Source organism: Kineococcus lubricus (assembly GCF_050871965.1).
Classification (GTDB): Bacteria; Actinomycetota; Actinomycetes; order Actinomycetales; family Kineococcaceae; genus Kineococcus.
The window spans coordinates 1-55806 of the sequence record NZ_JBJLSK010000020.1 but is presented as its reverse complement, the minus strand read 5'-3'; the positions used below and the strand labels follow the sequence as shown (position 1 = coordinate 55806).

The window sequence follows — 55806 nt, the reverse complement described above, 5'->3', positions numbered from 1 at the left end:
CCCGGCGGCGTTGTCGGGCAGGACGCTCAGCCCGTACTCCCACCAGCTGACGAGGTGCTCCTCGGGCAGGACGACCTCGCCGTCCTCGTCGTAGAAGGACGCGCCGTTCTGCTTGACCCACAGCTGGAGCTGGTTCTCCTCCAGGCCCGAGTTGGCGATCCCGTAGGTGCCGGCAGGGCTGGCGGCGGTGACCTGGGCGCCGATGCGGTGGTAGTCCTCCCAGGTCCAGGTGGTGTCGTCGGGCACGGCGACGCCCGCGGCCTCCAGGACGGTGGGGTTGGTCACCATGCCCAGGGGGTGGACGGCGATGACGAGGCCGAGGAGGCCGTCGGGGGTGCGGCCGGTGTCCAGGGAGGCGGACTCGATGCCGGAGGTGTCCAGGCCCTCGAGCTCGGACAGGTCCATGAGGGCGCCGCGGTCGCCGTAGGAGCGGAGGTACTTCTCGTCCATCTGGAAGATGTCGGGGGCGTCGTTGGCGGCGACGGTGGTGGCGAGCTTGTCCCAGTACCCGGACCACTCGCCGAACTCGCCCTTCACCTGGATGTCGGTGTGGGTGGAGTTGAACTTCTCGATGAGCTGCTGGGTGTACTGGTGACGGGTGTCGCCGCCCCACCAGGACATCCGCAGGGTGACCGGCCCGGAGCTGCTGCCGCTGCTGCCGCCGCAGGCCGCCAGGCCGGCTGCCGCGGTGGTCCCGACGGCGGCGGTGGTGAACGCGCGGCGGGTCAGGGGGGTGCTCTTCGCGCTGGTGGTGCTCATGGTCGTCCTTCCGTGGGCCTCGTCGCCCGGTCGGTGGAACTGGTGGTCACTTGCCGCCGGTGGTGGCGATGCCCTTGATGAGGAACCTCTGCCCGAACAGGAACGCGAGGAAGATCGGGATGAGCGAGACGACGCTCATGGCGAACATCTCCCCCCAGGAGGACTCGCTGGTGGCGTCGATGAACGACTTCAGCGCGATCGGGACGGTGTACTTCGCCGGGTCGGTCAGGTAGATGAGCTGGCTGAAGAAGTCGTTCCACGTCCAGATGAACGTGAAGATCGTCGTGGTCGCCAGTGCCGGCACCATGAGGGGCAGGATGATCTTGAAGAAGATCCGGCCGTGACCGCAGCCGTCGATGCGCGCCGCCTCGTCGAGCTCGCGCGGGATGCCGCGGATGAACTGGACCATGAGGAAGACGAAGAAGGCGTCGGTGGCGAGGAACTTCGGCACCACCAGCGGCAGGAACGTGTTGAGCCAGTCGAGCTGGGAGAAGAGGACGTACTGCGGGACGATGACGACGTGGATCGGCAGCATGATCGTCATGAGCATGATGGCGAACAGCGTCTTCTTGGCCAGGAACTCCATGCGGGCGAAGGCGTACGCGGCCAGCGAGCAGGAGATCAGGTTCCCCAGGACGGCGCCCAGGACGACGATCGTCGAGTTCAGCAGGTAGTGGCTGAAGGGGTCGGAGAAGGCGTTCCAGCCGCCGGGGTAGTTCTGCGGCTGCGGGTCGCCCACGAACAGGCCCGCCGCGTTGAAGACCTGGTCGGGCGAACGCAGCGAGCCGGCGATCATCCACAGGACCGGGTAGAGCATCACGAACGCGACGGCGATCAGCCCGGCGTGCTTGAGCAGCGAGCGCCCGCGCGACGGCCACGGCGAGACCGGGCGCGGCGCGACGGTGGCGACCGTCGTGACGTCGGGGGAGCGCAGGTCAGTCGTCATAGAACACCCACCACTTGGACGCGTAGAAGTTGATCGCGGTGAACACGCCGATGATCAGCAGCAGCACCCAGGCCATGGCCGAGGCGTAACCCATGTCGAAGTTCTGGAAGCCCCGCTGGTAGAGGTACAGCGTGTAGAAGAGCGTGGAGTCGCTGGGCCCACCGGTGCCGCCGGAGACGACGAAGGCCTGGGTGAAGGACTGGAACGCGTGGATGAGCTGCAGCACGAAGTTGAAAAAGATGATCGGCGTCAGCAGCGGCAGCGTGATCGAGGCGAAGATCCGCCCCCGCCCGGCGCCCTCGGTGGCGGCGGCCTCGTAGTACATCTGCGGGATCTGCCGCAGGCCGGCGAGGAAGATGACCATGGGGGCGCCGAAGGTCCACACGTTGAGCGTGATGAGGGTGCCCAGGGCGGTGGAGGGGTCCGAGACCCAGCCCTTGCCGACGATCCCGAAGAACCCCAGGAACATGTTCACCAGGCCCTCGCTGCCGAACACCTGCCGCCACAGCACCGCGATGGCGACGGAGGAGCCGAGCAGGGAGGGCAGGTAGAACACCGACCGGTACAGGGCCAGCCCGCGCAGCCCCCGGTTCAGCAGGACCGCCAGGCCCAGGGCGATGCCGAGCTGCAGCGGGACCGACACGAAGACGTAGATCAGCGTGACCTGCAGGGAGTGGTGCAGGCGGGAGTCGCCCAGCATGCGCTGGAAGTTCTCCAGGCCGATCCACTCCGGGACCTGGATGAGGTTGTAGTCGGTGAACGACAGGTACAGCGAGGCCAGCATCGGGCCGATCGTGATGACCAGCAGGCCCACGAACCAGGGGGCCAGGAACAGGTACGCCGTCCGCGTCTCGCGCTTGCCGGCGGCGGCCTTCTGCCCCTTCAGCTGCTTCAGTTCTCCCAGTGCGCTCACGACTCACCTGCCACGGGGGTGGTGTTCGGGTCCTGCACGGCTCCTCCAGGTCTTCGTCGACCAGCGCGGATAGCGCTTACCGGCGAGACAGTAGCAACTCGCCCCGGCCGACGGAAGACACCTCGCCCAGGAGGGTCAGGACGTCAGCGGCGGCGTGCTGGCCCGCAGCAGCACCTCGCCCTCGACGTGCTCGCGGCGCACCGGCCCGCCGTCGGCCGTGTCGACCAGCTCGAACAACCGCGTCCCGATCTCGGTGAGCGGCAACCGCACCGTGGTCAGGGCGGGGGAGACGTCCCGCAGCGTCGGGATGTCGTCGAACCCCGCGATCGCCAGGTCCCCCGGCACGTCCAGCCCCGCGTCGCGGGCCGCGGCGATCGCCCCGACCGCCATGACGTCGTTGGCCGCCAGCAGCACCGGCGGCCGGCCGGCCACCCGCCGCAGCGGACCCCGCCGCAGGAACCGCGCCACGCTGTCGTAGGCGCCGTCGCGGGTGAACGGGCCGTCGAGCCGCTCCACCGGCTCCAGGCCCCGCGCCCCGAGCCCGGCCAGGAAACCCTTCGTGCGCTCACGGGCGGTCAGCAGGTCCTCCGGGCCGGCCAGCAGCAGCACCTCCCGGTACCCCAGGTCGGCCACCGCCCCGGCCAGGCGCGCGGCGGCGCCGGCGTTGTCCACCAGGACGGTGTCGACGCCCAGGACGTCCTGCGTCGCGGCCGCCACCAGCCCGCCGCCGCCGCGGAACGCCTCCAGCTCCGAGCGCAGCGCGTCCGTGCGCACGGGGTCGGCCCAGCGCGAGCCGGCCAGGAGCACCGCCCGCACCCGCTGCCGGCGCAGGGCCGCGACGTGGGCGACCTCGCGGTCGGCGTCACCCCGGCTGACTGCCAGCGTCACGATCGCCCCCGACCCCTCGGCGGCGTTCATCACCCCCGCGGCCAGGGAGGAGAAGTACGGGTCGGCGATGTCGTGCACGACCAGCCCCACGACGTCGGACCGGCCGCGCGCCATGGCCTGCGCCTGCGCGTTGGCGCTGTAGTCGAGCCGGGCCGCCGCCGCGTGCACGCGCTCCCGCAGCGCCTCCCCGACGACCCGCGTGCTGCCGTTGAGGACCCGCGACGCCGTCGCCAGGGAGACCCCGGCCTCCTTGGCGACGTCGTCGAGCGTCACCGGCCCGGACGGACGGGACCGGCGGGCACGTCGGCGTGGCTGTTCGCTGGGCACGGGGGACGACACGGGACACATGGTGCCCTGCGCGGCCCCTCACGCGGGGGCGAGCACCAGGGAGCCGTTGTGACCGCCGAAGCCGAAGCTGTTCGACAGCACCGGTGCGGGCACCCACGGGGTCGGTGCCGTCACCACGTCCACGTCCAGGTCCTCGTCGAGGTTCTCGTGCCCGGCGGTGGGCGGGATGAGACCGGTCCGCACGCTGAGCGCGACGGCGACGGCCTCCACCGCGCCGGCCGCGCCGAACGCGTGCCCGGTGACGCCCTTCACGCTCGTCACGGGGGTCCGCGAACCGCCCAGGAGGGTGCGCAGGGCACGGGCCTCGGCGGCGTCGTTGAGCGCGGTGGACGTGCCGTGCGCGTTGACGTGCCCGAGCTCGGACGGTTCGAGGCCGGCGTCCCGCAGCGCCCGGCGCATGCACTCCAGGGCGCCGGTCCCCTCCGGCGGGGGAGCGGTGAGGTGGTGGGCGTCGGAGGTGGAGGCGGCGCCGGCGACCACCACGTGCGGGACGGCCCCGCGCGCCAGGACCCGCTCGAGCGGTTCCAGGACCAGCACGGCCGCGGCCTCCGCGGCGGCCAGGCCGTCGCGGTCGCGGTCGAAGGGGCGCGAGACCCCGGTCGGGCTCAGGGCCCGCATGTTCGCGAACCCGGCCAGGCAGGTGGGGGTGAGGCTGACGTCGGCGCCGCCGGCCAGGACGACGTCGCAGGTGCCGGCGGCGACCAGGCGCGCGCCGGCGGCGATCGCGTCCGCGCCGGCCGCGCAGGCCGTCGTCACCGTCGTGGCCGGCCCGCGGGCGCCGTAGCGCATGCTCAGCGCGGCGCTGGGGGCGTTCGGCATCGACATGGGCACGGTGAAGGGGGAGACCAGGCGCGGGCCGCGCCCGGCCAGGACGGCCTGCTGGGCCTCCAGGGTGCTGACCCCGCCGATGCCGGTGCCGAGGGCGACGCCGAGCGCGAGGGGGTCGACGTCGCGCAGGACGTGGGCGGCGGGGTCGGCGGGGTCGGCGTCGGGGTGGGCCAGGAGCCCGGCCTCGCGCAGGGCCTCGTCGGCGGCGGCGACGGCGAACTGCGCCGCCCGGTCCAGCGTCCGCCGCCGGCGGTGGGTCAGCCAGCGGGCGGGGTCGAAACCCCGCACGCGGCGGACCGCGGCGGGGGCGGCCGGTTCCAGCAGGCCCTGCCAGAAGGCGGCGGTGCCGGTGCCGGCGGGGTTGACGATCCCGAGGCCGCTGACGGCGACGACACGGTTCTGGGGTGCACGCACGCGGCGAACGTACCGAAGTCAGTTGGAAAATCCAACTGACTTCGGCGGCCGCCGGCCCTCAGGGCGCCTCGGACGTGCGTCGCAACTCCAACCCCTCGCCCCGCACCGGTTCACCGCACGACCGGCAGACCGTCTGCGGCGCCAGGTCGTGCCCGCACGCGTGACCCCAGACCACCGGCGGCCCGTCCGCGGCCAGGTGCTCGTCCCCCCAGCTCATCAGCGCCATCAGGACCGGCAGCAGGTCGCGCCCGGCGTCGGTGAGCCGGTACTCCCAGCGCGGCGGCCGCTGGGAGTACGGCACCCGGACCAGGACACCGGCCTCCACCAGCCGGCGCAGGCGCGTGGTCATCACGTCGCGCGGCGCGCCGGTGTTCGCCACGATCCGGTCGAACCGGTGCACCCCGTAGAACACCTCGCGCACCGCCAGCAGCGACCACTTCTCGCCCACCAGCTCCAGCGTGCGGGCGATCGAGCAGGTGCGCGGGCGCCCCGGGTCCGCGACGGGCGGCGGTCCGGGGACGGGCGGGTCGGTGGAGCTCACCGCACGAGGTTAGGACGACACCCGCTCACAGGACGTCGGCGTACTCCTCGGCGTGCCGCCGCAGGTGCAGGCGCACGAACGAGCACGCCGGGACCACCTTCAGCCCCCGGGCGCGGGCGTCGAGCAGCGCCGCGTCCACCACCTTCGTCGCCAGGCCCTGGTGCTCGTGGGCCGGGTCGACCTCGGTGTGCACCATGGCGATCGCCCCGTCCCTCGGCACGTAGTCGGCCAGCGCCACCACCCGCCCGTCCAGCCGGCCCTCCCAGCGGTGGGCCTGTTCATCGTGAGTGACGACGAGTTCGTCCGCGGTGCTCACGACCACGGCAACGTCCCGGCCCCCGCCCGCCTTCCCGGGCCGGGACGGTGCCGCGGGTCACACCAGCGCCGGTTCCGGCGCCTCCCGCGGCAGGACCACCCCGGGCAGGTCGACGAGGTGCCGCGCGTACGCCTCCGTCGTCAGGAACGCCGGGAACGCCGCCCCGAACGTCGCCCCCTCCACGATCCGCCGGGCCCGTTCGAGGCGCTGCGCGGCACCGGGTTCGGCCCGCAGGTCCGCCAGCGCCCGGCCGAACTCCTCGTCCAGGGTGCGCTGCACCAGCCGCCCGTCCACGGTCCGGCCGTCCTCCAGCACGGTGCCGTGCCGCAACCACACCCGCACCTGCGTCCGGGAGATCTCGACGGTGGCGGCGTCCTCCATGAACCCGTCCACGGCCACCGCGCCCGCCCCGCCCAGCCACGCCTGCAGGTACAGCAGGCACACGCGCAGGTCGGCCCGCAGCCCCGCCTCGGTGACCCGGCCCCCGGCCGAGCCCAGGTCCAGCAGGTCCTCGGCCCGCACGCGCACGTCCTCGCGCAGCCGGTGGCGCTGGTCGTCGGCCTCACCCAGGACGGCCCCGAACGCGGCGCGGGCCGTGGGCACCAGGGCGGGGTGCGCCACCCACGACCCGTCGAACCCGTCCCCGGCCTCCCGCTCCTTGTCGGCCCGCACCGCGGCCAGCGCCCGCTGCGCGGCCACCGGGTCGGCCTTCGAGGGGACCGCCGCGGCCATCCCGCCGATGGCCATCGCCCCGCGCCGGTGGCAGGTCTGGACCAGCAGGTCGGTGTAGGCGCGCATGAACGGCACCGTCATCGTCACCGACGCCCGGTCCGGCAGCACCGCCGCGGGGTCCTCGCGCAGGTTCTTCATCGCGCTGAACAGGTAGTCCCACCGGCCCGCGTTCAGCCCGGCGGCGTGCTCGCCGAGCGCGTGCAGGATCTCGTGCATCTGGAACACCGCGGGCAGCGTCTCGACGAGGACGGTGGCGCGGATCGAGCCGCGCGGCAGGTCCAGCGCCTCCTCGGCGACGACGAACACGTCGTGCCACAGCGCCGCCTCGGCCGCCGACTCCAGCTTCGGCAGGTAGAAGTACGGGCCGTGGCCCCGGGCCAGTTGCCGGCGGGCGCAGTGGAACAGGAACAGCCCGGCGTCGACGAACGCCCCGGCGACGGCGGCTCCCCGCACCCGCAGGTGCTTCTCCACCAGGTGCCAGCCGCGGGGTCGCACGACGATCGTGGGCGTCGTGTCCCCCAGGACGTACGCCTTCCCCTCCGGGGTGGTGAAGTCGATGCGCCGCTCGACGGCGTCGAGCAGGTTCCGCTGCCCCTCCACGACGTTCGCCCACGTCGGCGAGGTGGCGTCCTCGAAGTCGGCCATCCACACGTCAGCGCCGGAGTTCAGCGCGTTCACCGTCATGGTGCGGGTCGGCGGCCCGGTGATCTCCACGTGGCGGCGGGTCAGGCCCGGCGGCGGGGCCGGGACCCGCCAGGCGGGGTCCTCGCGGACCCGGGCGGTGCTTTCGGCGAAACCCAGCCGGTCCTGCCCGGACAGCAGCCGGTTCGTCCGGTGCCGCCGGGCGCTCAGCAGGTCGGCGCGGCGGCCGGCGAAGGTGTCGTGCAGCAGGGCGACGAGACCCAGGGCGTCGGGGGTGAGCAGTTCCGCACCGCGTGCGGGGGCGGGGGAGAGGACCTCGACGGGTCCTCGCGGGGTCAGGACGGTCACGACGGTCCCCTCTCAGAACTGCTCGTGCTCGGTGGAACCGGACATGGCGGTGGTGGCCGCGTCCGGGGACAGGGCGCGGGTGACGTGGTCGAAGTACCCGGTGCCGACCTCGGCCTGGTGCCGGACGGCGGTGTAGCCGTGCTCGACCGAGTCGAACTCCCGGGTCTGCAGCTCGGCGTAGGCCGTCATGCCGCTGCGGGCGTACCCCCGGGCCAGCTCGAACATCGAGTGGTTCAGGGCGTGGAACCCGGCCAGGGTGATGAACTGGAACGCGTACCCCAGTTCCCCGAGCCGCTGCTGGAACGTCGCGATCTGCTGGTCGTCCAGGGCCGCGCGCCAGTTGAACGAGGGGGAGCAGTTGTAGGCGAGCATCGTGCCGGGGTGCTCCTGCTCGATCTCCTGCGCGAACTCCGCCGCGAACCCGAGGTCGGGTTTCCCGGTCTCGACCCACAGCAGGTCGGCGTACGGGGCGTAGGCGACGCCGCGGGCGATCGCCGCCTCCGGACCGCTGCGGACCCGGGAGAAACCCTCCCCGGTGCGTTCGCCGGTGGTGAACCGGCGGTCGCGCTCGTCGACGTCGCTGGTCAGCAGGTCGGCGGCCAGGGCGTCGGTGCGGGCGATCACGAGGGTCGGGACGTCGAGGACGTCGGCGGCCAGCCGGGCCGCGTTGAGGGTGCGGACGTGCTGCGCGGTCGGGACGAGGACCTTGCCGCCCAGGTGGCCGCACTTCTTCTCGCTGGCGAGCTGGTCCTCCCAGTGGACGCCCGCCGCGCCCGCGGCGATCATCGACTTCATCAGCTCGAAGGCGTTCAGGGGACCGCCGAAACCGGCCTCGGCGTCGGCGACGACCGGCGCGAGCCACGGGCTGTTCCCGCGGTCCGCGCCGTCGCCGCCGGTCTGCTCGGCCCAGTCGATCCCGTCGGCGCGCAGCAGCGCGTTGTTGATGCGCCGCACCACGGCCGGGACGGAGTTCGCGGGGTACAGGCTCTGGTCGGGGTACGTCTGACCGGAGAGGTTGGCGTCCGCGGCGACCTGCCAGCCGGAGAGGTAGATCGCCTCCAGGCCGGCCTTGACCATCTGGACGGCCTGGTTCCCGGTGAGGGCGCCGAGGGCGTGGACGTAGGGGCGGGTGTGCAGCAGGTCCCACAGCCGCTGCGCGCCGAGCCGGGCCAGGGTGTGCTCCTCGGTGACGCGGCCGCGCAGGCGCACCACGTCCTCGGCGGTGTAGTCGCGCCGCACCCGGGCCCAGCGCGGGGAGGTCGCCCACTCGCGGCGCAGCGCGTCCGCGGGGCTCAAGGTGATCTGTTCCAGGGTCTCGGTCACGGTGCTCTCCCACGTCGGTGTCGGAATCCCCGTGAGGGGTGGTGTCGTCGAGCTTCCTGGTGTCCGGGCGGTCTGCGAGGGGTCCGGGGCTGTCAAGAACCGCGGTTCTTGCCCTAACGTGCAGGGATGGACGAAGACGTTCCCGCCGGGGCCGGCGGCGTCGGCGACCCCGTCACCCTGGGCCGCCGGGTGCGGCACCTGCGCACGGCCCGCGGTCGCACCCTGGACGACCTCGCCACGGCCGTCGGCAGTTCGGCGTCGCGGTTGTCGCTGCTGGAGAACGGCCGGCGCGAACCGAGGCTGTCGCTGCTCACCGCGCTGGCGCGCGAACTCGGTGTCCCGCTGACCGAGCTGCTGGACGCCGAACCCCCCAGCCGGCGCGCCGCCCTGGAGATCCGCCTGGAACACGCCCAGCGTTCCCCGCTCTACGCGTCCCTGGGGTTGCCGGCCGTGCGGCCGGGCAAGCGGGTGCAGCTCGAACTCCTCGAGGCCCTCGTCGGCCTGCACGACGAGCTCGTCCGCCGCGCCCACGAGCGGGCCGCCACCCCCGAGGAGGCCCGCAACGCCAACGTGGAGCTGCGCCGCACCATGCGCGCGCAGGACAACCACTTCGCCGACGTCGAGGACGCGGCCGCCGCGCTGCTCAAGGCCGTCGGGTACGCCGGGGGGCCGCTGTCCGAGCGGCACGTCGAGGCCCTCGCCGACCACCTGGGGTACCGGTTCGAGGTCGCCGAGGACCTGCCGCACTCCTCCCGGTCGGTCACCGACACCCGGCACCGCGTCGTCTACCTGCGGGCCGACGGCGGGAACCGGCGGCGGGCCGTCGCGCTGCAGGCCCTGGGCCACCTCGTCCTGGAGCACCGCGAGCCGGCGGGGTACCGGGAGTTCCTGCGCCAGCGCGTGGAGGTGAACTGCTTCGCCGCGGCCCTGCTGGTCCCGCGCCACGAGGTCGTGCGGCTGCTGTCGGCCGCCAAGCAGGCCAGGGACATCGCCGTGGAGGACGTGCGGGACGCGTTCAGCGTGTCCTACGAGACGGCGGCGCACCGGTTCACGAACGTCGCGACCCACGACCTGGGCCTGCCCGTGCACTTCATGCGGGTCCACGAGAGCGGCACGATCTCCAAGGCGTACGAGAACGACGGCGTCCTGTTCCCCGTCGACGCGACCGGCGCCATCGAGGGGCAGCCGGTGTGCCGGAACTGGACCGCCCGCACCGTGTTCGACCGGCCCCGCGGCGTGCCGTACCACCAGTACACCGACACCCCCAGCGGGACGTACTGGTGCACCTCGGCGGTCGACACCGACGCCACCGGGGAGTTCTCGGTGAGCGTCGGGGTCCCCTTCGCGCACGTGAAGTGGTTCCGGGGCCGGGAGACCACCGAGCGGTCCCGGTCGCGCTGCCCCGACCCCTCGTGCTGCCGGGTCCCGCCGCCGGAGCTGGCCGGCCGCTGGGCGGCCCACGCCCGGCCCGCGGCCCGGGCGCACTCGCACCTGCTGGCCGCGCTGCCCCCGGGCACCTACCCCGGGGTCGACGACACCGAGGTCTACCGGTTCCTGGAGCGGCACGCCCCCTGAGCGGCGGGAGTCACCCGACGGCCGCGCCGGTCCACGCGCCGGCCCACGCGCGGGTCGCGGCGACGTCGCGCTGCACCTGCTCCACGAGCTCGGCCGGGCCGGGGAACGCGAGCTGCGGACGCAGGTGGCGGTGCAGGGTCACGAGGACCTCGCGGTCGTACAGGTCCACGGCGACGTCGAGCAGGTGCGCCTCCAGCAGCCGCTCGCCGTCGGCGTAGTACGTGGGGCGGCGGCCGACGGACACGGCGGCGACGTGGACCGGGCCGTCGTGCGCGGGGTCGACCTGCACCGTCCCGGCCCACACCCCGTCCGCCGGGCCGGACCCGGTGAGGGTGACGTTCGCGGTGGGGAACCCCAGGAGCCTGCCGCGGGCGTCGCCGTGCTCGACGACGCCGCGGACCTCCACGGCGGGCACGGCGGGCACGGCGGCGCGGGGTCCGGGGACGGGCAGCGGCACGACGGCCACCTCCAGGGGTCGGGTCTCGGGTTCGGGGGGTCGGGTGCCGGCGGTCAGGAGCGGGGGGAGACGGGTTCGGCGGGCCGGGCCGGACGCGGGACGGCCGCGACGAGGGCCTTGCTGTACTCCGCGCGGGGCGCGGTGAGGACCTGGGCGACCGGCCCCTCCTCCACGACCCGCCCGTGCCGCAGCACGGTGACGGTGTCGGCGAACTGCCGCACGAGCGCGAGGTCGTGGGAGACGAACAGGTACGTCAGCCCCAGCCGCCGCTGCAGGTCCACGAGGACCTCGACGATGTCGGCCTGCACGCTCACGTCCAGGGCGGACGTCGGTTCGTCCAGGACGACGACGTCGGGGCGCAGCACCAGCGAGCGCGCGATCGCGACGCGCTGGCGCTGGCCGCCGGACAGCGCGGTGGGGCGTCGCCGCCACAGGGCGCGGTCCAGGCCGACGGCGCCCAGCGCCTCGGCCACCCGCCGGTCGCGCTCGGCGCGGTCCCCGACGCCGTACCGGTCCAGCGGTTCACGCACGACCGCGTCGAGCCGCCACGTCGGGTCCAGGGACGTGAACGGGTTCTGGTAGACGAGCTGCAGGTGGCGGCGGGTCTGCCGCAGCTCGGCGTGCGAGCGGCCCTGGACGGCCTCGCCGGCCACGAGGACCTGCCCGGCGTCGGGCTGCTCGAGCCCCAGCAGGACCCGCACGGCCGTCGTCTTGCCCGAGCCGGACTCGCCCACCAGGGCGTGCGTCGTCCCGGCCGGGACGGAGAACGACACGTCGTCCAGCGCCGTCGTCCCGCCCGGGAACGTCTTGGTGACCCCGCGCAGCTCCAGCCGCGCCGGGCCCGCGGCGCTCGGCGTCCCGCGGCGGTACCGGTCGGGGTTCAGGGCGGGCACGTCGGCGTGCAGGTCCCGGGCGTACCGCGAGCGCGGGGCCCCGAACACCTCGGCGGTGGGCCCGGCCTCCTCGACGCGGCCGTCGCGCAGCACGACGATCCGGTCGGTGCGCTCGGCGGCGATCGCCAGGTCGTGGGTGATGAGCAGCAACCCGATGCCGAGGTCGGTGCGCAGTTCGCCGAGCAGGTCCAGGACGCGGCGCTGGATCGTCACGTCGAGGGCGCTGGTGGGTTCGTCGGCCACCAGCAGCGCGGGGCGGGGCAGGACGGTGAGGCCGATGAGGACGCGCTGCAGCATCCCGCCGGACAGCTCGTGCGGGTAGGCGTCGTAGACGCGCTCGGGGTCGGGCAACCCGACGCGCTCGAAGACGTCCAGGACCAGCCGTCGGCGGACCCGGCGGTCCCGTTCCCCGGTGAGCGCGGCGGCCTCCTCGGCCTGGGAACCGATGCGGCGCACCGGGTTGAACGCGGTGGCGGGGTCCTGCGGGACGAAACCGATCGTGCGCCCGCGCAGCGGGCGGAACCGGCGTTCGGGCGTGCGCAGCACGTCGGTGCCCAGGACCTCGACGGTGCCGGTGGCCTCGGCGGTGTGCCGGGGCAGCAGCCGCAGGACGGCGCGGGCGGTGGTGGACTTGCCCGACCCGGACTCCCCGATGAGGGCCAGGCTGCCGCCGGGGGGGATCTCGAACGACACGTCGGACACGACCCGGGTGCCGTCGTAGGCGACCGACAGGTCCTGCACCCGCAGCAGGGGTTTGGTCACGGGAGGGCTCCTCAGGCGGTCCCGCGCAGCCAGCGGCTGACGCGGTTCACGGACAGGACGGTGGCGATGGTGACGGCCGCGGGTGCGTGCACCAGCCACGGGGCGGTCGGGTAGTCCTTGCCCGCCGAGACGAGCAGACCCCAGTCCGACGCCGGCGGCGGGTCGCCGTAGCCGAGGAACGCGAGCCCGGCGATGACGAGGATCGACAGCCCGAACTGCAGCACGGCCAGGGCCAGCACCGTGCGCGAGGCGTTGGGCAGCACGTGCCGCAGCAGCACGTGGGTGCGCGAACCCCCTTGCAGGAACGAGGCCTCCACGAACACCGACCGCCGGGTCCGCAGGACCTCCGAGCGCAGGACGCGGGCGAACACCGCGACGGCGGAGATCCCCGTGGCGATGGCCGCGTTGATCGTCTGGAAACCCAGGGAGCTGACGACGATGACGGCGAGCAGGAAGCTGGGGATAGCGAGCAGGACGTCGACCACGCGGGCCAGCACGACGTCCACCAGCCCTCCGAGGAACCCGGCGAGCAGGCCGACGAGGCCGCCGACGACGACGCCGATCCCGACCGCGACGAGCGCGCTGGTGACCGAGGACGCCGTGCCGTGCACGACGCGGGAGAACTCGTCCCGGCCGAGGTGGTCGGTGCCGAACCAGTGCGCCGCGCTCGGGGCGAGGAGCTTGTCCGCGCTCACGCCCTGCACGGGGTCCTGCTGGGTGAACAGGCCCGGGGCCAGCGCCCAGGCGAGCACGAGGGCCAGGACGGCGAAGGACAGGGCGACGGTCGGCGGGACCCGGTGCGCGGAGCGGCGGGTGATCGCCGGGAGCTGCGCCCGGGAGGCGGTGACGGTGCCGCTCACGCTGCGCTCAGCTCCTCGCGCGGGACGGTCACGGGGCGGGGGGTGCGGACGCGCGGGTCCAGCAGCGGGTACACGAGGTCGGCCACCAGGTTGACGAGGACGAACACGACGGCCGCCAGGGACACGACGGCCTGCAGGACGGGCAGGTCCTGCGTGGTCACCGAGGACTCCACGAGGCTGCCGATGCCGGCGCGGCCGAAGATCGTCTCGGTGATGAGGGCACCGCCCAGCAGTTCGCCGACCGTCAGGGCCAGCACGGTTACGACGGGCAGCGAGCTGGGCCGCAGCAGGTGCCGCAGCAGCAGGCGTCCCCGGCCCAGCCCCCGGGACCGCGCGACGGCGGCGTACTCCTGCCGCGACTCGTGGTCCAGGCCGGAGACGAGCACCTCGGCGAGCTGGGCGGAGACCGGGATCCCCAGGGCCACGGCGGCGAAGGCGGTGGCCCAGCCGGAGTCCGGTTCGATGATGCGGAACAGGCCCAGCTCCAGCGCGAAGACGTGGATGAGCACCAGGCCGATGACGAAGTTCGGCACCGACAGGAACAGCGAGGGCAGCGAGCGCAGCACGCCCTGCGCCGCGCGGGGCAGAACCTGGGTGCCGAGGGCGACGGCGGCGGCCAGCGCGACCGAGACGGCCAGCGCCCCGGCGGCCAGGACGAGGGTGGAGGGCAGCACCTCCGCGATCGACTCCGCGACCGGCCGGTTGCTGCGCAGCGACACCCCCAGGTCGCCGGTGACGAACCGCGACAACGACTCCCACAGCTGCACGAGCACGGGCTGGTCGAGCCCGTAGTAGCCGACGATGCGGGCGATCTCGTCCTCGGTGAACCCGTTCTCCGGGTTGCGCAGCGTGTTCGTGACCGGGTCGCCGGGCAGGACGCTGATGACGACGAACGTCGCGACGTAGGCGAGCAGGACGACGACGACGGCCTGGCCGACGCGGCGGGCCGCGAACCCCGGGTACCCGTGCACGGCTCAGCCCGCGAGGTGCGCGGTGTAGAGGTTGGCGTAGGCGACGCCGTTGTACGTGACGCCCTCCAGGTCGGAGCGGTGGGCGTAGATCCGCTGCACGATCTGCTCCAGGGGGACGAACAGCGCCTGTTCCAGGACGTACTGCTGGAGCTGGTCCACCGAGGTGGCGCGGGTGTCCGGGTCGACCGCGCCGGCCACGGCGTCGCGCAGCTGGTTCAGCGTCTGGTCGCGCTCGCCCGCGCCGAACCAGTCCTCGCCCTCGTCGGCGCTGGTGAGGATGCTCGCGACCGTGCCGACGTCGATGAAGCTGCGGGTGACCTCGTAGTTCGACAGCGACTTGTTGTTCGAGACGCGCTGGCCGTAGGTGACGACGTCGAAGGTCTGCAGGTCGACGGTGAACCCGACCTTCCCGAGCTGCTGGGCCACGAGCTCGTCGATCGCCTGCGACGTCACGAGGTAGGGGTTGGGGAACAGGGTGACGGCCAGCGGCTGACCGCCCTTGGACCGCTCGCCGTCGGCGCCGGCGACCCACCCGGCCCGGTCGAGCAGCTGCGCGGCCAGGTCGGCGTCGAAGGCGAACTCCGCGGAGTGGTCGCTCGCCTCGGGCACGTTGGACTGGATGAAGGACTCCGCCTTCTTCCAGTCGCCGGTGTAGACGGTGGACAGGATCTCGTCGCGGTCGACGGCGTGCTGGAAGGCCTGGCGGACCAGGACGTCGTCGAAGGGAGCGACGGAGGTGTTCAGCCGGTACCCGTGGGCGAAACCGAGGTAGCGCGGGGTCGCGACGGTGAACCCGGCGTCCTGCAGGCCGGACAGTTCCTGCGGGGTCGCGTTGAACACGACGTCGGCCTGGTTCGACCGCAGGCTCGCGGTCCGCAGCGAGGACTCCTTGACGATCTTGTACGTGATGGTGTCCAGGGCCGCGGCGTCGCTCTTGCCGAGGGCCTGCGGGCCCCAGGCGTAGTCGTCGCGCCGGGCGAGGACGACGTTGTCGCCCTCCTTCCAGCTCTCCACCGTGAACGGCCCGCTGCCGCTGAACTGCGAGAGGTCCGCCTGCCCCTCGGCCGGCAGCGCGATCGTCTTCGGCGACGTCAGGATGGACCCGTGGTACCCCAGCGTGGGGATGAAACCCAGGGTCGGTGCGCTGAACTCCACCACCACGGTCGAGGCGTCCGCCGCCGAGGCGGCCAGGTAGGTCTTGGGGAACAGGCCGATGGGGTTGACGCCCCGGTCGGCCTGACCCTTGGCCCAGTAGTCGAGGTTCGCGACCACGGCCGCGGCGTCCAGGGCGGTCCCGTCGGAGAACGTCACCCCGCTCCTGAGGTGCAGGGTGAACTCGGTGGCGTCCTGGTTCTGCTCCCACGACTCGGCCAGCCACGGCGTGACCTGCCCGTCGCCGTCGACGTACACGAGCTTGTCGGTGACGTGGCCCCAGACGTTCCCCTGGAAGCTGGAGATCGCGCTGTTGTTCGGGATCCAGGTGTCGCCGAGGGAGTCGATGAGGACGACGACGTCCCCGCCCCGCTGCGCCGCCCCGGACCCGGAGGCGTTCTCCGAACCCGACGCGCCGCCTCCGCAGGCGGTGAGGAAGGTGCCGACGGCCCCGGCGCCCAGGGCCGCGGACACGGCGCGGCGGGTGGGGCGGGGACCGGTGGTCCCGGGGGCTCCGGGGGTTCCGGTGGTGGTGCTGGGCATGGGGGCGTGGCTCCTCGGTCGTGCGGGTGGGACCGCACGGGGAGTTCCACCGGTGCGGTGCGGGGTTGCGCCGCGAACCGGCGGGGGACGGTCGCGGTGGTCGGTTCAGGGCAGCGGACAGAGTGCGCTGGACTGCCGGGACAGGTCGACGTGACGACGTGCTGTCAGGCGCACCGCGGATCGCACTGGATCTCCTCCATCGGTCCTGGCGGTAGCACCTTCCCGAAGGAGGTTGCTGCGGCGTCGTCGAGCCAGGTCTCTCAGCCGCTCTGGATGGTGGATCGAGATTGGCAGAGTTCCCCGCGCGCGTCAACGCCGGGGTTCGGGGTGTGCGATGGTGACGCCGTCCCCCCGCGCCCCCGTGTCCACCCCGGGTTCGAAGCGAACGGAGTTCCTCCCATGACCACCACCGAACTCGTCCCCACCCTCCTCAGCGGCCCGCTGGCCGAGCTGGACGCCGAGCTCCCCGGCGTCGTGGACCCGGGTTTCGCCGCCCACGAGGTCACCGACCGCTCCCGCCTGGACGCCCCCGCCGGCGTCCTCGCCGTCGTGCGCCCCCGCGACGTCGGGCAGGTCCAGACCGTCCTGCGGTGGGCCACCCGGCACCGCGTCCCGGTCGTCCCGCGCGGGGCGGGCACCGGGTTGTCCGGCGGGGCCGTCGGGGTCACCGGCGGGATCGTGCTGTCCACCGAACGGCTCGACCGGATCCTCGAGATCGCCCCCGCCGACCAGGTCGCCCGGGTGGAACCGGGCGTCCTGGGCGCCGACCTCGACGCCGCCCTGGCCCCCCTGGGCCTGCGGCACGCCCCGGACCCGGCGAGCTGGCGCATCTCCAGCATCGGCGGGAACGTCGCCACCAACGCCGGTGGGCTGCGTTGCGCGAAGTACGGCGTGACCCGGGAGTCGGTGCTGGCCCTGGACGTCGTCCTGGCCGACGGTTCGCTGATCTCGACCGGCCACCGCTCGATCAAGGGCGTCACCGGCCTGGACCTCGTGGGGTTGTTCACCGGGTCCGAGGGGACCCTCGGCGTGGTCGTGGGCATCACGATCCGGTTGCGCCCGCGACCGGTCGACGAGCGGACCCTCGCGACGTGGTTCGACTCGGTCGACGCGGCCGCTCAGGGGTTGCTGGCCCTCACCGCCGGCGCGGCCCGCCCGGCGGTCGTGGAACTCCTCGACGGCCCGACGCTGCGGGACATCGACGCCTTCTCCGGGACGACGCTGGCCGCGCACGGGCAGGCGCTGCTGCTGGTGCAGACCGACGGGCACGGTGCGCTGGCCGAGGCCGAGGAGATCGAGGCGGCGCTGGCCGGCGCCGGGGGCAGGGTGCGCCGGCTCGCCGGTGCGGAGGCGGAGTTCCACTGGGAGTTGCGCCGCAGCGGCCGGGGTCCGCTGGAGGACGTGCTGGCCGTGGGGGAGGACGTCGCGGTCCCGCTGTCCCGGATCGGGGAGTTCCACCGCGAGATCACCAGGATCGCTGCGGCGCACCGGGTCTCGGTGCGGGTCGTCGCGCACGCCGGGGACGGGAACTTCCACCCGCTCCTGCTCGCCGACGACGCCGCCGGCGCCGCCGAGCGCCTCGAGGCCGCCGCGGACGAGGTCGTCGCGACGGCCCTGCGCCTGGGCGGGACCATCAGCGGGGAGCACGGCATCGGCACCGCCAAGCGGCGCTGGCTGGCCGACGAGATCAGCCCGCGGGTGCGGGCCCTGCAGGCCGGCGTCAAGGCCGTCTTCGACCCGCTGGGCCTGCTGAACCCCGGCAAGGCCCTGTGATCCGGGACCCGGGCGGGGATTGACAACCGGCTCGGGGCCACGCGACAGTGATCGGGCAACCCATCAAGAGCGGCTGAGAGACCTGGCTCCGCGACGCCGCAGCAACCCCCCGTGCGAATGGGTGCGGGTGCTTCCGCCGGGAACGATGGAGGATCGATGCAGCACCGCACGTCCCGTGCCGCCCCGTGCCGCTCCGGGGGTCGCTCCCACGCGTGCGGACGGGGCGTGGTGGACCTGCGCCGTCGTTCCAGCACCGCCCGTCGCTGAGGCCCGACCCGGCCTCCCTGCCCACCGAACCCCGGAGCACCCCCATGCCCGTCCCGCCCGACACCGGCGACCCGAAGTTCACCGCCGACGCCCACCCCGACCGCCTCGTCAGCACCGCCCGGCCGGCGCAGGACCTCGACCGCGACGGCCTCGTCGTCGACCGCGACGACACCTCGATCCGCGCCTTCCTGCCGGACGTGCGCGACCACGACGGCAGCAGGACCGAGTGGGGCGACGCCGTCCGCGTCCCCGTCGGCGCCGAGCCGGGGCGGGTGACCGCGTGACCCTCGTCCAGGACGGCGCGGCGCTCGACCCCGAACCGCTCAGCGGCCCCCACCTGCTGTCCCGCCGGGCCCGGGACGTGCTGCCGGCCGTGGGTTTCGGCCCGCGCCCCACCCGCCCGGTCGAGGGGACCATCGGCCTGCACGGGGGCGTCCCCGGTGCCGCGGCCCTGCCGCTGCACGGGCTGTCCCGCGCCTTCGCCGAGGAACTGGCCGACCCGGCCGCCCCGTCGCTGCGCTACTCGGTGCCGCTGGGGTTGCCGGAGCTGCGGGAGTGGATCGCCGGCGACGAGGGCACCGACCCCCAGCGCGTCGCCGTCACCAACGGCGCGCTGCACGCCCTGGCGCTGGTCTTCGACGCGCTCGTGGACCCGGGCGACGTCGTGCTCGTCGAGAACCCCACGTACCCGCTCGTCCTGACCCTGCTGCGGCAGCGCCGCGCCGACACCCGGCCGGTCGCCACCGGGCCCGACGGTCTGGACCTCGACGACCTGGAGTCCCTGCTGCGGGCCGGGCTGCGGCCCAAGCTGCTCTACACGATCCCGGACTTCCAGAACCCCACGGGCACGAGCGCGCCCCCGGCCGCGCGCCGCCGCCTGGTGGACCTGGCCGAGCGGTACGGGTTCCTGCTGCTGTCCGACGACCCCTACCGCAAGCTCCGGTTCGACGGGTCCCCGGCCGAGGACCTGGACCTGGCCTCCGAGCAGGTCCTGCACGTCAACACCTTCTCCAAGACCCTCGGGCCCGGGCTCCGGCTCGGCTGGATCGCGGGGCCGCAGTGGCTGGTCGGGGCCGTGCTGGACGCCCGCCGGGATTCCGACCAGCACACCTCGCTGGTCGTCCAGCGCGCCGTCCACCGCTTCCTGGCCGCGCCCGGCGCGCTGGCCGACGCGTTGCGGCGCAGCCGGTCCGTCCTGCGCGAGCGGCACGACGCGCTGCTGGCCGCGGTGTCGGCGGAACTGCCGGGCGTGGTGGAGGTCCCCCCGGCCGACGGCGGGATCTTCGTGTGGGGCCGCGTGGTCGACCCCGCCGTCGACCTGGAGAGGGCGCTGGAAGCGGCCCGGCAGAACGCCGTCGACTTCCCGCTGGGGCGCTACTTCAGCCCCGTCGGCCCGCACGAGTTCACCGACCGGTTCCGCTGGGGTTTCTCCGACCTCACGCCGCAGGAGCTGCGGGAGGCCGTGCACCGCGTGGCGGTCGCCTTCGCCTCCCCGCTGGCCCGGCGGTGACCGTCCAGGCGCTGCCCGTCGTCACCTGGGTGGCCACGGGCTGGGACGACCCGCGCGTGGCGGGCCTGCGCGGCCTCATGGACGCCGAGGTCGGCCCGCGCTACGCCCGCCCGGGCGCGGGTCCGCGCCCCTCCCCGCCGCCCCCCTCCGCCGCCGAGGTCGAGGTGGCCTGGCTCGCCCTGGCCGGCGGTGAACCGGCCGCGACGGCGAGCCTGCGCCGGCTCGCCGTCGCGGGCGAACCCGTGCGGTGGGAGGTCAAACGCGTCTTCGTCGCCCCCGCGCACCGCCGCCGCGGGCTCGCGGCGCAGGCGCTGCGCCGCGTCGAGGAGTCCGCCCGGGGCGTCGGCGTGGACCGGCTGCTGCTGCAGACCGGCGACCGCCAGCCCGAGGCGATGGCCCTGTACGAGCGCGAGGGCTGGGAACCGGTCCCCGTCTACCCCCCGTACGACCGCGTCGGGCACAGCCGCTGCTACGGCAAGGGCGTCGGGTGACCCCGCGGCGCCCCCGCACCTGCTCCTCCACCGGAAGGCCCGCACCGTGAGCACCCTCGAGAGGCCGTCCGTCCCCGCGTCCCTCCGGGACGACGACTGGTCGCGGCGCAACGGTTTCCTGGAAGGAGGTGTCGAGCGCCCGGTCCGCGGGCTGCTGCCCGCGGGTGCGCTCGACGCCCCGGGACCCATCGCGCTGCGCGCCGACCTGACCGTCGCTGCAGCCGTGGAGCAGGCGGCTGCGGAGGGCGCGCTGGGCCGCACCCCCCTGGCGGTGGTCCTGCCCCGCGCCGGTGCCGCGCGCCCGCACGCGCTGGGCGACGTCGTCGCCGCCACGACGCTGGCCGGCCTGCGCGCCCTCGTGCGCGAGGACCCCGAACGGGCCGGGTCCCCGCTGCGCGAGGTCGCCGACCCGGCGCTGCCGCACGTGGGGGCCGGGCAGAGCGCCGACGAGGCGTGGGCCGCGCTGGGGGAGTTCCCCGCCGCCTGGGTCCTGGTCGACGGCCGCGTCGCCGGCTGGGTCCGGCGCGCCCGGCTGGACCAGGGACGCACCCCCGAGGACGGTCCGTGAGGACCGGCGCCCGGTCCCGCCGGGCCCTGGTCACCGACGTGCTGGGTGGCGTCCTGGCCGGGTCCGGGTCCCCGCCGCTGCGGGTGCTCGACGCGGGCGGGGGTGACGGCCGCGACGCCGTCGACCTCGCCCGGCTGGGCCACGAGGTGACCGTCCTCGACTCCTCCGGGCGGGCGCTGGCCGCCGCGCAGGAGCGCGCCGCGGGAGCCGGTGTCGCGCACCGGGTGCGCACGGTCGACGCGGACCTGGACGACGTCGCCGCCCTCGCCGCGATCACCCACCACCGCGCCGGGGGGTCGGGGTCGTTCGACCTCGTCCTGTGCCACGACGTGCTTCCCGCGCGGGGCACCCTGGCGCAGGTCGTCTCCGACGTCGCCGCGCTGACGTCGTCCGTCCGCGCCGGGGGCGCGATCTCGCTGCTGGCGCCCTCCGGCGCGCCGGCGCGGGCCGGCCTGCTGCGCCTGGACCGCGACCTCGTGCGGGGGGCGCTGCTGGCCGGCGGCTGCGACCTCGTGCCCGTGGGGGAGGACGTGGTCGACGAGGTGAGCGGGACCTCCCACTGGCACCTCGTCGCGCGTCGGCGCGCGGACTGACCCGCGCCCCCCGCGCACGGCGGCCCGCCACCCCGGGAGGGGTGGCGGGCCGCCGTGCGGTGGGCTCAGCTGGTCTTCGGCAGCCCGGGCGGGTTGACCTGCGACGTCGGGACGGCCTCGTTCGCCAGGTTCCACCGTTCCAGCGTCTCGGCGTAGGCGCCGCTCCGGATGACGTGGTTCAGCGCGTCGGCCAGGGCCTGCACCAGACCGTTGTCCTTCTTCGTCGTCGCCGCGATGTCGGCCTGGATCGTGCCGCCGCCGGGGACGGTGCCGACGATCTTCGTGTCGCCGGAAACCAGCGCGTGGTACGCCGCGGTCGGGTTCGGGCCGAAGTTCGCCTCGATCCGGCCCGACTTCAGGGCCAGGTAGGTGTCGGAGGCCTGCTGGTAGTACTGGATGGTCGCCTCCTCCCGGCCGGCGGCCTCGTTCTGCTCGTTCCAGTCCAGCAGGACCTTCTCCTGGTTGGTGCCCGAACCGACCGAGACGGTCCGGCCGGCGACGTCCTCCGGCCCCGCGATCGAGGTGATGCCGGAGTCCTTCGCGACCTCCCAGGCGAGGGTGTCGACGCGGTAGGAGGCGAAGTCGTACTTCTCCTTGCGCTCCTCGGTCACGGTGATGTTCGAGAAACCCACGTCGTACTGCCCGGAGTCCATCGACAGGAACAGGTTCTCCCAGCTGGTGGCCTGGAGGTCCGGTTCCAGCCCGAGGACGCCGGCGACGAGGAGGGCGATGTCGGGTTCGATTCCGATGACGGTCTCGTCGTCGTCGGCGCGGAAGCTCAGCGGCGGGTTGCCGTTGCCGGTGGTGCCGATGACCAGGGTGCCGCGGTCCCTGATCGCCTGGGGCACCTTGGCCGCGATCTCGGGCACCGCCTCGACGGTGACGCGGCCGCTCTGCTCGGGGCTGGTGTCGACCCCCGAGCCGCCGCTGCTGGTGGCGGCGGGGGCCGTCGCGGGGTCGGCGTCGCCCGACGCGCACGCCGACAGCACCAGCGGGGTGGCGGCCAGCGACAGGAGCCAGGTACGTCGGCTGATCACGGGTTTCTCCTCGTGCTCGGGCCTGCCCGGAGCAGGCCGACATCGCGGTCCGGCGGAGCGCCGGACCGTCAGGGGGTGGAGTGGTTCAGAGGACCTTCGCGAGGAACGAGCGGGTGCGCTCGTGCCGCGGGTGGTCGAAGACCTCGGTGGGGGTGCCTTCCTCCAGGACGACGCCCTCGTGCATGAACAGCACGCGGTCGGCGACCTCGCGGGCGAAACCGATCTCGTGGGTGACGACCAGCATGGTCGTGCCGGAGGCGGCGAGGTCCCGGATCACGTCCAGCACCTCACCGACGAGTTCGGGGTCCAGCGCCGACGTCGGTTCGTCGAACAGGACCAGGGAGGGTTTGAGGGCGAGCGCCCGGGCGATCGCCACGCGCTGCTGCTGACCGCCGGACAGCCGGCGGGGGTACTCGCCGGCCTTGTCGGCCAGGCCCACCCGCTCCAGCAGGGCCCGGGCCTCGACCTCGACGTCGGAGCGCCTGCGGCGCTGCGCCGACACCGGGGCCTCCACGACGTTCTCCAGCACCGTCAGGTGCGGGAACAGGTTGAAGTGCTGGAACACGAACCCGATGTTCGACCGCTGGCGCAGCACCTCGCGCTCGTGCAGCTCGCGCAGGTGGTTCCCGGCGCGCTCGTAGCCGATGAGCTCGCCGTTGACCTCGACGACGCCCGCGTCGACCTTCTCGAGGTGGTTGATGGTGCGCAGCAGCGTGGACTTGCCGGAGCCGGACGCGCCGAGCACGACGGTCACGGTCCCGGCGGCCACCGACAGGTCGATGCCGCGCAGGACCTCCAGGGCGCCGAAGCGCTTGTGGACGCCTTCGAGCTTGACGACCGGGCGGTTGAGGGTGGGGGTGCTCATCGAGGAGCCTCCAGACGGCGGGCGCGGGCGGCGCGCACGGAGCGGAACGCCTTCGACAGCGCCGGGTCGCTCTGGGCGCGGGAGCTGCCCCGGCCGTAGTAGCGCTCCACGACCCACTGCACGCCCGACAGGACGGTGGTCAGGACGAAGTACCAGATCGCCGCCACGAGCAGCAGCGGGATGACGCGGCCGGTCCGGTTGTAGACGACCTGCACCTGGTAGAAGAGCTCGGGCAGCGCCATGATGTAGACGACCGAGGTGCCCTTGAGCAGGCCGATGATCTCGTTGCCCGTCGTCGGGACGATGATGCGCAGCGCCTGCGGGAGCTGGATCCGCCAGAACTGCCGGCCCTGCGGGATGCCCAGCGCCGCCGCAGCCTCCCGCTGGCCGGGGTCGATCGCCAGGAAACCCGAGCGGACGATCTCGGCGAAGTACGCGGCCTGGTGCAGGCCCAGACCCAGGAACGCCGCGGTGAGCGGGGCGATGAGGTCCTGGGTGCTGAAGGACCAGAACTGCGGGCCGAAGGGGACGCCGAAGCCGATGCGGTCGTAGAGGATCGCCAGGTTGAACCAGAACAGCAGTTGCAGGATCAGCGGGACCGACCGGAAGACGCTGATGTAGGTGAAGCTGACGGCCTTCAGGAGCGGGTTGTGCGACATCCGCAGGAGGGCCAGCACGGTGCCCAGGACCAGGCCGATCGCGGTCCCGACGACGGTGAGCTCCACCGTCAGCCACATCGACTCCAGGATCGTCGCGGAGAACAGGAACTCACCGACCGTCGGCCACTCCCAGGCGGGGTTGGTGACGAGCGCGTTGACCGCCATCGCCGCCAGGACCGCCACGACCGCGGTCGCCACCCACCGCCACGGGTGCCGCGCCGGCAGCACCCTCACCGCTGTCGCGGGTTCCTGCGCCACCACCACCGGCGTGCCGGCGGCGGGGCCGGTGCGGATCGTCTCGCTCATCGTCGTTCTCCCGGCAGCTCGGTCAGGGTGGGGGTGTCGGCGCGGGCGGCCGGGACCGCGGACGGCCCGGCCCGCAGGAGGTCCCCGGCCAGCCGGTCGGCCCGCCGGAACAGCTCCGCGTCCGTGCCCGGCCGGGCGAACGCGGGCGCCGCGCCCTCCCCGGAGACCCACGCGCCGGTCGCGAAGCGTCGCGGGTGGGGTGAGCCGTCGGCGCGGACCAGCCGCCCGCGGGGGTCCACGACGAGCCGGCCGTTCGACAGGCGCGTCTCCCCGTCGGTGATCCGGTGGGCCCGCACGTCCCCGCGTTCGCGCAGTCGCGTCAGCAGCACGTCGGAGGTCCACTCCAGGTCCGGGACGGGCAGCCGGGCCTCCACGAGCGCGGCCCCGCGCACCTCGTGCGGCCCGGAGGCGGAGGTGGCCGTGAACGCACCCGCCTCCGGGTCGGCGACGACCTCCACCCCGGCGCCCAGGAACCGCAGGACCCCCGCGCGGGCCAGCGCCGACAGCTGCCGCAGCCGCTGCGGCGGCGGCCCGCTGGCGACGTAGCTGAAGAACCCGTGCCACCAGCCGTCCACGTCCACCGCCGACGAGCGGGCGTCGAGCCGGCCCGCCGCGTGCAACCCGGCCGTCACCACGTACGCGGACAGCAGCGCCGCGACGACGGCGGCGTCGGGGGAGTGGCGCGGGTCGCCGCGCCGGGCGCGGTCGTCCTCCAGGTGGCGCAGGACCCGCTCGTGCACCTCGTCCCCGGAGGTGCCCCACCAGGTGTCGAGGGGGCGGTCCAGGTCGGCCGGGTCGAACCGGTCGGCCGGGTCCGGCACGGCCCGCTCCACCAGCTCGTCGAGCTCGGCCGAACCCCACGCCGCGCGGGAGAACAGGGCGTCGAACTCCGCGGCCGCCAGCGCCGTGCGAGCGGGGTGGGAGCGGAACAGCTCGCGGTAGTGCGCTCCCGCGAGCTCCTTCGCGATGAGCGGCCACAGGTCGGCGCGCAGGTCCAGTTCGGCGTCGCCGTGCTGGGCGGCGACGGTCTGCGCGGAGTAGTAGCGGGGCAGCCCGAGGTCGCCGGGGGTGGCGTACCCGATCTTGCAGCGGTACGGCACCCCGCGCCGCGAACCGGCGTGCAACCGGGGTTCGCGCCCGCTGGGGTGGTAGTCCAGGCTCCCGTCGGGGTTCTCGGTGAACCGGCCGCCGCGGCCCTCGGTCAGCCGCACCACCAGGTCGACGAAGGCCAGGCCCATGCCCACCACGACGACGTCGGCCCCCGGCCGCAGCACGTCGAGGTCCTGGTCGCTGGTGTAGCCGGGGCGGACGTAGGCCAGCCCGTGGGTGCGGGCGAACGCCTCGGCGCGGCGCTCGCGGGGCCCGGGGCGGACGTCGAGGTGGCCCTGCGCGAGCAGCACGGCGTCGACCCGCAGGGTGCCCTCGAGCCCGGCCAGGTGCAGGTGCTGGCCGCCGTCGGCGGGGTCGTCGGTGAGGTCGAGGACCGTCCGGGGGTGGCGGTGGACCCGCACCCCCGCGGGCAGCCCGGCCAGCGTCCGTCGCCAGGCGTCGGCGAAGTAGCGGCTGGCGAGGCGGCGGGAGGTGAACGACCCGGGTTCGTGGCGCAGGACCTCCTCGCGCAGCAGGTCGTCCCCGGCGGCGGCCGCGTCGTGCACGAGGTCGGCGCGGTGCTGCGCGACCCACTCCGCCAGGCCGGGACCGTGCTGGACCGGGCCGGTCAGCCCGGTCACGGACGCGTCGGGCAGCACGCTGATGTCGGCGGCCCGCGAGTTCATCCACAGCAGCGGGTCCTGGGCCTCGCGCCAGACGCGGCCGGCGCCGGAGTCGAAGGGGTCCACCACGTGGACGTCGAGCGGGCGCTCGTCGCCCGCCGCGGTCCACTGCGCGCCGAGGCGCTGCAGCAGGACGAGCGTGCGGGGACCGGCACCGACGATGCCGAGCGAGCGGGAGGGGGGAGGGGTCGGACGGGTGGGACCAGGCACGAGGGGGCTCCGGGGGCCGCGCCGGAGGGGACCGGCGCAGTGGACGTCCGCGGGCGTCGCCGCGACGGACGGGGGTCAGACCCCCGCGCAGACCGCCGAGCTCAGCCGGCCCAGGTCGACGTGACGACGCCGGACCAGGAGGTCCCCGGGTGCGGTGCGACCGCTCATGCTGCGACTCCCATCGGTCCTGGCGGAAGCACCCTCGCCCGACGGGTCGGGGGGTTGCTGCGGCGTCGACGAGCCAGGTCTCTCGGCCGCTCTGGATGGACACCCTGAAAATAGCCCACGACCGGACGGAACGGCAAACACCCGCGGTCCCCGGCGGCGCTCACGGGCCCGGGTGGCACCCTGGTCCCACGCCCCGCACGAGCACCGGAGGGAACCCGTGACCACCGTCGAGCACACCCGCGCCTGGAGCTTCGCGCCCGGCGCCGAACCCCGCGTCCACGTCCTGCACGAGAACCCCGAGTGGTTCCCGCCGTTCGAGGCCGCCTTCCGCGCGGCCGACGTGCCGTTCCAGGAGGTGCTGCTCACCGACGGTTCCCTCGACCTGGACGCCGAACCCGCGCCCGGCGTCTACTGGTCGCGGCTGAGCGCCTCCGCGCACACGCGGGGCCACCGGCTGACGAAGGAGTACACGCGCGCGGTGGTGGCCTGGCTGGAGGGGTGGGGCCGGCGCGTCGTCGGCGGCTCGCACGTCGTGGAGCTGGAGGTCAGCAAGGTCGCCCAGCACGCCCTGCTGCGCCGCAACGGTTTCGACGTTCCCCGGACGCTCGCGGTGTTCGGCCGCGACGACCTGCCGCGGCGGGCCCGGGAACTCGCGGTGCCGTTCATCACCAAGCACAACCAGGGCGGCAAGGGGCTCGGCGTGCGCCGGTTCGACAGCCACGAGGAGTTCGACGCGCACGTCGCCTCGCCGGAGTTCGAGGAACCGGCCGACGGCATCACGCTGCTCCAGGAGTTCCTGCGCTCGGCGCAGCCGTTCATCACCCGCGCCGAGTTCGTCGGCGGGCGGTTCGTGTACGCCGTCCGGGTCGACACCTCGGCGGGCGGCTTCGAGCTGTGCCCGGCCGACGCGTGCGAGGTCCCCCCGTCGGGGCAGCCCCTCGAGGCGTGCGTCGTGGACGGCCCGCAGGGCCTGTTCTCGCTGCGCGAGGACGTCACGGCCGACAGCCCGCTCGTGCGGCGGTACGAGGACCTGCTGCGCGGGGCCGGGATCGAGATCGCCGGCATCGAGTTCCTGGAGACCGCCGACGGCCGCACGGTGACGTACGACGTCAACACCAACACGAACTACAACCCGGCTGTCGAGGCCGTCGCTCCGCGGTCTGGTCCCGGGGAGATCGCCCGGTACCTCGGCGGGCTGCTGCGCGCCCAGGCCCGTCCCTGACCCGTCCTCCCGGCCGCGCGGGTCCCGCGCGGCCGGGAGGGGGGCTCAGCGGCGCGTCAGCGGCGGCCGCAGTCCGAGGTGCTCGCGCAGCGTCGTGCCGACGTACTCCGCCGGGTACGCCCCGCGGTCCTGCAGCGCGGGGACGAGCTGGTCGACGATCTCGTCCAGTCCCGTCGGCACGAGGTACGGGGTGATGTTGAACCCGTTGCTGGCGCCCGACCGGACCCAGGACGTGAGCTCGTCGGCCAGCTGGGAGGCCGTCCCGGCGAACCCGTGCTCGGAGGAGTGGTGCAGCACCAGTTCCCGCAGCGAGAACTTGTTCTCCTCGGCCTCCGCGCGCCACCGCTGCGCCAGCGCGCGGGCGTCCGCGCCGGCGCGGTGCGCACCGCGGGTGCCGTCGATGTCCTCGATGACGGGGTCGTGCGCGGGGAGCGGCCCGTCCGGGTCGTAGCCGGACAGGTCCTCGCCCCACACCTGCCCGACCAGGGACAGCGCCGTCGCGGGGGTGACCTGCTGCTCCAGGACCCAGCGGGCCTTCTCCTCGACCTCGGCCTCGTTGTCGGCCACCACGATCTGCGTCCCGGGCAGGATCAGCACGTCGCCCTCGGGACGGCCCGCGGCGACCGTGCGGCGGCGGATGTCGTCGGCGAACGCCAGGGCGTCGGCGTGGTGGGTGCCGTGCCGGGAGAAGATGACGTCCGCGGACCGGGTGGCGAAGTCGCGGCCCGCGGGGGAGTCGCCGGCCTGGAACAGCACGGGGTGCTCCTGGGGGCTGCGCGGCACGGTCGGGGTGATCTCCACGTCGAACAGGCGGTCGGAGGCGGTGACCGGTGTGAAACCCGTCCCGTCCCAGCTGTCCCAGACCGCCTTGGCGAGGTTCACGAACCGCTCGGCGCGTTCGTACCGGTCGGCGTGGTCCAGGTGGCCGCCGCGGCGGAAGTTCGCCCCCGTCCACGCGTTGTCGGTGGTGACGACGTTCCACGCCGCCCGGCCACCGGAGAGCACGTCCAGCGACGCCAGCCGGCGGGCCAGGTCGGCGGGGTCGTTGTACGTCGTGTTCTGGGTGGCGACCAGGCCGATCCTCGAGGTCAGCCCCGCGAGCGTCGCCAGTTCGGTCAGGGCGTCCGGACGGCCCACGACGTCCAGGTCGTGGATCCTGCCGCGCTGCTCGCGCAGCCGCAGACCCTCACCGAGGAAGAACGCGTCGAACAGGCCTCGTTCGGCGGTCTGGACCAGCTGGGTGAAGGTGGAGGGGTGCATCTGCGAGCCGCTGCGCGGGTCCGACCAGATGGTGGTGTGGTTGACGCCCTGGAAGAACACCCCGAAGTGGACGACGGCGTCGGGGTAGCGCAGTTCGGTCTTCTGGTCGGTCATCGTCGGTGTCCTCAGGCCGTGGCGAACTGGTTGACGGGCCGGGCCAGGCCCAGCGTGGTGCGCAGCGTCGCCCCCGCGACCGGCGGCTGCAGCAGCCGGGCGACGCGCAGCGCCGGCAGGGTCGTGCGCAGCAGCGTGCGCAGGTCCTCGTCGAGGACCGCGGCGTGCAGGCGGACGCCGTCGACCGAACCGGCCAGCCCCGCCAGGTACCGGGCGAAACCCTCACCCGACCCCGACCAGCGGACGCGCCCGGACGCCGGGGCGCTGCCGTCGGCGTCCAGCGCCGCGAGGCGGTCCACCGCGGGGTGGGCCTCGGTGTCGAGGGCGAACTCGACGTCCAGCACGACGAGCGGGCCCCCGGCGGTGCGGCGGGCCCGCTCGTCGCCGCTGAGCACCACGTCGGCTCGCGTGGTGGGGGTCAGGTCGCGCTCGTGGACCACGACGACGGACTGCCCCTGCGGGGAGCGCGGGACGGTCAGCGGTCCCTTCACCGACCAGCCGTCCGTCTCGACGTCGACGTGGTGCAGCCGGTCGCGGTCGACGTAGCGACCCGTGGCGACGTCGCGGATCACCGCGTCGTCCTCCCAGGAGTCCCACAGCGCCCGCACGGCGCGGACGACGTCGGCGAGCTCGGCGGCCGGGTCGGCCTCGACGGGCAGGTTCACCGCCCGCGCCGCCGCCGCGGGCGACGTCGTCGCGATCCACCCCGCGCGGCCGTGGCTGGAGTGGTCCAGGGAGGCGATCTGCGCGGCGACGTGGAACGGCTCGGAGTACGTCGTCGCGGCGACGGGGAGCAACCCGATCGCGTCGGTGGTCCCGGCCAGGAACGCCGCCCGCTGCACGGCGTCGAGGTGCCCGACGGGGTTGCGGGGGTTCGTGGCGGTGGTGTCCTCGAACGTCAGGCCCGTCAGGCCCTGGGCCTGCGCCGTGACGGCGAACCCCCGCAGCCGGGCGGGGGAGAACACCTGGTCCGGGGTCGTGCGGGAGCGGCGCCAGGCGGCCGGGTGCCACCCGCCGCCGTCGACCTCCAGGAACACGTGGAAGGGGGTGGTCATGTCTGGCTCCGTGGTCGGGGGTGGGGGTGGCGTGGCGGGCCGGGGCGACCGGTCCCACCGGGTCCCGGAGCGTCGGTCCGGGAATCCGCGAAGGCCCGTGCACGACGGGGCGGGTGTGTCACAGTGGGGCACCCGAGAGCGGAGGTGCGCGGTGCGTGGACGGCGGCTGTGGGCGCGGTTGTGCGCCGCTGCAACCACTTCGGCGGCTGCGGTGGTGCAGGGGCTGGCCCTGGCGGGGCACGGTCAGTGGGGGTTCCCCTGGGTACCGGCCGACCTCGACCTCGACCCCGAACCGGAACCAGGTCCCGGTGAACTCAGCTGGGCCGACTTCGAGGCGGAACTGCACGCGCTGCTGACCGCGCACGCCGACGGGCACGCCGAAGGGACCGGGGACGGGTCCCGTCCCGGCAGCGAACCCGTGCCCTGAGGCCCCGACCCGCCGGCGGCCGCGCTCGCGCGCGCCGGCCACCTCAGGCCCGCCCGGGTTCCGCGGTGGGCAACCCGGCCGCCTCCCACGCGGGGAACCCGCCCTCGACGTGCACGACGTCGGTGAACCCGGCGGCGAGCAGTTCGGCGGCCACGGGGCCCGACCCGGCGGGCGAACCGCAGACCACGACGATCCCCTGGTCGAGGCCGGTCAGCTGCGGCAGGGCCCGGGGGCCGCCGAGGGTGAACCTCGGCCCGACCTCGTCCTTGCCGACGACGACGGCCTGCGGCAGCGCGCCGTGCGCGGCCCGGCCGGCGTCGCTGCGGACGTCGACGAGCAGCGCGCCGCCGGCGACGGCGCGCCCGGCGGTCCCGGCGTCGACGAGGGGCGCGCCGAGGGGGACGGCGGCGGGGTCGCCGAGGGGGGCTGCGGTGCGGGGTTCCTGGCTCACGTCACTCCTGGTCGTCGGCTCACGCGCTCGCGCGAGGGGGTTCGGTCGGTCGTGACCCCCGTCGGGGTCAGCCCCGTCCCGGGATCGGGTCGAGGAACGTCCCGGGGGCCGGGCGCGCGTCCGTCAGGGGAGCCCAGCGGCCCTCGACCAGCCCGTACTCCAGCTCCGGGCCGGTGGTCAGGAAGCGCTCGAGGGCGGCCAGGAGCCGGGCGACGTCGGCCGAGCCCGTCCCCACCCCCGTCGAGGCCCGCAGCCCGCCCTCGACCAGGCCGAGGGAGTCGGCGAACCGGTGGGCGCAGAACCGCCCGTCCCGGACCCCGATGCCGTGCTCGGCCGACAGGTACGCGGCGACCTCGGACACCGGGCGCCCCGGGACGGTGAACGTCACGACCCCCACGGCGTCGGCCGGGTGCGGGCGCACGACCCGCACGCCCTCCAGCGCGGTCAGGCCCCGCACGAGCTGGTCGCGCAGCGCGGCCTCGTGGGCCTCCAGCGCCCCCGCCGGCAGGGCGGCGAGCGTCGCGCAGGCCTGCGCCAGCGCGACCGCGCCCACGACGTTGGGCGAGCCGGCCTCGTGCCGGTCCGGTCCCGCCGCCCAGCGCACCGCGTCGTGGCCGACGTCGAGCGTGGCGCCCCCACCGGCCAGGTACGGCTCCGCGGCGTCCAGCCAGTCCCGGCGCCCGACCAGGGCACCGGAACCGAACGGCGCGTACAGCTTGTGCCCCGACAGGGCGATCCAGTCGATCCCGTCGCCGGCGACGTCGACGCGGCGGTGCGGCAGCAGCTGGGCGCCGTCCACGGCGATGCGGGCACCGGCGGCGTGCGCGGCCCGCGCCAGGCGGCGCAGCGGCAGCACCTCCCCGGTGACGTTGGAGGCCCCCGCGACGGCCAGCACGGCGTACCGCCCGCTCGCCAGCTCGGCCTCCAGCCGGGCGGTGGTCTCCTCGGCGTCGGCGCCGCCGCGCACCACCGTCGTGCGCGCCGACCGCTCCCAGGACAGCAGGTTCGCGTGGTGCTCCACGTCGGCCACCAGCACCCGCCCACCGGCCGGGACGGCCCGGGCCAGCAGGTCGAGGGCGTCGGTGGTGCTGCGGGTGAAGACGACCACGTCGTCCGGGCGGGCCCCGACGAAACCCGCCACCTGCTCGCGGGCCCGCTCGAACAGCGCCGTGCAGACGCGGGACAGGTACCCGGCCCCGCGGTGGACGCTGGCGTAGTGCGGGAGCACCTGCGCCACGCGCGCCGCCACGGTGGTCAGCGCCGGGGCGCTGGCGGCGTTGTCGAGGTTCGCGTACGTCGCGGTGCCTCCGGTGGCCAGCGGGACCGCGGTGCCGGCGCCCACGACGGGCAGCAGCGGCGGGACGTCCCGGCCGGTGGGGCGGGCGGGGGACAGGGTGCTCGTCGTCACGCGAGGTCTCCTCGGGGAGTGGACCCCACCGGGAGGACCGGGATCGGCCCGGCGAGGTCCGCGCTTGCCGGGCCCACCTCGGGACCGGCCAGGTCGTCACCCGGGGCACCCCGCCGCGGAGGAGGGTTGCCGGCCAGCGAGCCGGGGCTTGTCGCTGGCGCTCATGACCTGTTCCGAGGTTGCCACGGAACGGCGGTCCAGATCAAGGTCGGCCCGCCGGGGGGAACGGGACCGAGCCCCGGGAACCCCGTCCCGGTGGCTTCCCCGCGAACCGCTTGTCGATCCCGCCGCCGTCGGTCTACATTCGGGGAACACCATCCAGAGCGGCCGAGAGTCCTGGCTCGACGACGCCGCAGCAACCCCCCGAGCCCGGGCGAGGGTGCTACCGCCAGGTCGATGGAGTCCGTGATGCGCACCACCGATGTCGTCGCCCCCTGCCCCGACCCGGGACCGGGACCCGCCCGATGACGATCGCCCCCCTCGTCGCCGGTGCGGCGGGGCGGCCGACGATCAGTTTCGAACTGTTCCCCCCGCGCTCGGAGGCGGGCCGGGAGACGTTGTGGCGCAGGGTTTCGGAGTTGACGGCGGCCGCACCGGACTTCGTGTCGGTGACGTTCGGCGCCGCCGGCGCCACCCGGGCCCCCAGCCGGGACCTGCTCGCCCACGTCCTGCGCACCACGGCCGTCCCCGCCATGGCCCACCTGACGTGCGTGGGGGCCTCGCGGCGGGAGGTCGTGGAACTCGCCGGGGAGTTCCTCGACGCCGGGGTCCGCAACGTCCTGGCCCTGCGCGGCGACCCGCCCGCCGGGGTTCCCGGCTGGAGGCCGCACCCCGACGGCGTCGGGACCGCCGGGGACCTGGTGCAGCTGCTCCAGGTCGCCGACCGGCGCCGCCTCGCGCGCCGCGGCGGCCCCCGCCCGGTCGACGAGGGACCGCTCAGCCTCGCCGTGGCCGCGTTCCCCCGGGACCGCGACGACCACGAGATGGCCGTCCTGCGCGCCAAGCAGGACGCCGGCGCGCACTTCGCGATCTGCCAGGTGACGTTCTGCGCCGCCGAGTACGCCGCGCTCGTGCGCCGCGCCCGGGCCGCGGGGATCACCCTGCCGCTGCTGCCCGGGATCGCCGCCACCGACGACCCCGGCCGGCTGCAGCGCATCGGCGCCCTCACCGGCGTCGCGCCCCCCGCCGGGCTGCTGGCCGCCCTCGACACCGACGACCCCGCGGCCCGCCGCCGCGCCGCCACCGCCTCCACCGCCGCGCTCGCCCGCGACCTCCTGGCCGCCGGGGCCCCCGGGCTGCACCTGTACACCTTCAACGCCGCCGGCCCCGCCCTCGACCTGCTCGACCACCTCGACCTCGACCGCTCCCGCCGAACCGACGACCGCCGCGCGACCGCCGCGGCAGGAGGACCGACCCGATGACCGAGAACCCCCCCGCCTGGACCGCGACGATCCTGGGCTACCCCCGCCTCGGACCCGACCGCGAGACGAAGAAGGCCCTCGAAGCCCTCTGGGCCGGCCGCGCCGACCTCGCCACCACCGAGCAGCGGCTCGCCGCCGTCCGCGCCGCCACCGTCCGCCGGCTCAACGCCCTCGGCCTGCCCGCGCACGACGGCTCCATCCCGTCGTCGTTCTCGGCCTACGACCAGGTGCTCGACGCCGCCGTCGCCGTCGGCGCCGTCCCCGAGCGGTTCGCCGACGTCGTCGCCGCCGACGGGACCGTCGACCTCGCCGGCTACTCCACGATCGCCCGCGGCCGCGGCGCACAGGCCCCGCTGGAGATGACGAAGTGGTTCGACACGAACTACCACTACCTCGTCCCCGAGATCGGCCCCGGCACGACGTTCCGCTTCGCCGACGACCGCGGCGTTCGGGAGTTCACCGAGGCGCTCGCCGACGGTTTCCTCACCCGCCCGGTCCTGGTGGGCCCGGTGACGTTCCTGCTGCTGGCCAAGGCCGCCGACGGCAGTCCCGCCGGGTTCGCGCCGATCTCCCGCCTCGACGACCTGCTCGGCGCCTACGCCGACCTGCTGAGCGCCTACGCCGCAGCGGGCGCGGAGTGGGTGCAGCTCGACGAGCCGGGCCTGGTCAGCGACTCCGCGACCGCCGGGGTCGAGGACCTGCCCGGCCTCGTGCGCGCCGCCTACGACCGGCTCGCCGCCGTCACCGGCCGCCCCCGGCTGCTCGTCGCCACCCCCTACGGCGACGCGAGCGGGTTCCTGGGGTCCCTGGGCGCCGTCGAGGGCCTGGCCCTGGACCTGGTGGAGGGGTCGGTGCCCGCCGACCGGTCGGTGCTGGCCGGCAAGACCGTCGTCGGCGGCGTCGTCGACGGGCACAACGTCTGGCGGGGCGACCTCGTGGGGGCCCTGGCCACGCTGCGGCGGCTCGAGGGGGCCGCCGCGCACGTCGTCGCCGGGACCTCGACCTCCCTGCTGCACGTGCCGCACGACGTGACCCGCGAGACCGCCCTCGACGAGCGGCTGCGCGGCTGGCTGGCCTTCGCCGACCAGAAGGTCGCCGAGGTCGTCCTGCTGGGCCGGGCCCTGGGCGACGCGGAGGCGGCCGGACCCGCCCTGGCCGCCGCGGCGGCGGCCCGCGCCGACCGGCTCGCGGCCCCCGGCGTCGTGCGCCCGGAGGTCCGCGACCGGCTCGCCGCCCTGACCCCGGAGGCGTTCCAGCGCAGCGACTACGCCACCCGCCGCGCCGCGCAGGAGCAGGCCCTGGACCTGCCCCTGCTGCCGACGACGACCATCGGCTCGTTCCCGCAGACCACCGAGATCCGCCGGGCTCGGGCGGCGTGGGCGCGCGGTGAGCTGACCCAGGCGGCCTACGAGGAGTTCCTGCGCGCCGAGATCGACCGCGTCGTGCGGTTGCAGGAGGACCTCGGCCTCGACGTGGTCGTCCACGGCGAACCCGAGCGCAACGACATGGTCCAGTACTTCGCCGAGCACCTCGACGGGTTCGCCGTCACCCAGCACGGCTGGGTGCAGTCGTACGGTTCGCGCGGCGTCCGGCCGCCGATCCTGTGGGGCGACGTGACCCGCCCGGCGCCCATCACCGTGCCGTGGAGCACGTACACCGCCGGCCGCACCGCCAGGCCCGTCAAGGGCATGCTGACCGGTCCGGTGACGATCCTGGCGTGGTCGTTCGTCCGCGACGACCAGCCGCTGGCCGACACCGCGAACCAGGTGGCCCTGGCCCTGCGCGACGAGGTCGGCGACCTCGAGGCGGCCGGCATCGGGATCGTCCAGGTCGACGAGCCCGCGCTGCGCGAGCTGCTGCCGCTGAAGACCGCCGACCAGAAGGCCTACCTGGACTGGTCCGTCGCCTCGTTCCGCCTCGCCACCGCGGGCGCCGGCGACGCCACCCAGGTCCACACCCACCTGTGCTACTCGGAGTTCGGCGAGGTCATCGACGCCATCGACGGCCTCGACGCCGACGTCACCAGCATCGAGGCCGCGCGCTCGCGCATGGAGGTCCTCGCCGACATCGCCGGCGCCGGCTTCGGCCGCGGCATCGGCCCGGGCGTGTACGACATCCACTCCCCGCGCGTGCCGTCGGCCGAGGAGGTCGCCGGGCTGCTGCGCGCGGCGGTGGCCTCGGTCCCGGCCCGCCAGGTGTGGGTGAACCCCGACTGCGGGCTGAAGACCCGCGGGTACGCCGAGACCACCGAGTCGCTGCGGCACCTCGTCGAGGCGGCCCGCACCGTGCGCGCCGAACTGCCCGCCGCCGCGCGCTGACGACCCACCCGGAACGAGAGAGGAACGACGTGTCCGTCGACGAGACGCTGCCGACCACCGGAGCACCCGCCCCCGCCGCCCCCGCCGCCGGGAGGCGGCTGCGGGGCGACCTGGGGGTGTGGAGCATCGTCTTCATGGTGGCCGCCGCCGCGTCCCCGCTGGGGGTGATCGGCGGGCCGGTGGCGATCGGGATCTCCACCGGCAACGGTGCGGGTTTCCCCGCGACGTACGTCGTCGCCGGCGTCGCGCTGCTGCTGTTCGCCGTGGGGTTCACGGCCATGACCCCGCACGTCGGGACGGCGGGGGCGTTCTCCGCCTACGTCAGCCGCGGCCTGGGGCGCCGCACCGGCCTGGGGGCCGGGTTCGCCGCCCTGCTGTCGTACCTCACGCTGGAGGCCGGCGTGTACGGGCTCATGGGACCGGGGGTCGACAACCTGCTCGTCAGCTACGGCCTCCCGCACGTCCCGTGGTGGGTGTACGCGCTCGCCGCGTTCGCCCTCGTGACCTTCCTGGGGCACCGGAACATCGAGCTGTCGGGCAAGGTCCTGGCCGTGGGGCTGGTCGCCGAGGTCGTCATCGTCCTCGTCTTCGACGCCGTGGTGGTGTTCTCCGGCGGGGACGGCGGGCTGTCGACCGGCATCGTCTCGCCCACCGCGATCCTCTCCGGCGCACCGGGTCTGGGCATCCTCTTCGCGATCCTGGGTTTCCTGGGGTTCGAGGCGACGGCCGTGTTCCGGGACGAGGCCCGCGACCCCGAGCGCACCGTCGCCCGCGCGACGTACCTGGCCCTGGGGCTGATCGCCGTGTTCTACGCGGTGTCCAGCTGGGCGCTCGTCAGCGCGTACGGCGACGAGGACGCCGTCCGGGTCGCCACCGACTCCGGGGGGACGATGCTGGCCGACGCCACGCAGGAGTACCTCGGGACGGTGGGCGCCCACGTCGTCCAGGTCCTGTTCGTGACGAGCGTCTTCGCCTGCATCCTGTCGTTCCACAACATCGTGGCCCGCTACGTCTTCGGCCTGGCCGGGCGCGGTGTCCTGCCCCGCGGGCTCGGGGTCGCGCACGCCCGCCACGGGTCCCCGCACCGGGCGTCGGCGGCGACGTCGGCCGTCGTCGCCCTGCTCATCGTCCTGGGGGCGGTCGCGGGGCTGGACGCCATCGGGCAGTACTACACGTGGCTCGGCGGTTTCGCCTCCGTCGGGGTCGTGGTCCTGTACGCCCTGACCAGCCTGGCGGTCGTGGTGTTCTTCGCCCGCCGCCGCGAGCTCGGCGTCGGGGTGGTCCGGGGGATCGTCGCCCCGGCGGTCGGGTTCGCCGCGCTCGGGTTCTTCCTGGTGCTCATCCTGCAGAACCTGACGGGACTGGTCGGCGGCAGCGTCCCGCTGGCCTGGACCGTCGTCGGCCTGCTGGTGCTCGCGTTCGCGCTCGGCCCGGTCGTGGCGCGCCGGGACGTGCCGGAGGGCGGCCGGTGACGACCGGGTCGGCGGAACTGGTGGTCCGCGTCGCCGCCCCGTCGGACCCGCTGGCCCGGCCCCTGTTCGCCGACCTGGCCCGGGAGTACGGGACCCGGTACGGCGGGACGCCCGAGGAGGTCCGCGCCGAGCTGGAGCGGTACCCGGCGAGCGAGTTCGCCGCACCGCACGGCGTGCTCCTGCTGCTGCTGGGGGACGGCGCGGCCGTCGCCGGCGGCGCCTACCGCCGGTACGACCCGCGGACGGCGGAGCTGAAGCGGATCTGGACCCACCCCGCGCACCGCCGCCGCGGGCTGGCCCGCCGGGTGCTGACGGAGCTGGAGCGGCGGGCGGTCGCGAACGGCTACGACCGGGTGTTCCTGACGACGGGCCCGCGCCAGCCCGAGGCCCGGCACCTGTACCTGACCGCCGGGTACGCGCCGCAGTTCGACGTGGACGCGGACCCGGAGACGATCGGGGCGCTGGCCTTCACCAAGGACCTGCCCGCCCGGCCGTGGCCCGCGGCGACCGGGTAGTCCCCTCGGCCGCGGGTCAGGGGGTGACGGTGAGGACCGGCTCGGTGCGCCCGGAGGTCAGCGCGGCGGTCGCGGCCTCGGCGACGGCCTGGGCGACGAGGCCGTCGGCCAGCGACGGTGAGGGGGCGACGCCCTCGCGCACGGCGGTGACGAAGGCGTCCAGCGCGGCGGCGTAGGTCGGGCGGACCCGCTCGAACCACCCGGGGTGCAGGCCGTCCTCGACGACGCGGCCCGCGCCGTAGCGGGTCACGGCGCCGTCGCGGTGTCGCCGCGCCTCGGCCATGCCGGCCGACCCGTGGACCTCGATGCGCTCGTCGTAGCCGTAGGCGGTGCGGCGCACGCAGTCGATCTGCACGAGCGCGCCGGTCGACATCCGCACGGAGGTGACGGAGGTGTCGACGTCGCCGTGCTCGGTGATGCGGGGGTCGGCCAGGGCGGCGCCGAGCGCGGTGACCTCGACGGGTTCGGCGCCGGTGATCCAGCGGGCGAGGTCGAAGAAGTGCACCGCCTGGTCGCGCATCTGCCCGCCGGAGACGGCGACGTACTCCAGCGGCGGCATGGAGGGCCCGCGGCTGGTGAGCTGGACGAGTTCGACGTCGCCGAGGTCGCCGGACCGCACGAGCTCGCGCAGGTGGGCGTAGTCGCGGTCGAAGCGGCGGTTGAAGTCGACCATCGCCGGGACGCCGCGGGCCGCGACGTGCGCGCTGACCTCGCGGGCGCGGTCGAGGTCGAGGTCGACGGGTTTCTCGCAGAACACCGCGAGCCCGGCGTCGGCCGCGCGGCGCAGGTGGGCCGCGTGGGTGTCGGTCGAGGAGGCGATGAGGACCGCGTCGAACCGCGCGGGGTCGAACGCGTCGTCGAGGGAGGCGACGACGCCGGTGCCGTGGCGGTCGGCGACCGAGCGTGCGCGGGTGGTGTCGACGTCGAACACGTCGAACCGCACGTCGGGGTGGGCGGCGAGGTTGACGGCGTGGACGGACCCGATGAATCCCGCACCGATGAGGGCGACGCGCATGCTGGAGGCTCCTGGAGGACGGCCGGTGGACCGGTCCAATGTAGGGGTGCGGCGCGGGTCCGGGCAATCGCCGCGGACCCGTCCGCGGCGGTCGGCGGGAGGACCAAGGACCCTCGCGGCCCCGGCCGGCCGCGCGCACGCTGGTGCCGTGGACGAACTCACCGACCTCGGCCCCGACGCCTGCCGCGCGCTGCTGGGCACCTGCGGGGCGGGCCGGGTCGTCTACACCGAGCACGCGCTGCCGGCCGTCGTCCCCAGCCGCTACGTCGTCCGGGGAGGCCGGCTGTGGTTCCCCGTGCCGTGGTGGACCGCCCTGGCCGGCCACGCCGACGGGGCCGTCCTGGCCTTCCACACCGACCGGTTCGAGACGGCGTCGCGGGCCGGGTGGAGCGTGACGGTCCTCGGCCCCTGCCGCACCGTCCCGGCCCTGGCGGCCCCCCGGGCGGCCCGCGACCTCGCCCCGGGGGAGCCGGTCATGGCGCTGGACGTGGTCGGCCTGCGGGGCCGGGGGCTCGGCACCGCCCGGCTGGACGTCCCGCCCGCCCGGGCGGCCCGGGCTGGGGTGCCCGGGTGACCGGCCGCCCGCGGCGCCTGGCCGGCGCCGACTGCCGCCGGTTGCTGGGGGAGTCCGGGGTCGGGCGCCTGGTGTTCACCGAGGACGCGCTGCCCGCGGTGGCGACCCTGAACTACGCGGTCCGCGGTGGTGCGCTGCACTTCCGGACCGCGGCCGGGACCGCGGTGGCCCGCTGCGCCGGGAACGCCGTCGTGGCCTTCAACGTCGACTCGAGCGTCGACCCGACCCTCGACCCGACCGTCGACCCGAGCGTCGACCCGAGCGTCGACCCGAGCGTCGACCCGAGCGTCGACCCGGCCGGGGGTGACCCGCCCGGGGGTGCGGCGTGGAGCGTCACGGTGACGGGGCGCTGCCGCCGGGCCGACCCGGGGGAGGACGTGCGCTCGGCGTTGCAGGCGTGGGCGCCGGGACCGCGCGAGGAGTTCTTCCGCGTCGACCTCGCGCTGCTGGAGGGGTTCTCGCTGGGGTGAGGCGGGGACGGCCCGCCGGCGGCCCGCCGGCGGCCCGGTGGCGCCCGGCGGTGCGCTCGGGCGGCGATCGGGACCCCTTCCGCAAAATTGTCCTCATGTCCTAACATGACTGGACCATGACGATCGGTCGTCACGTCGCCAGGCCCAGCTACGACGCTGTCCCGCCGGCTCCCGGCCGGTCCGCCGTAAGCGACAGGAGGACCCCATGACGCTGCTGCACCAGGACGCGCCCGAGACCACCACCGAGGTCGTCCCCGCCACCCTCCGCGCGGCCCGCCAGACGCCGACCGCGCTGTGGAACGACTCCGCCGACCCCACCGAGCTCGGGACCGCGATCCGCGAGTACGGCGCGGTGGGCGCCACCTGCAACCCCGTCATCGCCCTGACCTGCATCAAGCAGGACCCCGGCACCTGGGTGCCGCGGCTGCGCGCCCTGGCCGCCGAGCACCCCACCGCGGGGGAGAACGCGCTCGGCTGGCTCGCCGTGGAGGAGCTGTCCCGCAACGCCGCGAAGCTGCTCGAGCCCGCGTTCGAGGCCAGCGGCGGCCGCAACGGCCGGCTGTCGGTGCAGACCGACCCCCGCCTGCACCGCGACCCCGAGGCGCTCGTCGAGCAGGCCGTGCACTTCTCGCAGCTGGCGCCCAACACCATCGTGAAGATCCCCGCCACGAAGACCGGCATCGAGGCCATCGAGGAGGCCGCCTACCGCGGCGTCTCGATCAACGCGACCGTCTCCTTCACCGTCCCGCAGGTCGTGGCCGTCGGGGCCGCCATCGAGCGCGCGCTGGACCGCCGGGCCGCCGACGGCCTGCCCGAGCAGGAGTTCGGCCACGTCGTGACCCTCATGGGCGGGCGCCTGGACGACTGGATGAAGGCCACCGTGAAGCGCGACCACGTCATGGTCGACCCCGGGGTCCTGGAGTGGGCCGGTGTCGCCGCCCTCAAGCACGCGCACCGGGTCTTCACCGAGCGCGGCTACCGCTCGCGCGTGCTGTCCGCGGCCTTCCGCAACCACCTCCAGTGGTCCGAGCTCGTCGGCGGCGACCTCGTCGTCTCCCCGCCGTTCCAGTGGATCAAGGACATCAACGACGACGACGTCCCGTTCCGCACCGACGCCATCGACCAGCCCGTCGACGAGACGACGATGCGCGTCCTGCGCACCAAGGTGCCGGACTTCAACCGCGCCTACGAGGTCGACGGCATGGCGGTGGAGGAGTTCGAGCGGTTCGGGGCCACCGTCCGCACGCTGCGCCAGTTCCTCGACGCCGCCGCCCAGCTCGACGCCCTCGTGCGGGACATCATCGTCCCCGCCGTCTGAGGACGCGCTCCCGGAACCCCGTCGCGGGAGGCGCTCTGCGCAGGAACACCTCCCGCGACGGCCCGGCCTCGCGGTGCCCGGTGGCGGCCCGTCACCGGCGGGCTGACCGGGTGGCGCGGTACCGCCGAGCGGGTGAGCCGCGGTCGAGACCGCGCCGGGCCCGCTCGACAACCACCGTGTGCAGCAGCAGAACCACGCCGTCGCGTCCTGGTGGCGCCACCTCACCCCCGCCCTGCGGGAGGACCTCCTGGACCTGGGGCCGGGGGAGTTCCTGCCCGGCCACCTCGCCCGGGACCTGCGGTCCTTCGGGGTCCACGTCGACGACCTCGCCGTGGCGCTGCGGCTGCACGGCAGCACCTACGCCGTGCACGCCCAGCCGCCCGTCCTCGTGGCCTTCCTGGCCGCCGAGCGCGCCTGGGAGCAGGGCTGGCGGGAGGACTGACCCGGCACCCGCGTCAGGCGCCGAACGCGGCCTCGAAGCACGCCAGCGCCGTCTCCCGGGCCCGGCGCAGCCCGGTGTCCAGGTCCACCGCCCGGTGCTCCTCGGACAGGATCTCCACCCCCCACGGCCCCCGGTAGCCCAGGTCGTGCAGGACGCGCAGGAAACCGGGGACGTCCTGCGCCCCCTCGCCGCAGTAGCGGCGGCGGTCGCGGGTGTCCTCGAACAGGGTCCCGACCGGGGCGGCGTCGGCGTCGTCCAGCTCGACCTGGAACACCTGCTCGGGCGTCAGGGCCCGGGCGAGCTCGTCCAGGCCGGTGCCGGCGCGCACGACGTGCCAGTGGTCGACGGCCAGGCCCACCGCCGGGTGGTCGACCCGCCGCACCAGGTCCGCGCCCGCGGGCAGCGAGGACACGGCGGCGAACGGCAGCGGTTCCAGCGCCACCCGGGTCCCGTGGTCTGCGGCCTCCGAACCCAGCCGCCGCAACGGTTCCACCAGCGGTTCCAGGTCGGTCCACGCCGGCCCGAACGCCGTCCCGGCCTTCACGACGGGGGAGCCGAACACCTCCGCCGCCTCCAGCAGCATCGACCACCGGTCCCGCCAGGCCCCGTCCTCGCACCACCAGTCGGTGACCAGCTCCACCTCCACGTGCTCCAGCCCGGCGGCCCGGGCGTGGTCGGCGACGGCCCGGAGACCCGTGGTGCGCCGGACCACGTCGAGGTCCTCGTGGGCCAGCCCCAGACCGGCCCAGCCGCCGCGGGCGACGGCGTCGATCCGCGCGAACGCCGAGTGCGGCGACACCTCCGAAGGGTCGCCGGGGCGGGCCGGGCCGGACGTCGTCCAGCAGGTGGCGATGAGCTGCGGGGTGTCCACGGGAACCTCTCGGGCGGTGGGGCGGGCCGGTCGACGGTACCGGCCGCGGGCGACGTCCCCCCGGGGGATGACCCCGGGCGGCCGCGGGGGGCCCCGGGGGGAGCGGCGATCCCCGACCGGGGACGGACGCCGGACCCGGCCCCCGCCCGCGATCCTGGGCGGGAGGTCGCCGCCGGGGCGACCACCCGGAGGGCCGGACGTGGACGACGTGGACACGGTGCAGCGCAGCGCGACGCGGCGGCGGGGTTCCCCCGCCGCCCCCGCTCCCCGGGGCGCCGGGCGCGTCCCGGGCGCGGTCGCCACCTGGGTGTTCCTGCTGTCCGGGCTCGCCTCGGTCGCCATGGCGGTCCACGCCCCGCTGTCGGACCGGGCCTCCTCGGCCCCCGCGGTCGTGGCCGACGTCGTGTTCGCGACGAGCTGGCCGAGCCTGGGGTACGGCACCGTGCTGCTGCTGCTGGCCCGATCGCTGGGGCAGCGCAAGCGCGCGGCCTGGTGGACGGCGGTGGTCGTGACCGGCCTCAACGCGCTGTTCAACCTCGCGTGGTCCCTCACCGGCCCCGACTTCCCCGCCCCGGCGCTGCTGGCCGTGCAGTCCGCCGTGCTCGCCGTCCTCCTGCTCTCCCGCGGGGAGTTCACCGTCCTGCCCTCCCGGCGGGGGGTGCGCCGGGCGCTGCTCGTCGGGGGCGGGGCGAGCGCGGTGTGGCTGCTGGCGGGCACCGGCCTGGTGCTGCTGGCCGAGCAGACGAGCGGGGCGCCGCTGGTCCGGCTCTGGTACGCCGCCGCCGGGACGCTGGTGTCGGTCGACACGTTCGTCGTGTTCCCCGACGGCGTCCTCGTCCCGGGCTGGGTGGACGTCGCGCTCAACTCCGCCGGCACCGTCCTGGTGCTGCTCGTCACCTGCTCCCTGTTCCGGCCCGCGGCCGACCCGGCGGCCCTGGGGGCCGACGAGGAGCGGCTGCGGCACCTGCTGGCCACCGAGGGCGAGGGTGACGCGCTGGGGTACTTCAGCCTGCGCCGCGACAAGACGGCCGTGTTCGCGCCCAACGGCCGCGCGGCCGTGGTGCACCGGGTCGTCGGCGGGGTCAGCGTCGCCGGCGGGGACCCGGTGGGGAACGTGACGTCCTGGCCGGCGGCCGTGGAGGCCTGGCGCGACCAGCTCGCCGCGCACGCGTGGGTCCCGGCCGTCGTCGGCGCCTCCGAGGCCGGGGCCGCCGTCCACCACGCCGCCGGCCTGCAGGTCCTGGAGGTGGGGGACGAGGCGGTGCTCGACGTGGACGCCTTCAGCCTCCAGGGGCGGGCCCTGCGCGGGGTGCGGCAGGCCGTGAACCGCGCCCGCCGGGCCGGGGTCGAGGTGAGCGTCCGGCGTCAGGTGGACGTCCCCGCCGGCGAGCTGGAGGAGCTCGCCTCCGCGGCGGTGGCGTGGCGCGAGGGCCGCGAGCGCGGGTTCTCGATGGCCCTGGGGCGGCTGGGCGACAGCGCCGACCCCGACCTGCTGGTCGCGGCCGCGCGCGGCGGCGACGGGGCGCTGCTGGCCGTGCTGACGTTCGTCCCCTGGGGTGTCCACGGCGTCTCGCTGGACCTGATGCGCCGCGACCGGCAGGCCCCCAACGGGACCGTCGAACTCGTGGTCACCGAGGTCGTCGAGCACGCCCGGCGCGACGCGCTGCAACGGGTCTCGCTGAACTTCGCGGTGTTCCGGTCGGTGTTCGACCGGGGCTCGCGGCTGGGTGCCGGCCCCGTCCTGCGGCTGTGGCACCGGGTTCTGGTGGTGTTCTCCCGGACCTGGCAGCTGGAACAGCTCTACCGCAGCAACGCCAAGTACCGGCCCCGCTGGGTGCCCCGGTTCGTCTGCTTCCACCGCACGTCCGACCTGCCCCGCATCGGCCTGGCGGTGGCGCGGGTCGAGCAGTTCCTGCCCTCGCGGCGGGGCTGACCCGGCCCGGGTTGGCAGCCCGGCCGGCAGGGACCAGGATCGACGGACCACCGGCGGCACGGGAGGAACGCGATGGCGACGACGAGGGCGACGACGAGGGCGACGACGAGGGCGACGAAGGAGCACGGCGACCCGGAGGACGGCGGCGCGGGCCGCGTCCCGCGCAAGGCGTACGAGGCGCGCCTGCTGGAACTGCAGCGCGAACTCGTCGTCCTGCAGGACTGGGTGGTGCGCACCGGCAGTCGCGTCGCGATCGTCTTCGAGGGCCGGGACGCGGCCGGCAAGGGCGGGGCGATCAAACGCATCACCGAGTACCTGAACCCGCGGACCGCGCGCATCGCGGCGCTGCCGGCGCCCAGCGAGCGGGAACGGGGGCAGTGGTACTTCCAGCGGTACGTGGCGCACCTGCCGACGGCGGGCGAGATCGTCCTGTTCGACCGGTCCTGGTACAACCGGGCGGGCGTGGAGCGCGTCATGGGTTTCTGCACCCCGGCCGAGCTGGAGACGTTCCTCACCCAGGCGCCGGAGTTCGAGCGGATGCTCGTCGACGACGGGATCCACCTGCTGAAGTACTGGTTCTCGGTCAGCGACGCCGAGCAGGAGCGGCGGCTGCGCTCGCGGCTGGAGGACCCGATGCGGCGGTGGAAGCTGTCGGACCTGGACCTGGAGTCGCGCCGGCGGTGGGTGGAGTTCTCCCGGGCCAAGGACGAGATGTTCGCCCGCTGCGACACGCCGTTCGCGCCGTGGTGGGTCGTGGAGGCCGACGACAAGCGGGCCGCCCGCCTGAACTGCATCTCGCACCTGCTCGACCAGGTGCCCTACGAGGAGCTGCAGCCGCGGAAGGTGACCCTGGGGCGGCGGCCGGCGGCGGGGGAGTACGTGCGCCCGCCCCGCGAGACGTTCCGGTACGTCCCGGACGTGGCCCGCGCGCTGCGCTGAGAACGCGCTACCCCAGGTCGAGGCGCTCGGTGACGACGTCGCCGACGTGCAGGTGGACGTGGACCGCCTCGCCGGGCGGGCTGAGGGGACCGAGCAGGTCGTCGAGGGCGGCCAGGACGACGCCGCGGACGGTCGCGGCCGCGGTGGGCAGGTGGGTGCCGAAGAGGGCGGCGACCTCCACGGTGACGCCGGTGAGGGTGTGCCGCTCGTCGGTGGCGCACAGCAGCGACGTGACGCTCACGTCCCGGACGTGGTCGACGGCGGTGCGCAGCTGCGTGACGACGACGTCGGTGGTGACCAGGAACTCCCCGAGGTCGTGACGGCCGCGCACGGGGTCGGAGGGGCGGTGGGCGCGACGGGCCAGCGCGAGCAGGTCGGCCCGGACGGCCTGCCAGCCGGTGGGGGTGTGGCGGCGCAGGGCGAGGGTGGCGTCGGCCAGGACGCGGGCGCCGCGCCCGCTGCTCGTCTCGTTCACCGCCACTCCTCCAGCGCGTCGGACAGGGTCGTGCGGGCCCGTTCGAGCAGTCCGCGGACTGCCGCGGTGCTGGTGCCCAGCACCGTGGCGATCTCGGCGTAGGACAGGTCCTCCACCTCCCGCAGCAGCCAGGCGGTCCGCTGCCGGGGTGGGAGCAACCGTAACGCCACGTCGAGCGCCTGTCGCAGGGCCGACTCCACGCTCGTCCGCTCCGGATCGGCGCGCAGGTCGCGCAGCTGGTCCACCACCTCCTCGACGGGGACGAACGGCCGGGAGCCGGACGCGGGCCAGCGCCGCAGCCGGGCGAAGGCGGCGTGCCGGGCCAGCGTGAACAGCCAGGTCCGCAGGCTCGCGTCGCCGCGGAACCCCGGCAGGCCGCGCCAGGCGGCGAGGAAGGTGTCCTGGAGGCAGTCGTCGACCTGGTCGCGGTCGTCGAGCAGGCGGCCGGCGTACCGGGCCAGGGCGGGGCCGTGCCGGTCGACGATCGCGGCGAACGCCTCGCGGTCGCCCAGACCCGCCCGCCGCGCGAGCACGTCGTCGGCGCGCGGGTCCCCCGCGGGGTCGGTGTCGCTCACGCCGTGCTTCTCCATCGTCCGGTCGTCGTAGTGGGTGGAAGCGGAGCACGGGTGGGGTGCGGGCGCGACCGGAGCTCGACGGTGTGACGCGGGTCACGTCGTTGAGGCCGTGACGATCCGGCGCCCGGGCGCTCCAACCCTGCGTACGCACGAGCCCCGGCCGCCCGGCCGGACCCACCGAGGAGGACCCGTGACCGACACCACCAGCACCCGCCCCGCCACCGTCACCCAGACCAGCGCCGCGCACGGCACCACCGGCGCCCGCCCCTCCGGCCTGGTCAGCGACCACGGCGCCACCACCATCGCCGACACCGTCGTGTCCAAGATCGCCGGGATCGCCGCCCGTGACGTCTCCGGCGTCTTCGCCCTGGGCGGCGGCGCCGCCCGTGCCGTGGGTGCCCTGCGCGAACGCATCCCCGGCGGCCGCGTCAACCACGCCCAGGGCGTGTCCGTCGAGGTCGGCGAACGCCAGGCCGCCATCGACATCGAGCTCATCGCCGAGTACGGCGTCGCCATCAGCGACCTCGCCTCCGCCGTGCGCCGCAACGTCATCGCCTCCGTCGAGCGCATGACCGGGCTCGAGGTCACCGAGGTCAACCTCGAGGTCGCCGACGTCCACCTGCCTGAGGAGGACAGCGACGACGAACCCCGCACCGTCCGCGTCCAGTGAGCCGGGGGAACCGGTGAACCCCGGAGGAGCGGACGCCGCCGAACTGGCCGACGCCCTCGCCCTCACCGTCCAGCGGGTCCCCGGCGTCGCGCGGCTGAACGCCGGTGCGCTGCAGGAGATCGGCACCTACCTGCCCGGCCGACGGGTCGCCGGTGTCCGGCTCCCCGGGACGCTCACCGCCGGCCCGGACGCCGAGCCGGTCGAGGTCCACGTCGTCCTGCACCCCGGGGCGCCCGTGCGCGACACCGCCCGCGACGTCCACGCCGCCGTGGCCGGCGAACTGGCCCGCCACCACGTCGAGGTCCCCGTCCGCGTCCACGTGGACGACCTCGCCGACTGACCCCCGTCCACCTCTCCCCCCGGGAGTACCTCGTGTCCTCGTCCACGACCGGCCTGCTCGCCGGTCTCCTGCTCGCGCTCATCGCCGGGGTGGCCGGGCTCGGCTGGTTCCTGCTCGCCCTGCTGTTCGCCGCGATCGGCTACCTCGTCGGCGCGCACCTCGAAGGGCGCATCGACCTGCTCGCGCTGCTGCCGGGCCGGGGACGGGGCTGACCGTGCCCACCACCGTCGCCCCGCCCCGTCCCGGCGAGACCACCGCCGACCCCGGCGACCGCGGCCGGCTCGTCGTCGCCGACCGCGTCGTCGTCCGCGTCGCCGCCGCCGCGGCCGCCACCGTCCCCGGCAGCGTCCGCACCCGCGACGCCGACGCCGCCCGGACCGGCGCCGACCGCTCCGTCGGCGCCCGCGTCGGCGCCCGCGTCGGCACGGCCGTCGACTCCGTCCTGAACCGCTCCTACCCGGTGGCCGAGTGCACCCGGGCCGGGAACCGGGTCCGCGTCGGGGTCCAGGTCGCCGCGCAGTGGCCCACCCCCGCCGCCGACCTCGCCGCCCGCGTCCGCACCGAGGTCGTCGACCAGCTGTCCCGGCTCGCCGGGGTCGTCGTCGACTCCTGCGACGTCACCGTCGCCGACTACGTGCGGTCCCGCCCGCGGGGCGGGAGGGTCTCGTGAGCGCCCCGTCCGGCGGGCACCCGCTGCCTCCCGCCGCCCGCCCCACCGGGGCCGGCCGCGTCGGGGTCGTCGGGCCGCTGCTCGCCCTCGCGCTGCTGGCGCTGGCCGTCGTGGCCGCCCGCGAGGCCCTCGTGGCGCAGGACCTGGCCACCGGCCTCACCGGCGGCCGGTCGTGGGCCGCGCCGGTGCTCGACGCCGCCGGCGGGCTCACCCCGACGGCCGGTCTCACCGCCGCCGGGGTCGCCCTCGCCCTGCTGGGGGTCTGGCTGGTCCTGACCGGCCTGGCGCGCCGCTCCCGCCGCACCGTCGGCATCGCCGGGACCCCCGCCGCCACCACGACCACGCGCGACGTCGCCCGGCTGGCGACCGGCACGGCCCGGCAGCAGGACGGCGTCCTGAGCGCCTCGACCCGCGCCGGCCGCCGCACCGTCGACGTGTCCGTCACGGCCACCACCACCGCCGTCCGCGACACCGTGACGGCCGCGGTGACGGCGTCCCTGACGCACCTGGACCCTGCACCGCGGGTCCGGGTCAGCGTCTCCGCCCCGTCCGGGACCGGACGCGGCGCCCGAGGAGGTGCACGGTGAAGCGCAGCGTCCTGGCGGTCGACCGGCTGGTCGCCGTCGTGCTCGGGCTCGTCCTCGTGGCGGCCGGGACCCTCACCGCCGCCTGGGGCAGTGGGCAGCTGTCCCGCTGGTGGCCGCAGGCCCCCGACCGGCTCGACCTCGGCGCCGCCCGGGACGCCGTGGACGCGGGCTGGTTCGGCGCGGCCTGCGCCGGCGCCGCCCTCGTCGCCGCCGTCCTGGCCGTGTGGTGGCTGCTCGCCCACGTCCCCCGCCAGGGTGTGAAGACCCTCGGCCTGCCCGGCTCCGGCCCCGGCGGACAGCTGCGGCTGAGCGCGGGGGGGCCCGCCGACGCGGCCGCCGAGGAGTTCGCCCTCACCCCGGGCGTCCGCTCCGCCAGCGGGCGCACCCTCGACGACCGCGGCGAGCTCGTCGTGGAGCTGCGCGCCCTCGTCGAGCCCACCGCCGACCTGGCCGTCGTGGCGCGCGCCGCCGAGGAGGTCAGCGCCCAGCTGCGCCAGGTGCTCGGGCGCGAGGACGCCCGCGGCCGGGTCCGGCTGTCCGTGGCCCGCAGCGACCGGTCGCAGCGCGTGCACTGACGACGCCGCACCCGTGCCGCAGGTGGGAGGAGGTCGCCGTGGACGAGGTGGGACCCGGGCGGGCCGCGCTCGACGCGCAGGACCGCCGGCTCGTCGCGCTGCTGCGGACCGGGTGCGGCGCCACCGAGGCGGCGCGACGGCTCGGGACGAGCACCGCGCAGGTCGCGGCCCGGCTGAGGGGGTTGCGCACCCGGCTCGGGGTCGGCAGCACCCGGGCGCTGCTGATGGTCCTCGCCGAGCCGGGGGACTGACCCCGACGTCCACCCGCTGCCGTCGGGTGCGGCAGGGCCGGGACCGGTGTCCGGCGCGGGACCGGCCGGGTCAGCCCGCGAGCGCCAGGGCGCCGACGGCGAGGACGGCTCCCACCAGGGCCCCGGCCACGACCTGCGCCGGGGTGTGGGCGCCCACCCGGACCCGCGCGGCCGCCACCCACGGCACGGCCAGCAGCGCGGGCGCGGCGGCCGGGGCCAGCCCGGTCAGCACGACGGCCGAGGCCGCGACCGTCAGCGCGTGCAGCGAGATCTTCCAGGACTTCGACACGAGCAGACCGACTGCGGCGCACCCGGTCATGAGGCCGAGCAGGACCAGTGGCGCGGTGGGGGCGCCCAGCGCGCGCAGCAGCGCGCCGGTCAGGACGGTCAGGCCCACCACCATCGCCAGCAGCGGCGGGCGGTCCTGGCGGCGGGGGACGTGCATCGAGGCGTACCGGCCCCGGCGCACGCCGCGGGCCACGACCGCGTGCGGCACGACCGCGCACAGGACGGTGACGGCCAGGCCGTGCAGGGCGCCGCGCCAGGCCGGGACGGTGGTGAGCGCGCAGACCAGCGGCGGCATCACCGCGGCCAGGACCCACGGGGCGAGCAGCTCGCCGGCGAGGTGGGCCCAGCGAGGGGTGCCCGCCCCAGCCGGGGGTGGTGCTGAGGGCACCGCGGCCTCCTGTCGCCGGTCCGGGGAACGCGAAGGCCCCCGACCGGAACCGGTCGGGGGCCTTCACGTCGGTGCGCCACCATGGACTCGAACCATGAACCCGCTGATTAAGAGTCAGCTGCTCTGCCAATTGAGCTAGTAGCGCGTGCGAGAACAACTTTACCAGAGCGGGAGGGGTCTCCCGACCAGGCGTGAGGGTGGCGGGCCGGAGCTTCCCCACACCGACCCGCCGGGAACGACCTTACCAGGGATCGAACAGGTGTTCGACCCCTGGTGGCTCGTGCCGGTGACGCTCGGGGGAGAGGTGCTCGTCACCCGAGCGTCACCGGTGTGCCGTCAGGCGCGGGGCAGGGTGAAGGTCGCGACCAGCTCGTTCAACTCCGCCGCCGAACGCGACACCTCACCAGCAGTGGTCGCCGTGTGCGTGGCCCCCGACGTCGTCTGATCAGCCGCCGCCGCGATCCCGGAGATGTTCGAGGCGATCTCCTGGCTGCCGGTGGACACCTCCGTCACGTTGCGCACCATCTCCGAAGTGGTCGCCGACTGCTCCTCCACCGCCGCCGCGATCGTGGCCTGCAACCCGTCGATCCGCGCGATCACCTCGGTGATCTCCGTCAACGCCCCGGCGGCGGCGGTGGCGTCAGCCTGCGTCGCGTCCACCTTCGAGATGATCTCCTCGGTCGCCCGCGCGGTCTGCTGCGCCAACTCCTTGACCTCACCGGCCACCACCGCGAAGCCCTTGCCCATCTCCCCGGCCCGCGCCGCCTCGATGGTGGCGTTCAACGCCAGCAGGTTCGTCTGCTCGGCGATGGAGGTGATCAGCTTGACCACCTCACCGATCTCCCGGCTCGAAGCCGACAACCGCTCCAGGGTGTCCCCAGCCGCCCCGGCAGCCGAGACCGCGCTGGCGGCGGTCGAAGACGCCTCAGCGGTGGAGGAGGCGATCTCCCGGATCGCCGAGCTCATCTGGTCCCCGGCCGCAGCCACCGTCCCGATGTTCGCGCTGATCTCCTCCGTCGCCGCCGAGACGACCTGAGCCTGGGTGGCGGCCTCCTCCGCCCCCGACGACAGCTGGGTGGCCACCGTGGTCAGCTCCTCACTGGAAGCAGCCAGCGTGGTCGCGTTGCCGGCGATGCGGCGCATCGTCTCGGTCAGCCGCTCGGTGGTGGTGTCCAGCGCCGCGGCCAGCTGACCGACCTCGTCGCGGGTCTCGATCCCCACGCGCTGGTCCAGGCGGCCTTCGGCCAGACCCCGCACCACGTGCAGGACCTTGGCTAGCGGACCGGCCACCGACCGGGCCACCACCACGGCCACCACCACGGCCACCACCAGCGCGACCGCACCGATGACCAGCAGCAGCGTGACCGCGGCGTGGTAGTCCGACGAACCGTCCGCGGCCATGTCCGCGGCGGTCTTCTTCTCGGTGTCGCTGATCTTGTCGATCTGGGCGAACACCTCCTTGGTGATGGGCGTGGTGGTGCTGGCGCGGTAGTCGATGAAGCTGGCCACGTCTCCGGCCTTGGCGAAGGTGATCAGCTGCTCGCGCGCGGTGCGGTACTTCTTCATGAGGTCCTCGACCTCGGCCCGCTCGGCCTCGGGGGCCGAGGGGGAGCTGTCGAGGTACGCCTGCCACGCGTCGTCGTAGACGGCGTCGTCGGCCGTCATCTGCTGCAGCTGCTTGTCGGTGTCGGCCGGGTTCTGGGCCAGCGCGGCGTTCGCGATGTCCTGACGCAGCGTCGCGTAGGCGAACTTGACGGTGGCGATGGTGTCGACCGAGGCGATGCCCGACGTCGACATCGTGGAGAGGTTGGCCTGGGAGGAACCCAGCCGGTTGATGCCGAGGGCGACCACGGCCATCAGCAGGAGGCAGACGACGCCGAAACCGGCGAACAACTTGGAAGCGACTCTCAGGTCGCGCAGGTGGGTGAGCACTCTCACCCATCGGCGTGATCGCGGGAGAACTTGAAGGGGCCTGGGTGTAGCGTGCGCGCGCTCAGGCGGGCAGCACGACCACGCCGTCGTCGTCGGACCACAGCCGGTGCCCCGGGACGAAGGTGCAGCCGCCGAACTCCACCGGGACGTCCTCCTCGCCCGCGCCGGTCTTGGCGCTCTTGCGGGGGTTCGACCCCAGGGCCTTGATGCCCAGGGCGACCCCGGCCAGGACCGCGACGTCGCGCACGGCGCCGTGGATCACGACGCCGGCCCAGCCGTTGCCCGCGGCGATGTCGGCGATCATGTCGCCCATCAGGGCGGTGTGCAGCGAGCCGCCGCCGTCGACGACGAGGACCTGCCCGTCGCCGGGCCGGCTGACGACCGACTTCAGCAGGGCGTTGTCCTCGAAGCAGCGGACCGTCCGGACGGTGCCGCTGAAGGCGCGGTGGCCGCCGAACTGCCGCAGCGGGGTGTCGCAGGAGCCCAGCCGCTCGCCGTGCTCGTCCCACAGGTCGGCGGTGGCGAACGGTGCGGTGGGGGACTGGGCGGGGTTCGTCACGGTGATCGGCTCCTCGTCGGGTGGTGGGGGTGGGGGTCGGGACCGTCAGGCCGAACCGGTCGCCGCGCCCGGTGCCGCGTCCGGTGCCGGGTGGTCGGCCGTGGCGGGGGCCGCGTGCGGTTTCGCCAGCCGCCAGGCCGACTTCGCGCCGAGGCTGGTCTCGATGTGCGCCAGCATCACCCGGGCGGCGCCCTCGCTGTCGCCGGCGGTGATGGCCTCGAGCAGCTGGACGTGCTCGGCGGCCTTCATCGCGCGTTCCTCCGGGCTCCGTTCGACCTCGAGCCCGTGCAGGCGGTAGCGGTCCGCGGTGTCCCACAGGCCGTCGAGGGACTCGATGAGGATGGCGTTGTGCGAGGCGCGGTAGACCGCCGTGTGGAAGCGGCGGTGGTGGGCGAGGTGCTCCCAGGTGGGGTGGCCGGGCAGGGCCTCCAGCCCGTCCAGGGCCGCGCGCATCTCGACCAGCTCGGCGCGGGTGCGCCGTTCGGCGGCCAGCGCGGCGGCCATCGGGTCCAGGGAGCGGCGCATCTCGAGCAGGTCGCGGGCCTCGGTGGCGTCGAGCTGGCTGACCCGGGCGTCGCGGTGGGCGTCCAGCTCGACCAGCCCCTGCTGCTTGAGCCGGCGCAGGGCCTCGCGCAGCGGGGTGGTGCTGATGCCGATCTCGCGGGCGAGGGCCGCCTGGTGGATCACCGTGCCCGGTTCCAGCTGCCCGGACAGGATGAGCTCGCGCACCTTGGTGTAGGCGAAGTCGCTCTTGGTGGCGAAGGCATCCGCGGTGACGCTCATGGTGCTCCTGTCTCGTTCCTGGCTATAACCGTAGCGCGTCGGAGGGCGCTGGTGCACTCGTGTTGAGCAGGGAAGACGTCCCAGGGCGTTCCCCCGCCCGGGCTACGGGAGCTCCCCGTCGTTGACGGCACCGGGGCTTCGTTATAACCTGCCTCCAGTGCCGCGGCGAAGAAGCCCTCTGGACTGCGGCTGCGACACCACCCGGGCTGTCTGCGCGGGCACCGGTGGCCGATGTGCGCCACGGGTCCGGCACCAGCCCGCCCATCCACCCACGTCCCCCGCTGCGACGGCGGGACGTCCCTCCCGCCCGTTCCCCATCCTCCCGGCCCACCCGCCCGTCGTGGTCGTCCGACCACGCCGGGCGGGTGGATCGCCTCGAACACCCAAGGAGCGACGTTGCTCGCAGTTCTAGGCTTCGCCACGCTGATCTCGTTCATGATCGTGGTCATGCGGCGCTGGGCCACGGCGTTCGTCGCCATCATCGCCGCCCCCATCGTCTTCGCCATCATCGCCGGGCGCGGTCTGGACCTGCCCGACATGATGGAGGTCGGCCTCGAGACGACCGCGCCCACCGCGGCGCTGCTGCTGTTCGCGGTCCTCTACTTCGGTCTGATGATGGACCTGAAGCTCTTCGACCCGATGACGAACTTCATCCTGCGCGTCTCCAAGGGCGACCCCCTGCGCATCGTCGTCGGGACCGCCGTGGTCGCCCTGGCCGTCGCGCTGGACGGCGACGGCACGACCACCTACATGATCGTCTGCTCGGCGTTCATCCCGCTGTACCGGCGCCTGGGCATGAACCCCCTGGTCATCGCCGTCCTGGCGACGATGTCGCTGGGCCTGATCTCCGGGTCGACCCCGTGGGGCGGTGCCGCCACCCGCGCCATCAGCGTCATGCACCTCGACGCCGGCGACTACTTCGTCCCCCTCATCCCCTCGCTGGCGCTGACCGCGGTCTGCATCCTGCTCGTCGCCGTCGTCCTGGGGCTGCGTGAACGCCGCCGCGTCGACGCCGACAAGATCGTCGAGCTCGCCGCGGAGCTGCGCGCCGGTTCCACCGGTTCCGGTGGGGTCGCCACGCTGCTCGGTGGCGGCGGGGCGGGCACGGGCACCACGACCGGTCCGGGCGGGACGGCCGGCGCGACCGCCGCCCCGGCGCGCCTGGGCTGGCGCTACTGGTTCAACCTGGCCCTGACCGTCGTCCTGCTCACCCTGCTCGTCCTGGACCTCGCGCCGCTGGTCATCCTGTTCATGGTCGCCTTCGTCATCGCGCTGCTGGTCAACGTTCCGACGCGGCACGAGCAGGGTGAGCTCATCAAGACGCACGGCGCCAACGCCGTCCCCGTCGTGATCCTCGTCCTGGCCGCCGGCATCTTCACCGGGATCCTTTCCGAGACCGGCATGATCACCGCGATGGCCGAGTCGCTGCTGTCCGTGGTGCCCGACTCCCTGGGGGCCCTCGTGCCCCTGTTCACGGCGCTCATCGGGATCCCGCTCAGCTTCTTCATGTCCAACGACGCCTACTTCTTCGGCATCCTGCCGGTGCTGGCCGAGTCGGCCTCCTCCTACGGGATCCACCCGATGGAGATCGCCCGGGCCGGCGTCGTCGGCCAGATGGCCCACATGATCGGGCCGGCCTCCGCGCCGCTGTGGGTCCTGCTGGGCCTGCTGAAGAAGGAACTCGGCGACTTCCAGCGGTTCGCCTTCGGGTGGGTCCTGCTGATGTCGCTGGTCTTCACCGGTTTCTGCGTCCTCACCGGGGCGATCTCCATCCCCCTGTGACCCGCCGGGGGCGCCGGGACCGCTGGCGCCCCCGCCCACCACGTCCACCTCGTTCTCCGAGCAGTCCACACGCGGAGCGTCAACGACTCCGCGTCAACAGATGGGAAGAACCACGATGGCCTCGAACACCACCTCCACCGCCGGCGCCAAGCAGTACTCCCTGGGGGTCCTGCACGGCGACGGCATCGGCCCGGAGATCGTCCCCGCGTCCGTGAAGATCCTCGACGCGGCGATGGCCGCCGCCGGCGCGGCCCCCATCGCGTGGACCGAACTGCC

The 55806-nt window shown here is 74.9% G+C and carries 58 protein-coding genes, 1 tRNA gene, 1 pseudogene and 5 riboswitches (1 of these 65 only partly in view); of the genes and pseudogenes, 27 read left to right on the top strand and 33 right to left on the bottom strand.

The genetic code is table 11. From position 1 onward, the window contains the following. The 9 genes from ACRYRX_RS15960 to aceA form a co-directional block, all read right to left on the bottom strand. Positions 1-759: the 5' portion of an ABC transporter substrate-binding protein gene (locus ACRYRX_RS15960; RefSeq protein ID WP_432513290.1), read on the bottom strand. Its footprint begins 558 nt before the window's first position; the window shows 759 of its 1317 coding nt (coding positions 1-759); its start codon is at positions 757-759; its stop codon lies off the left edge, out of view. Between the two features lie 46 nt (positions 760-805). After that, positions 806-1705 (bottom strand): carbohydrate ABC transporter permease, encoded by a 900-nt coding sequence (locus ACRYRX_RS15955; protein ID WP_432513288.1) that lies wholly within the window; start codon positions 1703-1705, stop codon positions 806-808. Continuing rightward, entirely contained in the window at positions 1695-2618 is a 924-nt protein-coding gene (locus ACRYRX_RS15950) for a carbohydrate ABC transporter permease (RefSeq protein ID WP_432513286.1), read from the bottom strand. Before ACRYRX_RS15950 ends, ACRYRX_RS15955 begins: the two co-directional genes overlap by 11 nt. A 135-nt stretch (positions 2619-2753) precedes the next feature. Next, positions 2754-3779, bottom strand: a complete 1026-nt coding sequence (locus ACRYRX_RS15945; RefSeq protein WP_432513285.1) for a LacI family DNA-binding transcriptional regulator — start codon at positions 3777-3779, stop codon at positions 2754-2756. Positions 3780-3872: 93 nt separating this feature from the next. After that, positions 3873-5096, bottom strand: coding sequence for a beta-ketoacyl-[acyl-carrier-protein] synthase family protein (locus tag ACRYRX_RS15940; protein WP_432513283.1), 1224 nt, complete (start codon positions 5094-5096; stop codon positions 3873-3875). 58 nt (positions 5097-5154) lie between these two features. Further along, the gene (locus ACRYRX_RS15935) at positions 5155-5637 is read right to left on the bottom strand and encodes a winged helix-turn-helix transcriptional regulator (protein ID WP_432513281.1); all 483 of its coding nucleotides are present in this window, start codon (positions 5635-5637) and stop codon (positions 5155-5157) included. 25 nt (positions 5638-5662) lie between these two features. Continuing rightward, a complete protein-coding gene (locus ACRYRX_RS15930; RefSeq protein WP_432513279.1) occupies positions 5663-5953 on the bottom strand; it encodes a GNAT family N-acetyltransferase in 291 nt (96 codons plus the stop codon). Between the two features lie 57 nt (positions 5954-6010). Continuing rightward, the gene (gene aceB, locus ACRYRX_RS15925; RefSeq protein WP_432513278.1) at positions 6011-7675 is read right to left on the bottom strand and encodes a malate synthase A; all 1665 of its coding nucleotides are present in this window, start codon (positions 7673-7675) and stop codon (positions 6011-6013) included. A gap of 12 nt (positions 7676-7687) precedes the next feature. Then, a complete protein-coding gene (gene aceA / locus ACRYRX_RS15920) occupies positions 7688-8998 on the bottom strand; it encodes an isocitrate lyase (protein WP_432513277.1) in 1311 nt (436 codons plus the stop codon). A gap of 126 nt (positions 8999-9124) precedes the next feature. Between aceA and ACRYRX_RS15915 the strand changes: the two genes are divergently transcribed. Beyond that, positions 9125-10573 carry a helix-turn-helix domain-containing protein gene (locus ACRYRX_RS15915; protein WP_432513276.1) on the top strand — a complete coding sequence of 483 codons (1449 nt, stop codon included), beginning with the start codon at positions 9125-9127 and terminating at the stop codon, positions 10571-10573. A gap of 10 nt (positions 10574-10583) precedes the next feature. Here the strand turns inward: ACRYRX_RS15915 and ACRYRX_RS15910 are convergent, their stop codons facing one another. The 6 genes from ACRYRX_RS15910 to ACRYRX_RS15885 all read right to left on the bottom strand — a co-directional run bounded on the left by ACRYRX_RS15910 (position 10584) and on the right by ACRYRX_RS15885 (position 16385). Beyond that, on the bottom strand, positions 10584-11030 hold the full coding sequence (locus ACRYRX_RS15910; protein ID WP_432513274.1) for a riboflavin kinase: 447 nt from the start codon (positions 11028-11030) through the stop codon (positions 10584-10586). A 53-nt stretch (positions 11031-11083) separates the two neighbouring features. Beyond that, the gene (locus tag ACRYRX_RS15905; protein WP_432513272.1) at positions 11084-12685 is read right to left on the bottom strand and encodes a dipeptide ABC transporter ATP-binding protein; all 1602 of its coding nucleotides are present in this window, start codon (positions 12683-12685) and stop codon (positions 11084-11086) included. A gap of 11 nt (positions 12686-12696) precedes the next feature. Further along, positions 12697-13545, bottom strand: coding sequence for an ABC transporter permease (locus ACRYRX_RS15900; protein WP_432513270.1), 849 nt, complete (start codon positions 13543-13545; stop codon positions 12697-12699). Continuing rightward, entirely contained in the window at positions 13542-14516 is a 975-nt protein-coding gene (locus tag ACRYRX_RS15895) for an ABC transporter permease (protein WP_432513268.1), read from the bottom strand. Before ACRYRX_RS15895 ends, ACRYRX_RS15900 begins: the two co-directional genes overlap by 4 nt. Positions 14517-14519: 3 nt before the next feature. Next, positions 14520-16211: an ABC transporter substrate-binding protein gene (locus ACRYRX_RS15890; RefSeq protein ID WP_432513266.1), complete on the bottom strand. Its 1692-nt coding sequence runs from the start codon at positions 16209-16211 to the stop codon at positions 14520-14522. Positions 16212-16316: 105 nt separating this feature from the next. Then, positions 16317-16385 carry a putative leader peptide gene (locus ACRYRX_RS15885; RefSeq protein ID WP_432513327.1) on the bottom strand — a complete coding sequence of 23 codons (69 nt, stop codon included), beginning with the start codon at positions 16383-16385 and terminating at the stop codon, positions 16317-16319. A 19-nt stretch (positions 16386-16404) separates the two neighbouring features. Then, positions 16405-16491, bottom strand: a riboswitch (SAM riboswitch). Positions 16492-16610: 119 nt separating this feature from the next. On the opposite strand from ACRYRX_RS15885, the gene ACRYRX_RS15880 reads away from it, so the two are divergent. From ACRYRX_RS15880 to ACRYRX_RS15855, 6 genes and pseudogenes are all read left to right on the top strand, one after another. Beyond that, the gene (locus tag ACRYRX_RS15880; RefSeq protein WP_432513264.1) at positions 16611-17984 is read left to right on the top strand and encodes an FAD-binding oxidoreductase; all 1374 of its coding nucleotides are present in this window, start codon (positions 16611-16613) and stop codon (positions 17982-17984) included. A gap of 57 nt (positions 17985-18041) precedes the next feature. After that, positions 18042-18136, top strand: a riboswitch (SAM riboswitch). Between the two features lie 303 nt (positions 18137-18439). After that, a pseudogene (locus ACRYRX_RS15875) lies at positions 18440-18535 on the top strand (sulfurtransferase); the annotation flags it as partial. Then, the gene (locus tag ACRYRX_RS15870) at positions 18532-19761 is read left to right on the top strand and encodes an aminotransferase-like domain-containing protein (protein ID WP_432513263.1); all 1230 of its coding nucleotides are present in this window, start codon (positions 18532-18534) and stop codon (positions 19759-19761) included. The pseudogene ACRYRX_RS15875 and the gene ACRYRX_RS15870, both read left to right, overlap by 4 nt. Next, complete coding sequence (locus ACRYRX_RS15865; RefSeq protein WP_432513261.1) at positions 19758-20252, top strand: GNAT family N-acetyltransferase; 495 nt, start codon at positions 19758-19760, stop codon at positions 20250-20252. The genes ACRYRX_RS15870 and ACRYRX_RS15865 overlap by 4 nt, the downstream gene beginning before the upstream one ends. 46 nt (positions 20253-20298) lie before the next feature. Beyond that, positions 20299-20820 (top strand): hypothetical protein, encoded by a 522-nt coding sequence (locus ACRYRX_RS15860; protein ID WP_432513259.1) that lies wholly within the window; start codon positions 20299-20301, stop codon positions 20818-20820. Then, entirely contained in the window at positions 20817-21413 is a 597-nt protein-coding gene (locus ACRYRX_RS15855; RefSeq protein ID WP_432513257.1) for a methyltransferase domain-containing protein, read from the top strand. The genes ACRYRX_RS15860 and ACRYRX_RS15855 overlap by 4 nt, the downstream gene beginning before the upstream one ends. Positions 21414-21478: 65 nt before the next feature. On the opposite strand, the gene ACRYRX_RS15850 is transcribed toward ACRYRX_RS15855, so the two are convergent. The 5 genes from ACRYRX_RS15850 to ACRYRX_RS15830 all read right to left on the bottom strand — a co-directional run bounded on the left by ACRYRX_RS15850 (position 21479) and on the right by ACRYRX_RS15830 (position 26430). Beyond that, complete coding sequence (locus tag ACRYRX_RS15850; RefSeq protein ID WP_432513256.1) at positions 21479-22450, bottom strand: ABC transporter substrate-binding protein; 972 nt, start codon at positions 22448-22450, stop codon at positions 21479-21481. 85 nt (positions 22451-22535) lie between these two features. After that, on the bottom strand, positions 22536-23315 hold the full coding sequence (locus ACRYRX_RS15845; protein WP_432513254.1) for an amino acid ABC transporter ATP-binding protein: 780 nt from the start codon (positions 23313-23315) through the stop codon (positions 22536-22538). Further along, positions 23312-24280, bottom strand: coding sequence for an amino acid ABC transporter permease (locus ACRYRX_RS15840; RefSeq protein ID WP_432513253.1), 969 nt, complete (start codon positions 24278-24280; stop codon positions 23312-23314). Before ACRYRX_RS15840 ends, ACRYRX_RS15845 begins: the two co-directional genes overlap by 4 nt. Then, the gene (locus ACRYRX_RS15835; RefSeq protein ID WP_432513251.1) at positions 24277-26262 is read right to left on the bottom strand and encodes an FAD/NAD(P)-binding protein; all 1986 of its coding nucleotides are present in this window, start codon (positions 26260-26262) and stop codon (positions 24277-24279) included. The genes ACRYRX_RS15840 and ACRYRX_RS15835 overlap by 4 nt, the downstream gene beginning before the upstream one ends. A 75-nt stretch (positions 26263-26337) precedes the next feature. Beyond that, positions 26338-26430, bottom strand: a complete 93-nt coding sequence (locus tag ACRYRX_RS15830; protein WP_432513249.1) for a putative leader peptide — start codon at positions 26428-26430, stop codon at positions 26338-26340. A gap of 7 nt (positions 26431-26437) precedes the next feature. Next, a riboswitch (SAM riboswitch) is annotated at positions 26438-26532 on the bottom strand. Positions 26533-26647: 115 nt separating this feature from the next. Between ACRYRX_RS15830 and ACRYRX_RS15825 the strand changes: the two genes are divergently transcribed. Further along, positions 26648-27652: an ATP-grasp domain-containing protein gene (locus tag ACRYRX_RS15825; protein WP_432513248.1), complete on the top strand. Its 1005-nt coding sequence runs from the start codon at positions 26648-26650 to the stop codon at positions 27650-27652. Positions 27653-27697: 45 nt separating this feature from the next. On the opposite strand, the gene ACRYRX_RS15820 is transcribed toward ACRYRX_RS15825, so the two are convergent. Beyond that, positions 27698-29026, bottom strand: coding sequence for an NtaA/DmoA family FMN-dependent monooxygenase (locus ACRYRX_RS15820; protein ID WP_432513247.1), 1329 nt, complete (start codon positions 29024-29026; stop codon positions 27698-27700). Between the two features lie 11 nt (positions 29027-29037). Then, positions 29038-30081 carry an LLM class flavin-dependent oxidoreductase gene (locus tag ACRYRX_RS15815; protein ID WP_432513245.1) on the bottom strand — a complete coding sequence of 348 codons (1044 nt, stop codon included), beginning with the start codon at positions 30079-30081 and terminating at the stop codon, positions 29038-29040. 151 nt (positions 30082-30232) lie between these two features. Here ACRYRX_RS15815 and ACRYRX_RS15810 point away from each other — a divergent pair, with 151 nt between their 5' ends. Next, positions 30233-30508: a hypothetical protein gene (locus tag ACRYRX_RS15810; protein WP_432513243.1), complete on the top strand. Its 276-nt coding sequence runs from the start codon at positions 30233-30235 to the stop codon at positions 30506-30508. A 43-nt stretch (positions 30509-30551) separates the two neighbouring features. Here the strand turns inward: ACRYRX_RS15810 and ACRYRX_RS15805 are convergent, their stop codons facing one another. Next, positions 30552-30959 (bottom strand): rhodanese-like domain-containing protein, encoded by a 408-nt coding sequence (locus ACRYRX_RS15805; protein ID WP_432513242.1) that lies wholly within the window; start codon positions 30957-30959, stop codon positions 30552-30554. Positions 30960-31026: 67 nt separating this feature from the next. Further along, the gene (locus ACRYRX_RS15800) at positions 31027-32367 is read right to left on the bottom strand and encodes an aminotransferase class V-fold PLP-dependent enzyme (protein WP_432513240.1); all 1341 of its coding nucleotides are present in this window, start codon (positions 32365-32367) and stop codon (positions 31027-31029) included. 55 nt (positions 32368-32422) lie between these two features. Further along, positions 32423-32536: riboswitch (SAM riboswitch) on the bottom strand. Between the two features lie 142 nt (positions 32537-32678). Beyond that, positions 32679-32770, top strand: a riboswitch (SAM riboswitch). Positions 32771-32831: 61 nt separating this feature from the next. On the opposite strand from ACRYRX_RS15800, the gene ACRYRX_RS15795 reads away from it, so the two are divergent. Genes ACRYRX_RS15795 through ACRYRX_RS15780 form a run of 4 tightly spaced genes read left to right on the top strand, consistent with a single transcriptional unit; the run spans position 32832 to position 38093 of the window. Further along, positions 32832-33788: a methylenetetrahydrofolate reductase gene (locus ACRYRX_RS15795; protein WP_432513238.1), complete on the top strand. Its 957-nt coding sequence runs from the start codon at positions 32832-32834 to the stop codon at positions 33786-33788. Continuing rightward, positions 33785-36106: a 5-methyltetrahydropteroyltriglutamate--homocysteine S-methyltransferase gene (gene metE, locus ACRYRX_RS15790; RefSeq protein ID WP_432513236.1), complete on the top strand. Its 2322-nt coding sequence runs from the start codon at positions 33785-33787 to the stop codon at positions 36104-36106. The genes ACRYRX_RS15795 and metE overlap by 4 nt, the downstream gene beginning before the upstream one ends. 29 nt (positions 36107-36135) lie before the next feature. Further along, entirely contained in the window at positions 36136-37578 is a 1443-nt protein-coding gene (locus ACRYRX_RS15785) for an APC family permease (protein WP_432513235.1), read from the top strand. After that, positions 37575-38093: a GNAT family N-acetyltransferase gene (locus ACRYRX_RS15780; protein ID WP_432513233.1), complete on the top strand. Its 519-nt coding sequence runs from the start codon at positions 37575-37577 to the stop codon at positions 38091-38093. The genes ACRYRX_RS15785 and ACRYRX_RS15780 overlap by 4 nt, the downstream gene beginning before the upstream one ends. Positions 38094-38109: 16 nt before the next feature. Here ACRYRX_RS15780 and ACRYRX_RS15775 read toward each other — a convergent pair whose 3' ends face one another. After that, positions 38110-39108, bottom strand: coding sequence for a Gfo/Idh/MocA family protein (locus ACRYRX_RS15775; RefSeq protein ID WP_432513231.1), 999 nt, complete (start codon positions 39106-39108; stop codon positions 38110-38112). Positions 39109-39256: 148 nt separating this feature from the next. Between ACRYRX_RS15775 and ACRYRX_RS15770 the strand changes: the two genes are divergently transcribed. From ACRYRX_RS15770 to ACRYRX_RS15755, 4 genes are all read left to right on the top strand, one after another. Beyond that, complete coding sequence (locus ACRYRX_RS15770; protein WP_432513230.1) at positions 39257-39682, top strand: pyridoxamine 5'-phosphate oxidase family protein; 426 nt, start codon at positions 39257-39259, stop codon at positions 39680-39682. Further along, entirely contained in the window at positions 39679-40152 is a 474-nt protein-coding gene (locus ACRYRX_RS15765; protein ID WP_432513229.1) for a pyridoxamine 5'-phosphate oxidase family protein, read from the top strand. Before ACRYRX_RS15770 ends, ACRYRX_RS15765 begins: the two co-directional genes overlap by 4 nt. Positions 40153-40357: 205 nt before the next feature. Further along, on the top strand, positions 40358-41470 hold the full coding sequence (locus tag ACRYRX_RS15760; protein ID WP_432513227.1) for a transaldolase family protein: 1113 nt from the start codon (positions 40358-40360) through the stop codon (positions 41468-41470). Positions 41471-41648: 178 nt separating this feature from the next. Then, positions 41649-41912, top strand: a complete 264-nt coding sequence (locus ACRYRX_RS15755; RefSeq protein ID WP_432513226.1) for a hypothetical protein — start codon at positions 41649-41651, stop codon at positions 41910-41912. Between the two features lie 13 nt (positions 41913-41925). Here ACRYRX_RS15755 and ACRYRX_RS15750 read toward each other — a convergent pair whose 3' ends face one another. After that, positions 41926-42783, bottom strand: a complete 858-nt coding sequence (locus ACRYRX_RS15750; RefSeq protein ID WP_432513224.1) for a sugar phosphate isomerase/epimerase family protein — start codon at positions 42781-42783, stop codon at positions 41926-41928. A gap of 199 nt (positions 42784-42982) precedes the next feature. On the opposite strand from ACRYRX_RS15750, the gene ACRYRX_RS15745 reads away from it, so the two are divergent. Together ACRYRX_RS15745 and ppk2 are read left to right on the top strand one after the other, a co-directional pair. Beyond that, positions 42983-44716, top strand: coding sequence for a phosphatidylglycerol lysyltransferase domain-containing protein (locus tag ACRYRX_RS15745; RefSeq protein WP_432513222.1), 1734 nt, complete (start codon positions 42983-42985; stop codon positions 44714-44716). 72 nt (positions 44717-44788) lie between these two features. Further along, on the top strand, positions 44789-45655 hold the full coding sequence (gene ppk2 / locus ACRYRX_RS15740) for a polyphosphate kinase 2 (protein ID WP_432513220.1): 867 nt from the start codon (positions 44789-44791) through the stop codon (positions 45653-45655). Between the two features lie 7 nt (positions 45656-45662). Here ppk2 and ACRYRX_RS15735 read toward each other — a convergent pair whose 3' ends face one another. Further along, positions 45663-46130, bottom strand: coding sequence for a hypothetical protein (locus tag ACRYRX_RS15735; RefSeq protein ID WP_432513219.1), 468 nt, complete (start codon positions 46128-46130; stop codon positions 45663-45665). After that, positions 46127-46705, bottom strand: a complete 579-nt coding sequence (locus tag ACRYRX_RS15730; protein WP_432513217.1) for an RNA polymerase sigma factor — start codon at positions 46703-46705, stop codon at positions 46127-46129. Before ACRYRX_RS15730 ends, ACRYRX_RS15735 begins: the two co-directional genes overlap by 4 nt. Before the next feature lie 190 nt (positions 46706-46895). Between ACRYRX_RS15730 and ACRYRX_RS15725 the strand changes: the two genes are divergently transcribed. From ACRYRX_RS15725 to ACRYRX_RS15695, 7 genes are read left to right on the top strand one after another with little or no spacing between them, the layout of a single operon-like run. After that, entirely contained in the window at positions 46896-47375 is a 480-nt protein-coding gene (locus ACRYRX_RS15725; RefSeq protein ID WP_432513216.1) for an Asp23/Gls24 family envelope stress response protein, read from the top strand. A 13-nt stretch (positions 47376-47388) separates the two neighbouring features. Next, positions 47389-47715 (top strand): hypothetical protein, encoded by a 327-nt coding sequence (locus ACRYRX_RS15720; protein ID WP_432513215.1) that lies wholly within the window; start codon positions 47389-47391, stop codon positions 47713-47715. A 32-nt stretch (positions 47716-47747) separates the two neighbouring features. After that, complete coding sequence (locus ACRYRX_RS15715) at positions 47748-47927, top strand: DUF2273 domain-containing protein (protein WP_432513213.1); 180 nt, start codon at positions 47748-47750, stop codon at positions 47925-47927. Between the two features lie 2 nt (positions 47928-47929). Further along, positions 47930-48385 (top strand): hypothetical protein, encoded by a 456-nt coding sequence (locus tag ACRYRX_RS15710; RefSeq protein ID WP_432513212.1) that lies wholly within the window; start codon positions 47930-47932, stop codon positions 48383-48385. Beyond that, positions 48382-48972, top strand: a complete 591-nt coding sequence (locus ACRYRX_RS15705; protein WP_432513211.1) for a DUF6286 domain-containing protein — start codon at positions 48382-48384, stop codon at positions 48970-48972. The genes ACRYRX_RS15710 and ACRYRX_RS15705 overlap by 4 nt, the downstream gene beginning before the upstream one ends. After that, a complete protein-coding gene (locus ACRYRX_RS15700; protein WP_432513209.1) occupies positions 48969-49547 on the top strand; it encodes a hypothetical protein in 579 nt (192 codons plus the stop codon). The genes ACRYRX_RS15705 and ACRYRX_RS15700 overlap by 4 nt, the downstream gene beginning before the upstream one ends. A gap of 38 nt (positions 49548-49585) precedes the next feature. Continuing rightward, complete coding sequence (locus ACRYRX_RS15695) at positions 49586-49798, top strand: hypothetical protein (RefSeq protein WP_432513208.1); 213 nt, start codon at positions 49586-49588, stop codon at positions 49796-49798. Positions 49799-49868: 70 nt separating this feature from the next. On the opposite strand, the gene ACRYRX_RS15690 is transcribed toward ACRYRX_RS15695, so the two are convergent. From ACRYRX_RS15690 to ACRYRX_RS15670, 5 genes are all read right to left on the bottom strand, one after another. Then, positions 49869-50474: a phosphatase PAP2 family protein gene (locus tag ACRYRX_RS15690; RefSeq protein ID WP_432513206.1), complete on the bottom strand. Its 606-nt coding sequence runs from the start codon at positions 50472-50474 to the stop codon at positions 49869-49871. Positions 50475-50546: 72 nt separating this feature from the next. Next, positions 50547-50619, bottom strand: a tRNA-Lys gene (locus ACRYRX_RS15685). 191 nt (positions 50620-50810) lie between these two features. Further along, on the bottom strand, positions 50811-52412 hold the full coding sequence (locus tag ACRYRX_RS15680; RefSeq protein ID WP_432513205.1) for a methyl-accepting chemotaxis protein: 1602 nt from the start codon (positions 52410-52412) through the stop codon (positions 50811-50813). 55 nt (positions 52413-52467) lie between these two features. Further along, the gene (gene rraA / locus ACRYRX_RS15675) at positions 52468-52965 is read right to left on the bottom strand and encodes a ribonuclease E activity regulator RraA (protein ID WP_432513203.1); all 498 of its coding nucleotides are present in this window, start codon (positions 52963-52965) and stop codon (positions 52468-52470) included. Between the two features lie 45 nt (positions 52966-53010). Further along, entirely contained in the window at positions 53011-53748 is a 738-nt protein-coding gene (locus ACRYRX_RS15670; protein ID WP_432513201.1) for a GntR family transcriptional regulator, read from the bottom strand. Between the two features lie 396 nt (positions 53749-54144). Between ACRYRX_RS15670 and ACRYRX_RS15665 the strand changes: the two genes are divergently transcribed. After that, positions 54145-55530, top strand: a complete 1386-nt coding sequence (locus ACRYRX_RS15665) for a CitMHS family transporter (RefSeq protein ID WP_432513200.1) — start codon at positions 54145-54147, stop codon at positions 55528-55530. Positions 55531-55806 lie beyond the last annotated feature (276 nt).

Coding starts and splice junctions, on each gene's coding strand:
- ACRYRX_RS15955 (WP_432513288.1), bottom strand. CDS start 1,705: ATGACGACTGACCTGCGCTCCCCCGACGTCACGACGGTCGCCACCGTC.
- ACRYRX_RS15915 (WP_432513276.1), top strand. CDS start 9,125: ATGGACGAAGACGTTCCCGCCGGGGCCGGCGGCGTCGGCGACCCCGTC.
- ACRYRX_RS15890 (WP_432513266.1), bottom strand. CDS start 16,211: ATGCCCAGCACCACCACCGGAACCCCCGGAGCCCCCGGGACCACCGGT.
- ACRYRX_RS15880 (WP_432513264.1), top strand. CDS start 16,611: ATGACCACCACCGAACTCGTCCCCACCCTCCTCAGCGGCCCGCTGGCC.
- ACRYRX_RS15845 (WP_432513254.1), bottom strand. CDS start 23,315: ATGAGCACCCCCACCCTCAACCGCCCGGTCGTCAAGCTCGAAGGCGTC.
- ACRYRX_RS15840 (WP_432513253.1), bottom strand. CDS start 24,280: ATGAGCGAGACGATCCGCACCGGCCCCGCCGCCGGCACGCCGGTGGTG.
- ACRYRX_RS15830 (WP_432513249.1), bottom strand. CDS start 26,430: ATGAGCGGTCGCACCGCACCCGGGGACCTCCTGGTCCGGCGTCGTCAC.
- ACRYRX_RS15820 (WP_432513247.1), bottom strand. CDS start 29,026: ATGACCGACCAGAAGACCGAACTGCGCTACCCCGACGCCGTCGTCCAC.
- ACRYRX_RS15815 (WP_432513245.1), bottom strand. CDS start 30,081: ATGACCACCCCCTTCCACGTGTTCCTGGAGGTCGACGGCGGCGGGTGG.
- ACRYRX_RS15795 (WP_432513238.1), top strand. CDS start 32,832: ATGACGATCGCCCCCCTCGTCGCCGGTGCGGCGGGGCGGCCGACGATC.
- metE (WP_432513236.1), top strand. CDS start 33,785: ATGACCGAGAACCCCCCCGCCTGGACCGCGACGATCCTGGGCTACCCC.
- ACRYRX_RS15775 (WP_432513231.1), bottom strand. CDS start 39,108: ATGCGCGTCGCCCTCATCGGTGCGGGATTCATCGGGTCCGTCCACGCC.
- ACRYRX_RS15760 (WP_432513227.1), top strand. CDS start 40,358: ATGACGCTGCTGCACCAGGACGCGCCCGAGACCACCACCGAGGTCGTC.
- ppk2 (WP_432513220.1), top strand. CDS start 44,789: ATGGCGACGACGAGGGCGACGACGAGGGCGACGACGAGGGCGACGAAG.
- ACRYRX_RS15670 (WP_432513201.1), bottom strand. CDS start 53,748: ATGAGCGTCACCGCGGATGCCTTCGCCACCAAGAGCGACTTCGCCTAC.